Origin of the sequence: Sphingomonas taxi (assembly GCF_000764535.1) — a bacterium.
GTDB classification, from domain to species: domain Bacteria; phylum Pseudomonadota; class Alphaproteobacteria; order Sphingomonadales; family Sphingomonadaceae; genus Sphingomonas; species Sphingomonas taxi.
Window position 1 is genome coordinate 1,768,840 of sequence record NZ_CP009571.1, and the last position, 55,014, is coordinate 1,823,853.

Here is a 55,014-nt window from a genome sequence, read left to right on the forward strand (position 1 = left end):
CGATCAATGGTCGATGGCCGGCGGGCAGTTGCTCACCGTCCGCTACACCCCCGCGGGCCGCTTCGCGCACGACCCGTCGCAGCTCGTCACCGACCGGCGCTGCCGCGGCGAATGGTGGCGGCCGTTGCGCGTCTCGCTCGCCTATCTGCCGCGCGATGCCTTCGACTATGTCTGGCTGATCAATCCGGCGCCGGTCGAACCCGCATTCCTGACCGGCCTGACGCCGATCTGGCGCAGCGGCCGCGACGTCCTCTATCGGATCGATGACCGCCGCCGCCCGGACGTGACGCTCGACCCCGACCTGCTGCCGCCGCGGCGGCGGCCGGTCAGCCTTCTCCCTTCCTGAACGGCGCCAGTTCGGCGAGATAGCTCTGCTCGTCCGCCACCGCGGCGCGCTCGCGGACAAGGAAGTCGGCGATCGCGCGACGGAAGCCCGCATCGGGAATGTAATGCGCCGACCACGTCGGCACCGGCACGTAGCCGCGCGCCAGCTTGTGCTCGCCCTGCGCGCCCGCCTCGACCGTCCTGAGCCCGCGCGCGATCGCGGCATCGATCGCCTGATAATAACACAGTTCGAAATGGAGGAACGGCACCTCCTCGGTACAGCCCCAATAGCGGCCGTAGAGCGTGTCCGCGCCGATCAGGTTGAGCGCCCCCGCGATCGGTGTGCCGTCCCGCTCGGCGAGGATCAACAGCACGTCGTCGCCCATCCGCTCGCCGAGCATCGGGAAGAAGCTGCGGTTCAGATACGGCCGCCCCCATTTACGGCTGCCCGTATCCTGATAGAAGGTCCAGAACGCGTCCCAATGTTCCGCCCGGATCTCCGCGCCGGAGAGATGACGGATCGTCAGCCCCTGTACCGCCGCCTCGCGCTCCTTGCGGATCGCCTTGCGCTTGCGGCTGGCGAGCGCGGCGAGGAAATCGTCGAAACTCTTATAGCCCTGATTGGCCCAGTGGAATTGCGTCCCCTCGCGGATCAGCCAGCCCGCCTGTTCGAACAACGGCACCTGCTCCGGGCTGACGAAGGTCGCATGCGCCGACGACAGGCCGTGCTGGTCGGTCACCGCTTCGAGCGCAGCGATCAGCGCCGGACCGGCGCTCTCCTCGCGCAGCAGCAGGCGCGGCCCCGGCACCGGGCTGAACGGCGCGGCGATCTGGAGCTTGGGATAATAATGACCCCCCGCCCGCTCCCACGCGTCGGCCCAGGCGTGGTCGAAGACATATTCGCCCTGGCTGTGGCTCTTGGCATAGGCCGGCGCGATCGCGGCGGGCGCCCCGTCGGCGCCGTCGACGACGATCGGGATCGGCTGCCACCCCGATCGCCCCCCGGTGCTGGCCGACTCTTCGAGCGCGGCGAGAAAGGCGTGGCGGACGAAGGGGTTGCCGGTACCGGCGCAGGCGTCCCATTGGTCGGCCGGGATCGCGCGGACGCCATCGACGAGGCGGGCGGCGACCTGGGTCATGCGGCGAGGATCGTAAAGGTCATCGCGGCGGATATAGGCGCTCGACACCGACTTGCGGAGGGGGCGTCAACCACGCCCCCTCCCGGAAATCATGCCAGTTCGACGATCGCATCCACCTCGACCGCGGCGCCGAGCGGCAGCACCGGCACGCCGACCGCGCTGCGCGCATGTTTGCCGGCGTCGCCGAACAGCGCGACCATCAGCTCCGACGCGCCATTGGCGACCTTCGGCTGGTCGGTGAAATCGGCCGCCGAATTGACGAACACGCCGAGCTTGACGATCCGCTTCACCCGCGAAAGGTCACCGCCGAGATATTTCTTCACCTGCGCGACGATCATCAGCCCGCAGAGTTTCGCGGCCTCCTGCCCGTCCTCCAGCGACACGCCATCGCCGAGTCGGCCGGTGACGAGCTGCCCCGCCTTGAACGGCAGCTGCCCCGACAGATGGAGCAGACCGCCCGCTTCGACCACCGGCACGTAGGCGGCGACGGGCGCCGCGGCTTCGGGCAGCGACAGGCCGAGTTCCTCGAGCTTGCGATCGACATGGGTGGTCATGGCTGGGTCCTTTCGGGAAATGATCGGGGGCGCTTAGCCGATTCGGCGGGCGGGTGGAACGCCGTCGCCACCCCCCACGTCAGCACCGCGCAGGCGGGGATGACGAAGCGAAGGAGATAACTACGCTGCCACCCCAGCGTCGAACCGCGCCGCGATCCAGTCCGCCGCCTCGCGCCAGTCGTCGATCCGCGCGTGCGCGAAGGCGGCGGGCGGCACGTTGGGGGCCAGCGTCGGCTCCGACACCATGTGAAGCCGATGCACCTCGGGCGCGTGGCGCGCCACCGATTCGTGGTGCACCGCGAGATCGTCGACGAACACCGTCACCGGGTCGCCATAGTCCGCCCGCAGTCGCGCGACCGGCTCGCCCTTGCCGCCTTGGTTGCATTCGACGCGATGCGCGATGCCGAATCGCGCCAATTGTTCGATCCGCGCCGGCTTGCACGCATCGGTGATGTTGGTGAGCACGACGATGTCCGCGTGCGCCGCCAGCCGCGCGAGGGCCTCGGCGGCATGCGGCACCAGCGTCTGGCGGTGCATCTCTGCCGGAAAGAAACCGCCGAGCATGTCCCACATCTCCTCGCGCGTCGGCGCCGGGCCGCCGTCGCGTCGGCGCATACTGTTGGCGAAATCGGCACCGTCGGGCGTGAAGTCGATGTCGTGCGCCTCGCCGACCCAGGCGCCGAAATGCTTTACCATGTGCAGCAGCACCTCGTCGCAATCGGTGATCAACAGCGGTTTCATCGCAGCTCCAAGGCCTGGCGGGCGCCAATCAGCGCCTCCGGGGGAACGCCGAGCGCGCGGGCGCAGGCGATCAGATCGGGTTCGTAGGATTCGAGATATTCGATCACCGCACCCAGCACCGCCGGCTCGCCGGCACGGGCGCGCAGATCGTCGGGGAACAGACCGGTGACCGCGATCAGCCGGTCGGCGCGGTCGGGCTCGCCGATCGCCCACACCAGGGCCTGCAGGGCGAGCACCTCGGGATCGGGGATGTTTGTATCGCGCGCGCGCATTGCCTATCGTCCATTATCGGAAGGGTTGGTGACGCACGTGGCGAAACGGGTACTCGTTGTCGAGGATAACGAACTCAATCTGAAACTGTTCTGCGACCTGTTGCGCGCGCACGGCATGACCGCCGAGCCGGTGCGCGACGGGCGCGAGGCGGTGGCGCGCGCACGCGCCTTCGGTCCGGACCTGATCGTCATGGATATCCAGATGCCGCACGTCACCGGCTATGAGCTGATCCTCGAACTGATGGTCGACGAGCAATTGCGCGATATCCCGGTGATGGCGGTGACGGCCTATGCCGGCCGCGACGACGAGGAGCGCATCCGCGCCGCCGGCGCACGCTCCTACGTGTCGAAGCCGATCAGCCTCGCCCGGTTCATGGACGCGGTAAACGCGCTGCTTTGACGGAAAGACGCCCTGCCGAGCCGGCGAGGCTTCGACAGGGCGCCGCGCGCTTCCAGACCCCCGCCCCCCGAGAAGGGCCGGATGCTGCAAGCCTCATGAAAACGTGACATCGCCGGTCCGGTTCCCGCCGCACGGCGCGGCGACCTTCGCCACCCCATAAACCAAGGGCGGCATCCTCATGGAGAGAACACCGCCCTTGGCCCGTAGTGACGCGATACAGGGCAGCCGGAGGATCCAGCCGCCAGTGTTCGCTATGCCGAAAGAAGATGAACGCAATGTGTCCGAAGCGCGCCCGGATCAAGGCGTCAGTCGCAGGCGACGGCGCATGCGAAAAGCCGCCGGCGCCCATGCACCGGCGGCTTTCGCATACGCTGGCAAACGGCGGCGGCGCGCTGCGCCGCCCGGCCGCTTACTTGATCTTGGCTTCCTTGAACTCGACGTGCTTGCGCACGACGGGATCATACTTGCTGAAGCTCAGCTTCTCGGTCTTCGTCCGCGGGTTCTTCTTGGTGACGTAGAAGAAACCGGTGTCGGCGGTGCTGACGAGCTTGATCTTGACGGTAGTCGGCTTGGCCATGAGCCCTAATCCTGAAAACAAGGAGAGCGGCAGCACCAACGCAGCCGCTCGATCAGTCGCGGCGCATGGGCCAGCGGCGCGCGAAAGTCAACCATGGCCATGCCGCAGCGGCTGTCTTAACCACCCCATTACCATTGGCGGCCCAGAATTGCGGCAGAAAACACGGGGGCGAGGATGATGGCGCGGCGAATCGAGCGGCAGGCGGACGAGCTGGATGCGGTGCGCGCCGATCTGTCGGCACGAATCGCCGCGATCGACGTCAAGGCGCCCTACAGCTGCGCCAGCGACCTCAAGCCCGATATCAACCAGATCCGCCTGATCGCCCACCGCAACGGGCTCAATCCCGCAGTGACCGTCGCCCATTTCGTCGATTCGGCGCTGTCGCGCGGCGAACAGGGCGCGCTGCTTCACGGCTGGCTGCGGATGCTCGGCGATGCGATCGCCAGCGAGCGACAGGACGTGCGCGCCTGCGACACCTTCGCTGCCGCCTGTTCGGTGCGGCTGGCGGGCTGACGCCATGGACGCGCTGATGGCGGCGCTGGTCGCGGCGGCTTTTGCGCAAGTCGGCGATCGGCCGGCATGGCTCGCTTCGATCCTGGCGGACCGGTATCGCGCGCCGGGGCTGGTGATCGCCGCGGCGACGGTGGCGCTGCTCGGCGCCGGGCTGCTCGCCGCAGCGGCGGGTGCGTTGCTGGCACCTCGGCTGACACCGGAGGCCAGGCAGCTTTTCCTCGCGCTGGCGCTGCTGTTTCAGGGCGGTGGTGCGCTGTTCCCGGTCAAGCCACCCGACCGGCTCGCCGGATGGCGCCTCGGCGCGGCGCTGACCAGCCTGATCGGCCTGTTCATCCTCGCCTTCGGCGACGGCGTACAATTCATCGTCCTCGCATTGGCCGCGCGGGCGCAATTGCCGTGGCTGGCCGCGATCGGGGCGATGCTCGGCTCGCTCGCGGTGATCGCCCCCGCCGCGATCCTGGGCGAGGCGGGCTGGACCGGCCTGCCGCTGATCACGCTGCGCCGGATCATCGGGGTCCTGTTCGTGCTGGCCGCGATCGGACTGGGGCTTTCCGCGCTGCGCCTGATCTGATCCGTCGATCATCGACATGCGCAAAATGGCTGCTGCGCGGGGAGCGTTTCGGCTATCGGATCGTTGCCGCAACGATTCCTTTCCCACGGAGATTTCCATGGCCGACATCAACCCGGCGCTGAATACGCCGACCGACCTTAGCAACACCCGCTCGGTGGCGGATGCGCTCAACTCGTCGCTCGCCGATTGCTATGCGCTGTACCTGAAGACCAAGAATTTTCACTGGCACGTCTCGGGACCGCATTTCCGCGACTATCACCTGCTGCTCGACGATCAGGCGGCGCAGATTCTCGGCGTCACCGATGCGATCGCCGAGCGCGTCCGTAAGACCGGCAACACGACGCTGCGCTCGATCGGCGACATCAGCCGACGCCAGACGATCGCCGACAACGACCTCGACTTCGTCGACGCCGGCGCGATGCTGGCCGAATTGCGCGAGGACAATCTCAAGCTGGTCGAAAGCTTCCGCGTCGTGAAGGACGCCGCCGAAGAGGCGAAGGACAATGCCACCAGCGGCATCGTCGACGAATGGACCGACCAGGCCGAGGAACGCGCCTGGTTCCTGTTCGAGGCCAGCCGCAAGGGCTGAGGCGCTACCGCTTTAGCTACCATCTTGACCCCACCGTCACCCCGGACTTGTTCCGGGGTCCACCGGACCGCAGGAGCAACAAGCCGCTCTTTGGCAGACCGGTGGATGCCGGAACCAGCCCGGCATGACGGTTGGGCGTGTCGGACGTTTCCCGTACTATCCATGACCGCATAAGCGACATCGACGGAGCGCTTCACCCGACCGCGCGTTCCCCCTTCATGCACGCCTTCGCCGCGCTCCTTGATTCGCTCATCTACACGCGTGGGCGGAACGCCAAGCTCAAGCTGATCGTCGATTATCTGCTTGCGACGCCCGATCCGGATCGCGGTTGGGCGATGGCGGCGCTGATCGGCGATCTCGATCTGCCCGGCGTCAAACCGGCGCAGATCCGCGCGTTGATCGAGGCGCGCGTCGATCCCGTGCTGTTCCGGATGAGCCGCGACTATGTCGGCGACACCGCCGAGACCGTCGCGCTGCTTTGGCCCGCGCCCATCCCCGCCCCCGCAGGCGCACCGTTGTCGATCAGCGCCGCGGTCGACGCGCTGCGCCACCTCTCGCGTTCGGACGCACCCGCGGTGCTAGCCGCGATGCTCGATCGGCTCGATTCGGAGGAGCGGTTCGCGCTCCTCAAGATGGCGACCGGGGCGTTGCGCATCGGCGTCTCCGCGCGCCTCGCCAAGACCGCCTTGGCACAGGCGTTCGGGCTCGACGTCGATGCGGTCGAGGAGGTCTGGCACGGCCTCACCCCACCCTATGCCAGCCTGTTCGCCTGGGCTGAAGGCACCGGCGAGCAACCCACCGCGGCCGATGTCCCCGTCTTCCGCCCGTTCATGCTCGCGCACGGGCTGGAGGACGCGCAGGTCGACCTCGCCGATTATGCCGCCGAGTGGAAATGGGACGGCATCCGCGTCCAGATCGTCCACGTCGCCGGCCAGACGCGGCTCTACAGCCGTACCGGCGACGACGTCACCGGCAGCTTTCCCGACGTCGCCGCGGCTTTCTCCACCCCCGGCACGATCGACGGCGAATTGCTGGTCAAGGGCGACGCGCAGGGCGGCGAGGCCGCCAGCTTCAACGCGCTGCAACAGCGGCTCGGCCGCAAGACCGTGTCGGCGAAGATGCTCGCCGACTATCCGGCCTTCGTCCGCGTCTACGACCTGTTGTTCGACGGCGGCGAGGATTTGCGTCCGCTGCCGTGGAGCGAACGACGGCAGCGACTCGAAGCCTTCGTCCCCCGCCTCGACCCCGACCGGTTCGACCTCAGCCAGGTGATCGACGCCGCTAGCTTCACCGAGCTGGAAGCGATCCGCGCCGGCGCGCGCGACGCGGCGATCGAAGGCGTGATGCTCAAGCGCCGCGATTCGCCCTATGTCGGCGGTCGTCGCGCCGGCCTTTGGTACAAATGGAAGCGCGACCCGCTCACCGCCGATTGCGTGATGATGTACGCACAGCGCGGCAGCGGCCGACGCTCGTCTTATTACAGCGATTACACCTTCGGCTGCTGGACCGAGGACGGCGAGTTGCTCCCCGTCGGCAAGGCCTATTCGGGGATCACCGACGAGGAATTGAAGATGCTCGACGGCTTCGTGCGCCGCCACACGCTCGCGCGTTTCGGCCCGGTGCGCGAGGTGGAGAAGACGATGGTGCTGGAGATCGCGTTCGACTCGATCCACGGTTCGACGCGCCACAAATCGGGTGTCGCGATGCGCTTCCCCCGAATCGCGCGGATCAGGACGGACAAGCCCGCCGCGGAAGCGGATCGCGTCGAGACGCTGCGCCGGCTGGTGACCTGACGCCCGACGTCGCGCGAGCGGGACCTATCCGGCTCGGCCGACCTCTTCGCCGATCCGGATTTCGAACAAGGTCGGCCAATATTTGCCCGTCACGAACAACCGGTCGTGCGCGGCATCATAGGCGATGCCATTGGCCACCGCGTCGGGATCGGGATTGTGGATTTCGGCGAGCAGCGGGCGCAGATCGATCAGGCCGTCGACCTTGCCCGTCGCGGGATCGATCCGCGCGATGAAACCGGTCATCCACACATTGGCGAGGATGCGGCCCTGGACGTATTCGAGCTCGTTGAGCTTGGCCAACGGCCGTCCGTTGAGCGTAACCGTGATCCGCCCCCGCTCCTCGAACGTCGCCGGGTCCATCCGCCGCAACGTCGGCGTGCCATCCGACAGGATCAGCGTGCGTCCGTCGCCGGTCAACGCCCAGCCTTCGCCGGCATAATGAAAGGGCTGGCCGATCCGCTTGAGCGCGGGCAGCGACCAGCGGAAGCCGATGCCGGTCTTCCACGTCAGGCTGAGCAGGCTGTTCTTGACGCAACCGATACCCTCGCCGAACAGCTCCGGGCTCAGCCGTGCGCGCGCTGCGACCTTGCCATCGGCGAGGCCGACGCGGCGGATGTCGGATGCGCCCTCCTTGCCGGTGCTTTCGTAGAGGTCGCCGCCGCAGAACAGCAGGCCCTCGGTGAAGGCGCCGGTATCGTGCGGCAGCCGCGCGACGACGGTGGCAGCGTAGACCGGGACGCCGGCTTCGGCCGGGGCCGCTGGCGTGGCGGGGACGGCCTGCGCCGCGGGCGGTTTCGCCGGGGGGTTCGCCTGCCACGCCGACGCGGCGATCGCGCCGAGCAGCCCGAGCCCCAATGTCACCTTCACCACACGCATGTCCTCATCTCTCGGCCAACGCGGCGTCCCGCGGCATAGCCCGCACCGTCCCGGCCGTCATCCCCGCGTCGACGGCAGGGCAATTCGAGGCTTTTGCGAAAGTCCCCAGCATCGGCACATCAGCGTAGTGCTCCTGCGAAAGCAGGAGTCCAGAGCCAGGCAAGACAACGTCGATGGCGTCCGGAATTCCTGAACGCCTGCTTGAACGCCCTTATGGCGAAGCCCCGCCCCACGACGGACGTCGTGGCGAATACCCGAACCCCAAAACGCAAAAAGCCCGGCACCGCAGGTCGCGGGGCCGGGCTCTTCGTTAAAGGGTCGGGACCGTTACGACGCGGCCGACAGGTTCACCGCGGCGTACTTGCCGCGACGATCGACTTCGAGCTCGAACTGCAGCTTGTCGCCCTCGTTGAGGGTCGACATGCCGGCACGCTCGACCGCCGAGATGTGCACGAACGCATCGGGCTGGCCGTCGTCGCGCTGAATGAAGCCGAAGCCCTTCATCGCGTTGAAGAACTTGACGGTACCCGTCGCCTTCTCACCGGTCAGCTGACGCTGCGGCGCGCCACCGGCACCACCCGGACGCGGACCACGATCGCCGAAGCCGCCTTCGCGCGGCTCGCGGGGAGCGCGCTCGGTGACGGCCATCGGTTCGCCGTCGATCTTCAGCTCGGTCGCCGAGATACGGCCTCCGCGATCGACCAGGGTGAAGCCGAGCGGCTGACCCTCGGCGAGCGCGCTCATGCCGGCCTGTTCGACGGCCGAGATGTGCACGAACACGTCCTCGCCGCCGTCATCACGGACGACGAAGCCGAAGCCCTTCTGCGCGTTGAAGAATTTGACTACGCCAGTGCCCTCGCCGACGACCTGGGGAGGCATGCCGCGGCCACCGCCGCTGAACCCGCCGCCACCGCCGCCGCCGAAGCCGCCACCACCGCCGCCACGGAAGCCGCCGCCACCGCCGCCGCCGAAGCCGCCGCGATCACCGCCGCCGCCGCCGAAGCTGCTGCCGCCACCGAAGCCGCCGCGATCACCGCCGCCAAAGCCGCCACCGCCGAAACCGCCGCCGCCAAAGCCGCCGCCACCGCCGAAATCGCTGCTGCCGCCGCCGAAATCGTCGCGCTTGTCGCGACCACGTCCGCCACGATTGCCGCGGCCACCTTTGTCGTAACCCATAACCCTATTCGTCTTCCCGGTTCGCCCGCATCCAATCCGTGACAAGAACCCGTGCGCCGGACGACGAACGCGAGCCCTCGGGCGCGAAACCTATTGCGCCTTGGGAATCGTCATAGCGCAGAAAACAAGTCCCCGCGAATGAATTCGTCGCAATCGTCTGCCATTCCATGCCGAATACCGGCCCCGGCGCGACCCGCCACAGCAATGGCGCGGATTTCCGGCCGATGACGCTTAATCGTTGAGCATCCTGGCGTTGCGGCGTAGGGCGCTGGCATGACCGTACACTTCCACGAGGAAGACCTCCCCGCCGACGTCTTCGCCCCCGGCGCCTCGATCGCCGTCGATACCGAGACGATGGGCCTCATCACGCCGCGCGACCGGCTGTGCGTCGTACAATTGTCCGATGGCGGCCCCGACGAACATCTTGTCCGTTTCGGTCCGACCAGCGACTATGCTGCGCCGAACCTCAAGGCGGTGCTTGCCGATCCCGGCCGCGTGAAACTCTACCATTACGGCCGCTTCGATATCGCCGCGCTCCAGCATTATCTCGGCATCGTCGCGGCGCCCGCCTACGATACCAAGATCGCGTCGCGACTGATCCGCACCTATACCGATCGTCACGGCCTCAAGGAACTCGTGCGCGAACTGCTCGGCCAGGAACTCAGCAAGCAGCAGCAATCGTCCGACTGGGGCGCGCCCGAATTGTCCGACGCGCAGAAGGACTATGCGGCAAGCGACGTGCGCTTCCTCCATCGCCTGCAGGCCGAGCTCAACCGCCGGCTCGAACGCGAGGGCCGGATGGAGATGGCGCAGGCCTGTTTCGACTTCCTGCCGACCCGCGCCGCGCTGGACCTCGCCGGCTGGCCCGAGATCGACATCTTCGCCCATGCCTGAGGCCCGGCGGTGAGCGCCCCGACCGCACGCCAGACGCGTTCGGCGCGGCAGCGCTGGGCTGCGCCCGGCGGCCGGCAGGACCGGATCGTCACGCTGCTCAACACCGGGTTGCCGATCGGCATCGGCGTGCTCGCCGCCTTCCTGGTGCTGGCGCCGCTGACCGCCGCCAACGAAGTGTCGTTCGTCCTCGACAAGAACAAGGTGGAGGTCGCCAAGGAGCGGCTGAAGCTGCAGGCGGCGACCTATCGCGGCCAGGACGACAAGGGGCAGGCGTTTGCGCTCAACGCCGGCACCGCGGTGCAGCAGAGCAGCAGCGTGCCGATCGTCCAGATCAACCGCATGACCGCCGATCTCGCGCTCGACGACGGGCCGGCGACGCTGCGCGCCGACAAGGGCCGCTACGACCTCAACACCGAGCAGATGAAGGTCGACGGCCCGATCGCCTTCCGCGCCGCCAACGGCTACCGACTCGACACGAGCGACGCGACGATCGACTTGAAAACCAAGACGATGCGCAGCGGCGGCAAGGTGACGGGCACGGTGCCGCAGGGCAATTTCAGCGCCAATGCGCTGACCGCCGACCTGGCTGGCCGCACCGTGCGCCTCAGCGGCAATGCCCGCTTGCGGATCGTGCCGCGACGGGCGAAATAGCCCGCCATGCGCACCCCCTTCCTCGCCGTCGCCCTGCTCGCCGCCCCGCTGGCGGCGCAGACGGCGCATAATTCCAACGCCCCGATCGATTTCGGCGCCGACCATATCGAATTGCAGGACAAGGCGAATCGCGGCGTGCTGTCGGGCAACGTCTCGGTCCGCCAGGCCGAGATGACGCTCAACTCGGCGCGGATGACGGTCAGCTATACCGGTCAGGTGGTCGGCGGCAGCCCGCAGGTGTCGCGGATCGATGCGAGCGGCGGCGTCACCGTCCGCCGCCCCGACCAGACCGCCAAGAGCCAATATGCGATCTACGACCTCAATCGCCGGGTCATCACGATGCTGGGCGCGGTGACGCTGACGCAGGGCGGCAATACGGTCAACGGCGGCCGCCTGACGATCAACCTCGACACCGGCCGTGCCGTGGTCGACGGCAATTCGGTCCGCGGCTCCAGCGGCGCCGCCCCCGGCAGCACCACCACCACCGCGCCGAGCGGCCGCGTCACCGGCACCTTCTCGGTCCCCAAGCGGGACTGAGGCGGGCGGAGCCGGTCCGCGCCCCGCGGCACGTCGGCACGGTGCCCCGGGCCAGCTAAAGGGTCTTCCCTCGCGCCCGTCTCCGCGCCATGACGCAACGGCATGCACGAAGCCTGCCAAGGCTTTGCCACTCTTTTGATGCGAGGCATCGAGCCCATGGACGCCGCCGTTTCCGACCTCCAGACCGCCGAGCCGATCCACGAGCCGCCCGCCAATCGCGGGCTGCAGGCGATTTCGATCGCCAAATCCTACGACAAGCGCGTCGTCCTCACCGACGTGTCGGTCTCGGTCGACCGTGGCGAGGTGGTCGGCCTGCTCGGCCCCAACGGCGCCGGCAAAACGACCTGCTTCTATTCGGTGATGGGCCTGGTGAAGCCCGATTCGGGCCGGATCATGCTCGACGGCGAGGATATCACCAAGCTGCCGATGTACCGCCGCGCGATCCTCGGCCTCGGCTATCTGCCGCAGGAAACGAGCATTTTTCGCGGCCTGTCGATCGAGAAGAACATCGGCGCGGTGCTCGAACTGTCCGAGCCCGATCCCGCGGCGCGCCCCGCCAAGCTCGACAAACTGCTCGACGAATTCGGCCTCACCCGGTTGCGCGCCAGCCCGGCGATGGCCTTGTCCGGCGGTGAGCGCCGCCGCGCCGAGATTGCCCGCGCGCTCGCCGCCGACCCGTCGATCATGCTGCTCGACGAACCCTTCGCCGGCATCGACCCGATCTCGATCGCCGACATCCGCGATCTGGTGAAGGACCTCAAGCGCCGCGACATCGGCGTGCTGATCACCGACCATAACGTGCGCGAGACGCTCGATATCGTCGATCGTGCCTATATCATCTACGACGGGCGCGTGCTGTTCGCCGGCAGCCCCGAGGAACTCGTCGCCGACGCCAACGTCCGCCGCCTGTACCTCGGCGAGGGCTTCTCGCTCTAGCCTATGGCCGGGGTCCCGCCTTGTTCCGTCACGGCGCGGGAAGGAGCGGTGTCATGAGCCTCGCGCCCCGTCTGGACCTGCGCCAGTCGCAGTCGCTGGTGATGACGCCGCAGCTCCAGCAGGCGATCAAGCTGCTGGCGCTGTCCAACCTCGAGATCGAGGGCTTCATCGCCGAGGAGGTCGAGAAGAACCCGCTGCTCGAGGCCGCGCAGACCGACGAGATCGTCCGCCCCGAACGCGTCGAGCGCGACGAGCCCGCCGGCGCCGACGAACTGGTCAGCGGCGCCGCCGCCGCCGATCCGCTCGACGTCGATTACGCCACCGAAAGCCACCAGCAGGACAGCGTCGCCGACGGCGGCGGCGGCTTCGACGGCGCATTGTCGATGACCGGCGGCGGCACCGGCGGCGGCCTGGGCGGCGAGGACGGACTCGACTTCGACTCCTTCGCGCAAGGGGACGGCACGCTCGCCGATCATCTGCTCGCGCAGGCCGGCACGGTGATCGACGGCGCCGACTGGTTCATCGCCCAGCATCTGATCGACCAGATCGACGAGGCCGGCTATCTCACCGTGCCGCTGCTCGACATCGCCAACCGGCTCGGCACCGCGCTCGCCCGCGTCGAGCACGTGCTGCACCAGATCCAGACGCTCGACCCGACCGGCGTCGGCGCCCGCGACCTTGCCGAATGTATCGCGCTCCAGGCGCGCGAGGCGGACCGCTACGATCCCTGCATGGCGCGGCTGATCGACAATCTCGACCTGCTCGCGCGCGGCGAGCTCGCCCGGCTCAAGCGGATGTGCGGCGTCGACGACGAGGACATGGCGGACATGATCCGCGAGTTGCGCGGCTACGATCCCAAGCCCGGCTGTCGCTACGGCGGCGAACCGGCGCTCGCGGTCACCCCCGATCTGTTCGTCGCCCGGACCAAGACGGGCTGGGGCATCGAACTCAACGCCGCGACGCTGCCGCGCGTCCTCGTCAACCGCCGCTATTACCACGAACTCAGTCACGGCCCGCAGGACAAGACGGCCAAGGCCTGGCTGTCCGATGCGCTAGCCTCGGCCAATTGGCTGATCAAGGCGCTCGACCAGCGCCAGCGGACGATCATCAAGGTCGCCACCGAGATCGTCAAGCAACAGGAAGCCTTCTTCCTCAAGGGCGTCGCGCATCTCAAGCCGATGACGCTCGCCAAGGTCGCCGAGGCGATCGAGATGCACGAATCGACGGTCAGCCGCGTGACGAGCAACAAATATCTCAGCTGCGCGCGCGGCGTGTTCGAGCTGAAGTATTTCTTCACCTCGGCGATCCAGGCGGCGGACGGCGGCGACGCGGTGTCGGCGGAGGCGGTGAAGAGCGCGATCCGCGGCCTGATCGCCAACGAGGGCGCCAAGATCCTGTCCGACGACACGCTGGTCGAACTGCTGCAAGCCAAGGGCTTCGACATCGCCCGCCGCACCGTCGCCAAATACCGCGAGGCGATGGGCATCGGCAGCTCGGTCCAGCGCCGCCGCGCGCGGACGCTGGAGGGGACGGGCTAACAACCTCGTCACCCCGGCCTCGAGCCGGGGTCCCGCTAACCGCAAACCGCAGTGAAGCGGGACCCCGGGTCAAGCCCGGGGTGACGATAGAAAGGTCGTTGCGGCGCTATACCACCGAATCAAACAGGTCACGCCAGTCGGGATTGCCGCGTTCGATCAGCGCGAACTTCCACTCCCGGCGCCAGCGCTTCAGCCGCTCCTCATGCGCGATACATGCTTCGATGGTCTCGCCGTGCTCCGCCCAGACGAGCCGGTGCAGGCCATAACGCGAGCAAAAGTCGGATCCGTTCCCGGTTCGATGCTGGTGAATACGTGCTTCCAGCTGCGCAGTAACGCCGACGTACATGGCGCCGCGATAGCGATCGCTCATGAGATAGACCCAGCCGCCACGACCATCAGCCATGGCCCAACGTGAAAACGGCAAGCGTCACGGGCAATTCGCGATCGCTAAAGCTCTCGCCGGCTATGACAAATCCCCGTCACCCCGGCCTTGAGCCGGGGTCCCGCTTCTGATCCCGCCCGACAACACGCAAAAGCGGGATGCCGGATCAAGCCCGGCATGACGGGCGCGGGGCTCAATCGTCCTCGTCCTCGAATCCCACCAGCGCCAGCGCGCGCGCCTTCATCTGGCGCTGTTCGCACCAATGGACCAGCGCTTCCTCGCGACCGTGCGTCACCCACACCTCCTTGGGCGCGATCTCCGACAAGGTGTCGGTCAGTTCGTCCCAGTCGGCATGGTCGGACAGGATCAGCGGCAGCTCGATGTTCTTCTGCACCGCGCGCTGCCGCACGCGCATCCAGCCGCTCGCCATCGCGGTGATCGGATCGGGCAGCCGCCGCGACCAGCGGTCGTTGAGCGCGCCCGGCGGACACATCACGACATGCCCCGCCATGTCGGCCTTCTTTGCGTCGGCGACCGGCAGCAGCTCGCCGAGGCGCACGCCATGCTCCTGATACAGGTCGCACAGCCGCTGCAGCGCGCCATGGATATAGATCGGCGCGTCGTGCCCCCGCGCGCGCAGCTCGGCGATCACCCTCTGCGCCTTGCCGAGCGCATAGGCGCCGACCAGCACGCAGCGATCGGGATTGGCGTGCAGCCGCGCGATCAATTTGTCGATCTCGTCGCCGGTGTCGGGATGGCGGAACACCGGCAGCGCGAAGGTCGCCTCGGTGACGAAGACGTCGCATTTAACCGGCTCGAACGGCGTACAGGTCGGGTCGGCGCGGCGCTTGTAGTCGCCGGACACGACGACGCGCTCGCCACGATAGTCGAGCACGATCTGTGCCGAGCCGAGCACGTGTCCGGCGGGGACGAAACCGACGTCCACCTCGCCCATGCGGATGCTCTCGCCGTAAGCGACGGGATGGCCCGCCTGTTCACCATAGCGCGCGTCCATGATCGCCAGCGTCTCGGGCGTTGCCCAGACCGCGCCATGACCGCCGCGCGCGTGATCGGCATGGCCGTGCGTTACCAGCGCGCGCGCCTCGGGCTCGGAGGGGTCGATCCACGCGTCCGCGGGCCTGACGTAGATGCCATGCGGATGCGGTTCCAGCCAGTCGCCCAATCGTGCCATGCTACCTATATGGTTGGGATGACATCCGGTTCCCCCTCACCCTTCGCCGGCGCCACCGGCCCTTCCCTCTCCCGTCGGGAAAGGGAGGGAAGCGCCCGGTGCCAAAAGGGTGTGGGTGAATCGTCTTGAGCGACCTTCCCGAGCCGCTCGCCCAATGGTTCGCCACCCGCGGCTGGCGGCCGCGTCGCCACCAGCTCGACATGCTGCGCGAAGGCCGCGCCGGCCGCCACGCGCTGCTCGTCGCCACCACCGGCGCGGGCAAGACGCTCGCCGGCTTCCTCCCCACGCTCGCCGAGCTGATCGAAGCGCCGACCGAGGGGCTCCACACCCTCTACGTCTCGCCGCTCAAGGCGCTGGCGGTTGATATCCAGCGCAATCTCGTCACGCCGATCGACGAGATGGGCCTGTCGCTGCGCGTCGAGACGCGCACCGGCGACACGCCGAGCGACCGCAAGGCCCGCCAGCGCGTCCGCCCGCCGCAAATCCTGCTCACCACCCCCGAATCGCTGTCGCTGCTGCTGAGTTATCCCGACAGCTTCACGATGTTCGAAGGGCTGCGAACGATCGTCATCGACGAGGTCCACGCCTTCGCCACCGGCAAGCGCGGCGATCTCCTGTCGCTGTGCATGGCGCGGCTCCAACGGATCAGCCCCGGCCTGCGCCGCGTCGCGCTGTCGGCGACGGTGGCGGACGGCGACGGCTATCGCGCCTGGTTGGCGCCCGACGGCGACATCGATCAGGTCGCGATGGTCCAGGGCGAACCCGGCGCCGATCCCAATATCGCGATCCTGCTGCCCGAGGATCGCATCCCCTGGTCGGGCCATTCGGGCCGCTATGCCGCCGAGCAGGTCATGGCCGAGATCGAGCTGCACAAGACCTCGATCATCTTTTGCAACACGCGCAGCCTCGCCGAGCTGATCTTTCAGGATCTGTGGAAGGTCAACACGCTGAGCCTGCCGATCGGCGTCCATCACGGCAGCCTCGCGCTGGAGGCGCGGCGCAAGGTGGAGGGCGCGATGGCGTCGGGCCGGTTGCGCGCGCTGGTCGCCACCGCCAGCCTCGACCTCGGCGTCGACTGGGGCGACGTCGATTGCGTCATCCAGATGGGCGCGCCCAAGGGCTCGTCGCGGCTGCTCCAGCGCATCGGCCGCGCCAACCACCGGCTGGACGAGGCGTCGGAGGCGATCCTCGTCCCCGGCAACCGCTTCGAATATCTCGAGGCGCGCGCCGCCCTCGACGCGGTTGAGGCGGGCGAGCTCGACCCCGACCTGTTCCGCCCCGGCGCGCTCGACGTGCTTGCGCAGCATGTCATGGCGATGGCGTGCGCGGCGCCGTTCGAGCAGGCGGCGCTGCTCGACGAGGTGCGGTCCGCCCTTCCTTATTCGGCGCTGACCGACGAGACGTTCGAACGCGTCCTCGGCTTCATCCGCGACGGCGGCTACAGCCTCAAGGCCTATGACCGGTTCAAGCGGCTGACACAGGAGGCGGACGGCCTGTGGCGTGTCAGCCATCCGAAGTTCGTGACGCAGCACCGGCTCAACGCCGGCATCATCGTCGAGGCGACGATGCTCAACGTCCGCTTCAAGAACGGTCGCAATCTCGGCAAGGTCGAGGAGGGCTTCGCCGCGCAGCTCAGCCCCGGCGACACCTTCTTCTTCGCCGGCCTCAGTTGCGAGGTGCAGAAGATCGACACAGAGGATCTGATCGTCCGCGCCTCATCCAAGCCGGCGCGCATCCCGACCTATGGCGGCAGCCGCATGCCGCTGTCGACCAACCTCGCCGATCGCGTGCGCGGCTTCCTCGCCGATCCGACGCAATGGGCGCGCTTCCCCGACGACGTGCGCGAATGGCTGGAATTCCAGGCGAAACGCTCCGCTTTGCCCCGCCCCGGCCAGCTCCTCGTCGAAACATTCCCCCGCGAGGGGCGCAACTATATGGTCGCCTACAGTTTCGAAGGCTGGAACGCGCATCAGTCGCTCGGCATGCTGATAACCCGCCGCATGGAGGCGGAGGGGCTGAAGCCTTTGGGTTTCGTCGCCAACGATTATGCCCTCGCTGTCTATGGGATCGAGAAGATCACCGACCCCGCCGCCTTGTTCAGCCCCGACATCCTCGAACACGAATTCGTCGACTGGGTGCAGCAGTCGCACCTGCTCAAGCGCGCGTTCCGCGAGGTCGCGGTGATCGGCGGCCTCGTCGAGCGGCAGCATCCCGGCAAGCGCAAGACCGGGCGGCAGGTGACCTTTTCGACCGATCTGATCTACGACGTGCTGCGCAAATACGAGCCGACGCATCTGCTGCTCCAGGCGGCGTGGGACGATGCCCGCGCCCGCATGACCGACGTCGGGCGTCTCGCCGGCCTGCTCGATCGGGCGGCGGAGACGATGCTCCACGTCGATCTCGAGCGCGTCACGCCGCTGGCGGTGCCGGTATTGACGCTGATCGGCCGCGAGAAGGTGTCGACCGGCTCGGCCGACGACCATCTGCTGATCGAGGCGGAGGCGCTGGCGGCGGAGGCGATGCGGATCGATTGACGGTCCCGTTCGCAGGCAGCTTGCCTACACCGTCACCTGCTCGCCCAGCTCCAGCACCTTGCCCGGCGGGATCTTCAGGAATTCCGTCGGGTCGGCGGCATTGCGCTGCATGAACATGAAGATGCGGTCCTGCCACAGGGGCATGCCGACATCCGCCTCGGGCTTGAGCGTGTTGCGGCCGATGAAGAAGCTGGTCTTCATCGCGTCGAGGCTGCGCATCTCGGTCTTGCCGCCCACCCCGAGATCGGCGGGCACGTCGGGCGATTCCATGAAGCCGTAATTGAGCACGACGATCTCGAAATTGTCGTCGAGCCGCTCGCTGGTGCGGCGATGCTCGGCGTCGACCACCGGCCGGTCGGTGGTGCGGATGCTGACCACCAGATTGCGCTCGTGCAGCACCTTGTTGTGCTTGAGATTGTGGAGCAGCGCGCCCGGCGCCGAGCGCGGGTTGGCGGTGAGGAACACTGCGGTCCCCGGCACGCGCTCGGGCGGCCGCTTGGCGAGCGCGGCGGCGAGGTCGGCGAGCGGGATGCTCTGCCGCGCCTCGAACGCGCGGACGATGCCCTTGCCGCGCACCCAGGTGTAGATCAGCAGGCCGATGCTCGCGGCGATCACCAGCGGCACCCAGCCGCCCTCGACGACGCGCAGGATGTTGGCGCCGAAGAAGACGAGGTCGAGGCACAGGAACGGCAGGATCGCCGCCAGCGCCCACGCCCGCTTCCAGTGCCAGACGTGGCGCGCGACGAGATAGCCGAGCAGCGTCGTCACCACCATCGTCCCGGTCACCGCGATGCCATAAGCGGCGGCCATCGCCGACGAGGTCTTGAACTGGATGATGAGGATCAGCACGCCGACCAGCAGCAGCCAGTTGATCGCCGGCAGATAGATCTGCCCGGCGAAATCGGCCGAGGTCTGGCGCAGCTTCATCCGCGGCAGCAGCCCGAGCTGCACCGCCTGCTGGGTCAGCGAGAAGGCGCCGGTGATCACCGCCTGGCTGGCGATGACGGTGGCGAAGCCGGCGAGCACGATCAGCGGCCCGCGCACCGATTCGGGCGCCATCAGGAAGAACCAGTCCTGGTTCTTGAACGCGGTTCCCGCCGCCTGCGCCGCCTCGAGATGCGACAGCGCGAACGCCCCCTGCCCCAGATAGTTGAGCATCAGCGCGGGGAAGACGAGGATCAGCCAAGCGATGCGGATCGGCTTCTTGCCGAAATGGCCCATATCGGCGGTCAGCGCCTCGGCACCGGTGACGGTGAGGAACACCGCGCCGAGCACGAACAGCCCGACCGTGCCGTGCGTCGCGAGGAAGCGGATGCCGTAATGCGGCAGCAGCACGCGGAAGATCGAGGGCTCGTCGGCGATATGCCAGATGCCGAGGCCGCCGATGGTCAGGAACCAGAGAATGCAGACCGGGCCGAAGAGCTTGGCGACGATCGCGGTGCCGCGCCGCTGGATGAAGAACAGCGCAACGAGGATCGCGATCGTCAGCGCGCGGATCGTGCCTTCGTCGAAGAATTTGGCGGCGCTGGGGATCGTCCGCAGCCCCTCCATCGCCGACAGCACCGACAGCGACGGCGTGATGATCGCATCGCCGTAGAACAAGGCCGCCCCCGCCGCGCCGAGCACCAAGGCGACGCGGCTGCGCATCCCGAGCGAGCGCCGCGCCAGCGCCGCCAGCGCGAGCACGCCGCCCTCGCCGTGATTGTCGGCGCGCATCAGGAACAGCACGTATTTGACCGTGACGATCAGCGTCAGCGTCCATAATGCGAGGCTGAGCACGCCGAGGATCTCGCTGGGGTCGATCCCGTCGGCGGCGGACTGCTGGAGCGCCTCGCGGAATGCGTAGAGCGGGCTGGTGCCGATATCGCCGAACACCACGCCGATCGCGCCGATGGTCAGGCCGATCAATGCGGGGTGGGACGATTGATGGGAAGCGGGTGCTTCGACGGCGAGCGACATGCGCGCGACTACCCCTGACAAAAGCCTTCCGGCGGAAGGACGGCGCGCTTTACGCCGATTGGCCGGCCGCGCAAGCGGATTTGCGCGTTGCGGCACAAGCGCTTGATCGCCCGTCCCTTTGCGGGCAAGGCGGGGCCATGGTTCCCTTTTCGTTCGGTGGTCACGCGCTCTATGCCCTGCCCGAGGGGGCGTTGCTGTGGCCGGCGCGGCGCGCGCTGCTCGTCGCCGACCTGCATTTCGAGAAGGCGAGCTGGTATGCCGCGCGCGGCCAGATGCTGCCGCCCTATGACTCGCTGGCGACGCTCGCCGACCTCGCGAGGCTGGTGCAGGCGACCGGCGCGGAGGAATTATGGTGCCTCGGCGACAGCTTCCACGACAGCGACGGCTGCGAGCGGCTGCCGCAGGAGGCGCAGATCCGGCTGCGCGCACTGACCGAGGGGCTACGCTGGACGTGGATCACCGGCAACCACGATCCCGACATCAAGGACCGCTGCGGCGGCGAGACCGCGGACGAGGCGGAGGTCGACGGCCTGATCCTGCGCCACGAGGCCGACCCCGACGAGACGCGTCCCGAGCTGTCGGGCCATTTCCACCCCAAGCTGCGCATCCATGTGCGGGGCAAGAAGGTGGCGCGGCGCTGTTTCGTCGCCACCGCGCGCAAGATCGTGCTGCCGGCCTTCGGCGCGCTGACCGGCGGGCTCGACGTCGACCACCCCGCGCTGACCAAGGCGGTCGGCCGCGGCGCGGAAGCGCTGGTGCCGGTGGAGCAAAGGCTGCTCCGCTTCCCGATCGCCGCCTGACCCAAGTCCTCCCCCGCCAGGGGGAGGGGGACCGTTCGGCGCCAGCCGAATGGTCCCCCTCCGTCACCGCTTCGCGGCGCCACCTCCCCCTTGCGGGGAAGGACTTGGGGTCACCGATACAGCGTCGGGAAGCCGGCCTTGAATGCCGCGACCTTGGGCTTGTCCCAATGGACGATGTACGGATGCGTCGGGTTGCGATCGTAGAAATTCTGGTGATACGCCTCGGCGGGGTAGAAGCCGCCCTGCTCCAGCTTCGTCACGATCGGTGCGGGGAAGCTCTTCGCCGCCCCGAGCTGCGCGATATAGGCCCGCGCCACCGCCGCCTGCCGCGCATCCTGCGGGAAGACCGCCGAGCGATAGCTCGGCCCGCTGTCCGGCCCCTGCCGGTTGAGCTGCGTCGGATCGTGCGCGATCGAGAAATAGACGCGCAGCAGCGTCGCATAGCTGACCACGCGCGGGTCGTATACCAGTTTCACCGCCTCGGCATGGCCGGTACGCTCGGTCGAGACCTGATCGTAGGTCGCGGTACGCGCGGCGCCGCCGGCATAGCCCGCGGTGACCGAACGGACGCCCTTCACATGCTCGAACACCGCCTCCATGCCCCAGAAGCAGCCGCCCGCGAACACCGCGGTCTGCATACCGGCACCGGCCGGCACATCGGCCTTGGCCGCGGGGATCGGCACCGCACGTTCGGCCTCGGCGAAGCCGGTGGAGGCAAGCACGGCGGCGGCAGCGCCGGCGATCGGCAACAGGATTTTCAGCATGTTACACAGATGGGAAGCCCCGCACCGCTCGCCAAGAGCCGCGGGGCGGCAGGATCACTGCGCTTGGACGATCGGCGAGGCGGCGGGGATGGGCTGGACCGACTGCGCGCTCGCCGGATGCAAGGTGACGACGCCGACTGCGCCGATGGCGAAGCCGCCGACGAATTGCCAGAAGAAGCCGCTCTTGATCACCTTGCGCATGACGCATGCCTTTGTTGTCGGGCGAGCAGGTCATTCACCCTGCCCTATTGCAGACGCAGAGATCGTCTCTCTGCGCCCGGTTCGCAATATCATTTATAGAAACGCTGCATTAACGCCGCGTGGCCGCAGCGTTCATCGATCAGCAGGGTAGCCGCCGCCGGGTCAGCGCAGATCGGCGCACGCCTGCTGGATGCGCTCGCACGCCTTGCGCAGCAACGCGTCCGAGGTCGCATAGCTGATCCGCATCGCCGGCGAGAGGCCGAACGCCGCGCCCTGCACCGCCGCGACCTTGGCATCGTCAAGCAGATAACCGACGAAATCCTCGTCGCTCTCGATCTTGCGGCCGTTCGGCGTGGTCTTGCCGATCAGCTCGGCGAAGGACGGATAGACGTAGAAGGCGCCTTCCGGCGTCGGGCAGGTCATTCCGGGAATTTCGTTGAGCATCCCGACCACCAGATCGCGCCGCGTCTGGAAGGCGCGGCTGCGCTCCTTGAGGAAGTCCTGCGGGCCGGACAGCGCCGCGACCGCCGCCGCCTGCGCGATCGAGCAGGGGTTGCTGGTCGATTGCGACTGGAGCTTGGCGATCGCCTTGATCAGCCACGGCGCGCCCGCGGCGAAGCCGATCCGCCAGCCGGTCATTGCATAGGCCTTGGAACAGCCGTTGACCGTCAGCGTGCGCTCGTACAGCTCGGGGCAGACTTCGGCGATCGTCGAGAAGCGGAAATCGTCATAGACGATATGCTCGTACATATCGTCGGCGAAGATCCAGACGTGCGGATGCCGCGCCAGCACCGCGCCCAGCGCCTTCAGCTCGTCGACCGAATAGGCCGCACCCGTCGGGTTGGACGGCGAATTGAGGATCACCCATTTGGTCCGGTCGGTGATCGCCGCTTCGAGCGCCTCGGGCGACAGCTTGTAATCCTGCTCCGGTCCGGCGACCGCGAACACCGGCGTACCGCCGGCGAACTGGACGACGTCGGGATAGCTCACCCAATAGGGCGCCGGGATCACCACTTCGTCGCCGGCATCCACCGTCGCGACGATCGCGTTGAACAAAGTATGCTTGCCGCCGACGTTCACCGTCACCTGGTCCGTAGTGTAGGTCAGGTTGTTGTCGCGCGCGAACTTGGCGACGATCGCCTGCTTGAGCTCGATCGTGCCGTCGACGTTGGTATATTTGGTCTTGCCGTCGCGGATCGCCTGGATCGCCGCCTCCTTGACGAAGTCGGGCGTATCGAAGTCGGGCTCGCCCGCGCCGAGGCCGATCACGTCGACGCCCGCGCGCTTCAGCTCGAGCACGCGGCTGGTGATGGCGAGCGTCGGGGACGGGCTGATGCGGCCGAGGGCGGCGGAGGGCTTCATGAATCGGGCCTCGATGGCGGATAGGACGCCGCGCCTATAGCGACAGCACCGGCTCTTTCGCAATCGCAACAACTGCCGGCATCAGGCCGCGCAACGCATTTCCGACAAAAAATGGCGCGGCGAGATCGTCCGGCGACAGATAACCCTCTGTTGCACGGCCGGTTTCGATCATTTCTGCGCGCAACGCGCCGGGCAGCAGCCCCAGCGTCAACGCTGGCGTCACCAGCCGCCCGTCCACGCCCGGCACGAACAGCGAGGTGAAGCTGCCCTCGGTCAGCAGGCCATCGGGCCGGACGAAGACGACCTCGTCGGTCCCGGCTGCCTGCCGCGCCGCATCGTAGAAGCCGCGATCGCTGGTCTTATGCCGCAAGCGGAAGTCGCTCGCCGCGACGGGCAGCGGCACCACCGCGACATGCAGCGGCCGATCATAGGCAAGTGGCGCCGGGGCGATCTCGATCGCGATCGCGCCGCTTTGCGCGAGCAGCAGCCGGATGCGCGCCGCACCGCGCAGGCGGAAGGTCGCCGCCTGCAGTTCGTTGCGCGCGCCGTGCCGGTCGAAGCGGAAGCCGAGCGCCGCCGCGCTCGCGGTCAGTCGCCGTAGATGGCGTTCGAGCAGCACCACGCCATCCTCGGGATCGAAGGCCATCGTTTCGATCAGGTCGAGCGGTCGCTGCCCGGCGGTGACGAACGCGCCCTTGGCCTGCACCTCCGCCCATTCGTCGTCGGCGCGGCTGTCGGCGACGATACCCGATCCCAGCCCCAGTTCCGCGACGTCCGCCCCGGCGGGGATCGCCAGCGTGCGGATCGCGACGTTGAACGCCGCATCGCCGTCCGCGTCGATCCGGCCGATCGCGCCGGTATAGATGCCGCGCGGTGCCTCCTCGACCGTGGCGATCACCTCCATGCTGCGTTGCTTGGGCGCGCCGGTGATCGAGCCGCAGGGGAACAGCGCCGCCAGTACGTCCACCGCGTCGCGCTCGGCATCGAGCCGCGCGGTGACGGTCGAGGTCATCTGGTGGACGGTCGGATAGCTTTCCACCGTGAACAGCGCAGGCACCGCGACGCTGCCCGGCACGGCGACGCGCGCCATGTCGTTGCGCATCAGATCGACGATCATCAGATTTTCGGCGCGCTGCTTGGCATCGTCGCGCAGGCCCGCGATCCGCGCCGCGTCCTCCGCGGCGGTGTCGCCGCGCATCGCCGTCCCCTTCATCGGGCGGCAGGTGAGCCGGTCGCCGTCCAGAGCGAAGAACAACTCGGGCGACAGCGACAGCAGATGCCGCTCCCCGGTCGCGACGAGCGCGCCATGCCCCGCCGCCGCCCCGCGTCGCAGCCGTGCGTAGAGCGCCAGCGGATCACCCGCGACGGCGACATCCGCGCGCAGCGTCAGGTTCGCCTGATAGATGTCGCCCGCGCGGATCATCTCCAGCACACGCGCCAGCGCCTCGTCATAGGTCGCGCGACCGATACGCGGTCGCGGCATCGCCGCCCATGCCCCCGCCGGATCGGGCAGCAGCGCCGCCACCGCGTCCGCGTCGAGCCGGTGGCAGTCGGCGAACAACCCGAACCACAGCAGCGGCTCGTCGCCGTTACGCGTAGCGACCGCGCGCGGCATCAGCGCCGCGCCTGCCTCATAGGTCAGATAGCCCGCGGCATGCAGCCCCCGCGCCCCCGCCGCGCGCAACGCCGCGAGCGCCGGCACCACCGCCTCCGGCGTCGCGGCACTGACGATCTCGACCGGATCGGTGTAGAGCCGCGCGCCGGCGCCATCCTGACGGGCATCGTCGAGCAGCACGAAGGGCGCGTTCAGCATCCGGTCACAAATGCACGGCGTGACGCCTTCCGCGCAAGCGGCGATTGCCGCCACTGCATCAGGGGCTTATCTCCCCGCCATGACCAGCACGCCGGCTCGCGCCACCCCCCTCAAGGCCGTCATCGTCCAGGTGACGCCGTTCCAGCAGAATTGCACCCTGATCTGGTGCACCGAGACGATGAAGGCGGCGATCGTCGATCCCGGCGGCGACCTGCCGCGGATCAAGGCGGCGGTCGCGCAGGCGGGCGTCACCGTCGAGAAGATCCTGCTCACCCACGGCCATATCGACCATGCCGGCGAGGCCAAGCCGCTCGCCGACGACCTCGGCGTGCCGATCGAGGGGCCGCATGAGGCCGACCGATTCTGGCTGGCGCGGCTCGACGACGACGGCCGCAATTACGGCATGACCGGCGTCGTCTTCGAACCCGACCGCTGGCTGGTCGAGGGCGATACGGTGACGATCGGCAATCTGGAACTCGACGTCTACGAGACGCCCGGCCACACGCTCGGCCACGTCATCTTCCACCATGCGCCGTCGAAGTTCGCGCAGGTCGGCGACGTGCTGTTCCAGGGTTCGGTCGGCCGCTCCGACATGCCGGGCGGCAACCACAAGCAGTTGATCGAGACGATCGTCACCAAATTGTGGCCGCTCGGCGACGACACCGCCTTCATCCCCGGCCACGGTAACCCCAGCACCTTCGCGCACGAGCGCGCCAACAACATGTTCGTCAGCGATCGCGCACTGGCCGAGTAAGGGCGGCGATCGTTGCGGCTGCGCAACTGGTAAATTGTTGGGCTAGAACGTTTCTGTCGGACACATATCTGGGGTGCCTCGTTGGCGGCGTGGGATTACCCCGCCGAGAGGATAAGCCGAATGGCCATCAAGTTTGCCGGAACGATGAACGCGATCAATCGTGGGCTCGACGAGACCAAGCCCAACAAGGGCGCCGACATGGTCGAGGATTGGGAAGCCGCGCTGGCCGACCTGGAGGTTTCGGGCGCCAAGGGTATCCTGCGCGACCTGGGGTCGCTCCGCAAGCAGCTCGAAAAGGACCAGCCGGATGCCGATCGCGTCCATGCGCTGCTCCATCGCCTGGGCGCCGCGACGACCAAGATCGCCGACAAGGCGGACAAGTCGCAGGACAAGCTGAAGGCGCTGGGCGAAGCGCTGACCGAAGCGGGTGAAGACCAGCCCGACGAGGAAGAAGACACCGCCGCCGCCGCCGCTCCGAAGCGCGCGCGCAAGAAGGCGTGATGACGACGGGCGGGCGGCCGGACGGTCGCTCGCCCGCAATCCCGATCGTATCCACCGCTGGGCGCGGCGGATGCGGTCAGGCGATGTCGAATTCGCCCGGCACGCCCCGCTCGCGGTAGCGCCGCAGCGAGGCGAGCAGCCTCACCCCCAGTTCCTCCAGCGTCACCGCCGCCACCCGCTCCTCCGCCGATGCCGAGGAGCGCAACACGTCGGCCATCGCGAGCTGCGCCTGGGTGATCCGATCGATCGCCTGCAGACTGTGCATATGCTGCCGCAACGTCTCCGAATTGGCGGCAAGATCGTAGGCAAGATCGGCGAGCACGGTGGTCAGGCCGGCCATCTCGTCGGCGAGCGCATGCGCCAGCGCCGGCTCGACACCTGCGATCGCCGATGGCGCGTTCTGGATGAGACCGGTCATTTCGAGCACAATCTGATGACGCTGCGCGACAATTGATCGGGCGGCACGGGTTGCGATGCCATCCGGCGGGTCATGACGAAGCCGTCGGCGCGCTGTTCGGCGGGCGCGATGCAATAGCCACCGCCGGCCTGTAGCGCGCGGACACCGGCCTCGCCATCCTCGCCGTCCGCGCCGAGCAGCAGCCCGACCGCTTCCGCGCCCGCCGCCTTGGCGACCGAGGCGAAAAGGATCGAAATCGACGGCCGCTCGCCCGCAACCGCATCGCGCGCCAGCATGCGTAGCCGACCATTCGGCCACCCATCGACGACGACGTGATGATCGCCCGGGGGCGCGAGATAGATCGTTCCCTGTTCGATCGCCATGCCGTCCTCGGCGAGCACGATCTTCGGGGCGATCTCGGCGGCCATCTTGTCGATCAGCGTGCCGGCAAGCCCGGCGCCGAGATGCTGGACGACCACCGTCGGCGGGCAATTGGCGGAGAAGCTGCCGAAGAGGTCGAACAACGCCTGCGTCGCCGCCGCCTCGCCGCCGATCGCGAGCAGGCGACCGTTCCACTCGATCGGCGGCGCCGCGACCGACTTGCTTGCCGCACTGCTCTTCACCACCGCGCCCTTGGCGGCCTTGATCCGCTTGCCGAGCTTGGCGAGGATCTTGTCGAACTCGGCGGCCACCGCGACCTTGGGCTTGGGAAAACAATCGATCGCGCCCAGCCGCAGCGCCTCGATCGACGCCTCCGCCCCCGCCTCGGTACGGGTGGAGAACATGATCACCGGCATCGGCCGATCCGCCATCAGCTCGGCGAGATAATCGATGCCGCTCATTCCCGGCATCTCGACGTCGAGCGTCATCACGTCCGGGTGGAATTGCTGGCGCATCGCGCGCGCCTCCTCCGCACCGTCCGCGGAGCCGACGACGACGACGCCGGGGATCCGCTCCAGCGCACCGGACAGCAGGGCGCGCATGGTAAGCGAATCATCGACGACGAGAACTTTGACCGCAGCGGCCATGGCCAGGCTTCCTTGCACGAAAATGGAGAGAAAAAGGGAGGAACGTCCGCGGACCGGCCAGCTTTATCGAAATGCGACGGACGGTCGGCTCATGCCGCGTCGGGCAGCGCCATCGTGCTGTCGATCAGCCGTTCGAGCGCCAGCACCAGGATCAGACGCTGGTCGATCGTCGCCAGCCCTTCGAGGAACTGCGCCGCGGGCGTCTCGCCGATGTCGGGCAGCGGCTGCATGCCGTCGTCTGGCACGGTGACGATGTCGTTGACCGCATCGACGATCAGGCCCTGCAATTGCTCGCCGATGCGCACCACGATGATGACGTGGCGCGCCGACGGATCGGTCATCCCCCAGCCGAGCCGATGGCTGAGATCGAGCACCGGCAGCACGATGCCGCGCAGGTTGACGACGCCGCGGACGTGCGGCGGTACGTTGGGCAATGGGGTGGCGGGCGACCAGGCGCGGATTTCGCGGATGGCCATGATATCGACGCCGAGAATCTGCTCGCCGATCTGGAAGGTGATGAGCTGGCGGGACATGAAACGGTCTCCTGAAAGGGCGATCAGTGCAGCACGCGGCGGATCGCCGCGGCGAGCTTTTCCGGATGGAACGGCTTGACGATCCAGCCGGTCGCGCCGGCGGACCGCGCGCGCTGCTTCTTCTCGTCGGAGCTTTCGGTGGTCAGCACCAGGATCGGCAGGTTGCGATGGCGATCCTGTTCGCGCACCTTCTCGATCAGGCCGAAGCCGTCGAGCCGCGGCATGTTGATGTCGGTGATCAGCAGGTCCGGCTCGACGCCGTCCAGCCGTTCCAGCGCCTGCACGCCGTCTTCCGCCTCGAGCACCTCATAGCCGAGATCGGTGAGCGCCGCTCTCAGCAGCATCCGCATGCTGGGCGAATCGTCTACGGTCATGATGGTGCTGGGCACGGAACTTCCTTCATTGGGATAATTGGATCGCATCAGAAAAACTCGACGTCGCCGACCGCTGCGACCGGGACGGGGACAGGGGCGACGCGCAGCTGCTCGACCGGGCGGACATTGGCGACGCGGCAGCGTGCGAGGCCCAGCGTCGGACGGAACTCGACGCGGCGGGCGCCATAGCCGCCGACGTCCTCGCCGACCAAGGCGATCCGCTCGTCACGCAGGAAGCGACGCGCGAACAAGGCGTTGGTCGCGCCGATGTCGCGGAAGCCGTCACGCAGCGAGGCACCACCATAGATCCGCGCCTTCAGATTGGTCCGCGTCGCGCCCATCGCCAGCATCGCGTTGATCAGCACCTCCATCGCATAGACGCCGTAGCGCTGCAGCGACGAGACGTCGGTGTCGTTGGTGCCGGGCTCGGCGAGCAGGAAATGGTTGAGACCGCCGACCTTTACGACGGGATCGAACAGGCAGGCGGAGATGCAGCTGCCCAGCACGGTGGTCAGCACCGCCTCGGGATCGTCCGACACCTTGGTCTCGCCCTGCATGATCGTGATCCGTCGGAGACCATCGACCGTCCGCGCGGCGCTCTTCATGCGCGGCACTCGGTGAGCAGGCGCGCCGCGATCCGCGACAGCGGCAATTGCACCGTCACCGCGCCGATCTGCTTGGCGGCGGCGGGCATGCCGTAGACGACGCAGCTGTCCTGGTCCTGGCCGATCGTCATCGCGCCGGCATCCTTCATCTTCTTCAGGCCCTCGGCGCCGTCGGCGCCCATGCCGGTGAGGATCGCGCCGACCGCCGAGGCGCCGGCCCAGCGCGCCACCGACAGGAACAAGCGGTCGACCGAGGGGCGGTGGCCGCTCATCTTCTCGTCGGCGACCAAGCGGCAGCGGCGCAATGTGCCGCCGGTAACCTCCAGATGGTGCGAGCCGCCCGGCGCGACATAGACATTGCCCGGCTCCAGCGGCGCACCCGAGCGCGCGACGCTGACCTGCGGCGCCGACAATCGATCGAGCCGCGCGGCGAAGGTCGGCACGTAGGTTTCGGGCATGTGCTGGACGATCACCGTCGGCGGGCAATTGGCCGGGAAGCCCGACAACAGCTCGATCAGCGTCTCGACGCCGCCGGTCGACGATCCGATCGCGATCATCGCATCGGGGCGCGGTTCGTAATCGGCGGCGGGCTTGGCGGCGGGCGTGACGAAACGCGGGCGCCGGCGGCTCTTGGCGGCGGTGCGGACCAGCTCGGCGAGATCGTCGCCCAGCCCTTCGCCGAACGCGGTCTTGGGCTTTTCGTAACAGTCGAACGCGCCGAGTTCGAGCGCGCGGATCGTTGCCTCCGCCCCGCGCCCGGTCAGCGTCGACAGCATGACCACCGGCATCGGCCGCAACCGCATGATCTTCTCGAGGAATTCGAGCCCGTTCATGTCGGGCATCTCGATGTCAAGCGTGATGACATCGGGGTTGAGCGCCTTGATCATCTCGCGCGCGCTATGCGGTCCGTCGGCGGTGCCGATCACCTCGATATCATCGTAGCGCGACAGGCGGTGCGACACCATCGCGCGCATCGTCGGCGAATCGTCGACGATCAGGACGCGGGTCGGCGCGGTCTTGGGATGCGAGGCGATCATGACGCTACCTTCTGGAAAGTGGTCCGCCCGACGCAGGTGAACCGCGGCGCCACCGACGCGGCGAGCCGCTCCGAATGACCGATGTAGAGGAAGCCGCCCGGTTCGAGCTGGTCGGCGAGCCGCGACTGCAACCGCTCCTTCGTCGCCTCGTCGAAATAGATCATCACGTTGCGGCAGAAGATCGCATCGAACATGCCGCGCATCGGCCATGATTCGAGCAAATTGAGCTTGCGGAACGCGACCCGCTCGCGGACCAGCGGATGCACCTCCGCCTGGTCGCCGTCGCGCGCCACCCAGACCGAGCGCAGCGGCTGCGGAATGCTCGCCGCCGTCTCCAGCGAATAGCGGCCGGCGCGCGCCGCCTCGAGGATCTCGGTCGAAAGATCGGTGCCGAGGATACGCAGGTCGGTCCGCGCCAGCCGCTGCCCGTTGCCGCGTTCGGTACCGAACATCGCCATCAGAAGCGAATAGGGCTCCTCCCCGCTCGAACAGGCCGCCGACCAGATCCGTACCTTGCCACGCGACGCGAGCCGGTGGTCGAGCGCGGGCCAGGCATGGTCCATGAAATGATCGAAGTGATGCGATTCACGGAAGAAGCTGGTGTGGTTGGTGGTCAGCGCGTCGAGTGCGCGGGTGCGTTCGACCTCGTCCTGATCGATCAGGTCGATGTAATCGGCGAAGCGGGTCAGGCCACAGGCGCGCACCCGCGGCGCGAGCCGGCCATAGACCAATTGCATCTTGCCCGGCGGCAGCAGGATGCCGGCCGCGTCATAGACGAAGGCGCTGATCGCCGCATGATCGGCGGGCTCGAAGCGGAATTCGGTCGGGCGGTTTGCCGCCAGCATCACCGCGCTCATGCGGCGAGGCCCAAAGGCGCGGCGGCGACGCGGTCGCGGCGCCAGCGCGAGATCAACGCATCGACGTCGAGGATCAGCGCGACGCGCCCGTCGCCGAGGATGGTCGCACCGGCAAGACCGGGGATCGCGGTGTAATTCGCCTCCAGGCTCTTCACCACGACCTGCCGCTGATCCTGGATGGTATCGACCATCAGGATCGCCTGGCCGACGTCGGATTCGACGACGATCAGCACCGCCTGCGACGGATCGGTCTGCGCGCCGTCGATGCCGAGCTGTTCGGCGACGCGATGCACCGGCACGTAGGACCCGCGCACGTCGAGCAGCGAGGCGCTCGGCCCGAGCACCTTCACGCCGTCCTGATCCGGACGCAGGCTCTCGACGATATGGCCGAGCGGGATGACGAAGGTCTGGTCGCCGACGGTGACGATCATGCCGTCGAGCACCGCCAGCGTCAGCGGCAGCGACAGCGCGAAGCTGGAGCCTGAGCCGAGATGCGAGGTGATGCCGATGCGGCCGCCGAGCGCCTGGACGTTCTTGCGCACCACGTCCATGCCGACGCCACGACCCGAGATGTTGGAGACGGTCGCCGCGGTCGAGAAACCCGCGGCGAAGATCAGATTGTCGGTCTCCTCGTCGCTGAGCAGCGCGTCGGCGGCGATGATGCCGCGTTCGACCGCCTTGGCGCGGACGCGCTTGCGATCGATGCCGCGGCCGTCGTCGGCGACGGTGATGACGATCCGCCCGGAATGATGCGCCGCCGACAGCGTCACCACACCTTCTTCCGGCTTGCCCGCGGCGAGCCGCTCGGCCGGCGTTTCCAGGCCATGGTCGACCGCGTTGCGGATGAGATGGGTCAGCGGCTCGCCGATGCGTTCGACCACGGTCTTGTCGACCTCGGTCATCTCGCCGACGATATCGAGGCGGACGCGCTTGCCGGTTTCGACCTCCAGCTCGCGGATGATGCGCGGCACGCGACTGAACACCGTCTTCATCGGCTGCGCGCGGATCGCCATCGTCGATTCCTGCAATTCGCGCGTCAGATGGTCGAGGTCGGTCAGTTCGGAAATCCCCGCCATCGCATGTTCGGATAGGCGCTGCGCCAGCATCGCCTGGGTGATGACCAGCTCGCCGACGAGGTTGACCAGCCGGTCGAGCTTGTCGAGATCGACGCGGATCGTCTGTGCAGGCGGTGCCACCACGGCGCGCGGTGCGGCCGGCTCCGGCGGCAGCAGCGGCACCACCGGCGCCGGTTCGGGGGCTGCGGCCACCGGTGCGGGCGCCGGCGCCGGTGCGGGCGCATCGAAGTCCGCGTCCAGCGTCGGGAGCGGCAGGTCGAACGGCAGATCGTCGTCATTGTCCGCAGTGACCGCGCCACCGATCCGCTCGATGCGCAATTCGCACTCGCCCATGAATTCGAAGATCGCCCGGATGTCGTCCTCGGCGACCGCCGCCGGCACGATCGCGGTCCAGCCGAGATAGCAGCGTTCGGGGTGCAATTGGGTGAGCTGCGGCAGCGCCGACAGGTCGGCGGCGAGCACCTTGCCGTCGAGCATCGTCAATTCGCGCAGCAGCAACAGCGGATCGCCGCCATTCTCCAGCGCATCGGCGCCGGGGACGAACGTCACCTGCCAGTCGCCGGCCGCACCGGCCGGCGCAGGCGCCTCGCATAGCGCGAACAGATCATCGAAATCGTCGCCGGCGAACGCCACCGGCGCGAAGCCCATCTCGTCGGCGACCTCCTCGGCAGCGGCCGGTGCCGCCGGAGCGGCGGCCGCAGGCGCGGCGTCGGGCGAGGCGGCGGCGACCAGCCGCGCGAGCATCGCGCCGTCGGCCGGCGGTTCGCCGCCGTCGCGCGCCGCGGTGACGTGGTCGCTCAGCATATCGAACGCAACGACGATCGTGCCGAGCAGGTCGGAGGTCAGCGTCAGCGTGCCGTTGCGCACCAGGTCGAGCAGCGTTTCATATTCGTGCGCATAGGCCTGCAACCGCTCGTGACCGAAGGCGCCGGCGCCGCCCTTGATCGAATGGACCGCGCGGAAGATCGTGTTGATCGTCTCGGGATCGTAATCGCCCTGGCGGACGCTGCCGAAGCTCGCCTCCATCGTGGCGAGGCCTTCGTCGCATTCCTGAAAGAAGATCTGCTGGATCTCGTCGAGGTTCATCATCAATCCTTTCAGGCGGCCAGATCGCGATCGTCGTCGCCCGGCAGGCCGAGCGCCGCGTCGAGCCCGGCGAGCGCGATCATCCGCGCCAGCGCCTCGCTGGGCTGGTCGAGCCGGAAGTCCACATCCTGTTCCGCCGCGGTGGCGCGGGCGCTGGCGAGCACCTGGAGGCAGGCGAGGCCCGCGCGCGTCACCTCGCTGCCGTCGAGACGGACCGGCTCACCGCGGTCGATGCGGTCGAGCAGCGCGATGCGCAGCGGGCCGGCCGCCGACGTATCGAGCGTCTCGGGGAGCAGGGAAGTGGCGGGCGAGGACATGCGGGTTCGACTTTCGATACGTTCGAAACGGGTTAGAATTCGGACCAGTCGTCACCGGCGACCGCGACGGCGGTCACCCGGCGCGACTGGCCGGCGAGGCGCCGGCCTTCGTCGGCGGCGCGGCGCTGCAGACGGTGGACGCGATTGTCGGTCGGCACCGCCTTCAGCGCCGGCTGGACCGGGCGCCCGGTGCGGAACCGCACCATCTGCGCGACCAGTTCGCTGGCGTCGGCGGACAGGTTGCGCGCAGCGGCGGTCGCCTGCTCGACCATCGCCGCATTCTGCTGCGTGACGCCGTCCATCTCGCCGACCGCGACGTTGACCTGCTGCAAGGCGGTCGCCTGCTGCTCGGCGGCGGTGGCGATCTGCGCGACCAGCCCGCTGATCTCGCCGAACCGGCCGATCAGCCGCTGCAACGCCTCACCGGTCGCGCTGACCAAGGCGACGCCGGCATCGACCTGCACCGAGGAGGCGGTGATCCGCGTCTTGACGTCCTTGGCCGCTTCCGCCGAACGCTGCGCGAGCGCACGCACCTCGGAGGCGACCACCGCGAAGCCGCGACCGGCATCGCCGGCCCGCGCCGCCTCGACCCCGGCGTTGAGCGCGAGCAGGTTGGTCTGGAAGGCGATGCCGTCGATCACCGAGATGATCTCCGAAATCTCGTTGGAGGCGCGTTCGATCCCGCCCATCGCATCGACCGCACGGGCGACGACCTGGCCCGATTCCTCGGCCTCGCCGCGCGCCGAGCCGACGACGCCATTGGCGCGTTCGGCGCGCGCCGCGGTGTCGCGGACGGTGACGGTGATCTGCTGCATCGCCGCCGCGGTCTGCTCGAGGCTCGCCGCCTGCTGTTCGGTGCGCTGCGACAAATCGTCCGACGCCTGGAGGATGTCGGCGGAGCCGCCGTCGATGCTCGCGGCGGCGTGATTGACCGCGGCGACCGCCGCCATCATTGCCTCCATCGCGACGTTGAAGTCGCTGCGCAGCGCCTCGAACTCGGCCGGGAAGTCGCTGGTGATGCGGAAGGCCAGATCGCCCTGCGCCAGATGCCCCAGCCCCTCGGCCAGCGCCCCCGCCATCGCCCGCTGGGCGGCGGCGGTATTGGCTTCCTCCATGTTGCGGCGGAAGATCGCCATCGCCTTGGTCATCCGGCCGACGCAATCCTTGTTCTCGGTATGCTCGATCGGCGCCTGGAGGTCGCCCGCGGCGAGCGCCTCCATGCGCAGCACCGTCTGGACATAGGGCCGGCACATGATGCCGCCGGCGAACAGCGTCGTCATGCACAGCACCACGACGGTCAGCGTGGCGGCGGCGACGTCGATCGCCGGACTGGTGTGGATCATACCGGTCGCCGCGCCCGCCGTGATCCCGACCAGAATGGCGCCGAGCAGCGCCTGTATCCCTGCGAGAACGCGGAACTTGACGCGGATCGGCGCGCGTTTCTCGAACCAGCTCAACATCGGTAACGTCTCCATCGACGACCAGCGGAAACGGTCCGTCCGGTCCATGACGATGGGGGGTGGCAGCATCGACTTAACGCGACGTTGACCACCCATTTTGGGTGTAATCGGCCGATGGCGGCTCCGGCTGCGTGCGACGACGGGTTCGTAGCCGGTAAGGCCGACGGAAGAGCGGCGGCGAGCATGATCGCGATGATCGATACGATGAAACTGCACGCTGCCCCCCTTCCCTTCTATCTTCCTAGAGCGGACCGGCGGTGGCCGGTCGCGATGGCTTAGAATTCCGACCAATCGTCCGTTGCCACCGCAACCGCGGTGCCACCGCCGCCGGTACCGGTGCGGCGCGCCGACCGGGCGATGCGGCGGCCGGCGTCGGCGGCACGATCCTGCAACTGATGCACCACCGGCACCGCGCGCAGCACGGGTTCGCCGGCGGTCAGCTTGAAGCGCGCGACCTGACGGGCGAGTTCGTCCGCCTCGGCCGACAGGCTGCGCGCGGCGGCGGTCGCTTCCTCGACCATCGCGGCATTCTGCTGGGTCACGCCGTCCATCTCGCTGACCGCGGTGTTGACCTGTTGCAGACCGGTCGCCTGCTGCTCGGCGGCCGAGGCGATCTGGCCGACCAGCGTGCTGATCTCGCCGATGCGACCGATGATCCGGTCGAGCGCCTTGCCGGTCTCGCTGACCAGCTCGACGCCGGCGTCGACCTGTTCGGACGAGGCGGTGATGCGCGTCTTGACGTCCTTGGCCGCTTCGGCCGAACGCTGGGCGAGCGCGCGCACTTCGGAGGCGACGACCGCGAAGCCGCGGCCCGCGTCACCGGCCCGCGCCGCCTCGACGCCGGCGTTGAGCGCCAGCAGGTTGGTCTGGAAGGCGATGCCGTCGATCACCGAGATGATGTCGGAGATTTCGTTCGAGGCGCGCTCGATCCCGCCCATCGCGTCGACCGCGCGGCGGACGACCTGCCCCGATTGCTCCGCCTCGATGCGCGCTTCCTCGACGACGCTGTTGGCACGCACCGCACCCGCGGCGGTCTGGCGGACGGTCGAGGTGATCTCGTCCATCGCCGCGGCGGTTTCCTCCAGGCTCGCCGCCTGCTGTTCGGTGCGCTGCGACAAATCGTCGGACGCCTGGCGGATGTCGATCGCGCCGTTGTTGATGCCGCTGGTCGCGTCGGTCACGGCGCGCATCGTCTCGGCGACCGCGTCCAGCGCGCGATTATAGTCGACGCGCACCCGCTCGTAATCGGCCGGGAAGCTCTGCTCGATCCGGAAGCTGAGATCGCTCGCCGCGAGCCGCGTCAGCCCCTCGCCGAGCGTGCCGACGACCTGCTGCTGCGCCGCGGCGGCGGCCTGGACGGTTTCGGCATTCTGTTTGAAGACGCTGACCGCGCGCGACATCCGGCCGATGCAATCGCGATGGTCGGCGAACGGGATCGGCGTCTTGAGGTCACCCGCGGCCAGTTCCTCCATGCGGACGACCGATGCGACATAGGGATCACTGATTACTTTGCCGCTGACCAGCACGGCGACGACCGTCACCACGAACAGGATGGCGGAGATGGCGACATAGGTCATTGCCGCCGCCGGCGTGGCCTCGGCGGCCAGATAGGTCGTCACGACGCCGGTCGCGGCCACGGTACCATGCAAGGCGAGCAGCACCTTGAACTTGGTACGGATGGGCGCGTGATTGGCGAACCAGGTGAACATCTTCAGGTCCTTCGATGAAGGCGGACGATCCCGCCGATCCCGGCCTCTTCATCGTTTCGAATCAGCCTCTAACGTTCAAATTGGACCGAAAGTCTGAAGACCCCGTTAAATACGGCCATATTGAACCGACCTGTTACAATTATAGAACGGTCTGGAATCAATCGGCGGATGCAGCGGCGCCGACGGCCGATGTCATCGATCCGTCCCGCCATCGTCGCGGCTCTGTCACCGGCGCACGTCACCAGCCGCCTTGCACGCGCGTCAGGCGGCAGGGGATGACGAGATGATCGAACGGACTTGGTGGGTCGGCGTCGCGCCGGTGGCATTGCTGCTCGCGCAGACCGCGGAAGCGCAGGAGATGCCGCAGGATACCGCCGCTGCGGTGACGCAGAGCGACGATACGCCGACCGGCGGCACCGGCAGCGACATCGTCGTCATGGGCTTTGGCCAGAGCCGGCAGGTGCAGACGGTATCCGCGATCGACATGGAACGGCTGACCCCCGGTACCTCGCCGCTGAAGGCGGTGGCCAAGCTGCCGGGCGTCAATTTCCAGTCGTCCGACGCCTTCGGCGCCTATGAATGGTCGACGCGCATCTCGCTGCGCGGCTTCAATCAAAACCAGCTCGGCTTCACGCTGGACGGCGTGCCGCTCGGCGACATGAGTTACGGCAACGTCAACGGCCTGCACATCAGCCGCGCGATCATCTCCGAAAATCTGGCGACGACGACGGTGGCGCAGGGTGCCGGCGCGCTCGGCACCGCCTCGACCAGCAATCTCGGCGGCACGCTGCAATTCACCAGCCGCAAGCCTTCGGAAACCGCCGATCTCGTCGCCTCGGGCACCTATGGCAGCGACCAGACCTATCGCGCCTTCGTCCGCGCCGAGAGCGGCGACATGGGGGGCGGGCTGAAGGGCTATCTGAGCTACGGCTTCCTCACCACCGACAAGTGGAAGGGCCAGGGCGTCCAGCGCCAGCATCAGGCCAATGCCAAACTGGTCAAGGATTTCGGCGAGCGCGGCAGCATCACCGGCTTCGTCGATTTCTCCGACCGGCGCGAGAACGACTATCAGGACCTCAGCCTCGACATCATCCGCCGCCGCGGGCTGAACAACGACAACATCACCGGCAACTATCCGCTCGCGCTGCAGATCGGGCGGGTTTACGCCAACCAGCAAACGCGCGCCGGCAGCGCGACGGCTGCTTTGCCATATCCTTCGTCGGGTCTGTCGTTTCCGACCGGCATCGCCACCGTGGACGACGTCTATTACGATGCTGGCGGCCTGCGGCGCGACTGGCTTGGTGGCCTGACCTTCGACGCCCGATTGACCAGCGTTCTGTCGATCACGTCGACCAGCTATTATCACCGTAACAAGGGGCAGGGATCGTGGATCACGCCCTACCTTGCCACGCCGGCAGGCGCGCCCAATGCCGACGGTTCACCGATCACCAACCCGGCGCCGCTCTCGTTTCGCACCACCGAATATGGCATCGACCGGGCCGGCAATCTGACGCGGCTGCTCGTCGAGACGGGAGCAAACCGTTTCGAACTCGGCGGCTGGTATGAAAGCAACACCTTTACGCAGGCGCGTCGCTTCTACGGCATGGCTGCCGGCAGCACCCCCAATCGCGAGACGCTGGCCTTCCAGTCCAGCCCGTTCGCGACGCAATATAACGGCAAATACGATACGGAGACGCTGCAATATCACGTCGCCGACACGCTCGACCTCGGTCCGCTGACCTTGAACGGCGGGTGGAAGGGCATGCGGATACGCAATCGAGCGAACCTGCTCACGGGCGCGCTGGTCGCTGGCAAAATCCAGGCGCGCGATTGGTTCCTGCCGCAGGTCGGCGCCTTGTATCGGCTGGGTGGCGGCGTCGAGGCATTCGCCAGCTACACGGAGAACATGCGTGCCTTCGTTTCCGCGGCGACGGCGGGGCCGTTCGCGACGACGCAGGACGGTTTCGATGCGATCCGCTCGACCTTGAAGCCGGAGACGTCGAAGACCGTCGAGGGTGGCGTCCGGCTGCACAGCGGCGGCTTGCAGCTGTCTGCGGTCGGCTATTACGTCGACTTCGCCAATCGCCTGCTGACCTTTTCCAATGGCGCGGGCATCATCGGCAATCCGCCGACCCTCAACAACGCCGGCAACGTCGAAAGCTACGGTGCCGAGGCGTCGGCAAGCTATCGCATCGTCCGGCCGCTGACGCTGTTCGCCAGCTATTCCTACAACAAGTCGACCTATCAGGACGATGTCCGTGACGCCAAAGGCGTCGTCTTGTCGCCGACCAAGGGCAAGACCGTCGTCGATACGCCCGAACATATGGTCAAGGGCGAGATCGTCTATGACGACGGCGGCATCTTCGCGCGCGCCGGCGGCGATTACATGACGAAGCGCTACTTCACCTATCTCAACGACCAGTCGGTCGGCGCGCGGCTGCTGGTCGATGCCAGCATCGGCTATCGGCTGCGCGGCCTCGGCGGCGTGCTGGAGGGACTTGCGATCGAGGGCAGCGTCACCAACCTCACCGACAAGCGCTACATCGCGACGATCGGCAGCAACGGCTATGTCGCCAGCGGCGACAATCAGACGCTGCTCGCCGGCGCGCCGCGCCAGTGGTTCGTCACGCTACGCCGCGGCTTCTGACCGGCCGGGCGTCAGCGGGTGCCGAGCAGGCGACGATATTCCTGCTCGGCATGCCCGTAGGTGTCGCCGGCAAGCTGCATCAGCTTGCCGCGATCGCGCACCACGACGCGGCCGCGGAAGGCCCGGATCGCCTGTTCTTCCTCCAGCCGATGCAGCGCATCGGTGACGCTGCTGCGCCGCACGCCCAGCATCAGCCGGAACTCCTCATGCGTCATGCAGATATCGTCCTCGCGGACGCGATCGTGATAGAGCAGGATCCAGCGCGCCATGCGCCGCTCGATCGGGTGCGCCAGTGACGAGACGATCGTCCGCCCCATTTGCAGCATCAGCGTCTGGACGAAGCGCAGCAGCACGCTGCGCAGCCCGGCGCTCACTTCCAGCGCGGACAGGAGCGCCGCGGCGGGCAGGCGCAGCGCCTCGCCATGTTCGGCGCGCATCGTCACGTCATAGGGCGAGCGGTCGTCGCCGAGCAGCAGCGGCCAGCCAATGAATCCCTCCGCGCCGACCAGCGCCACCGCATAGCGCCGGTCGCCTTCCAGCGCGTCGAGGATGCCGGCGATGCCGTCGTTGAGGAAGCAGACGCTGGCGATCCGCTCGCCGGCGCGGGCAATATCGTCCCACACCGCGAACGACACGCGTTCCAGATGCGGGGCCAGCAGCGCCCAGTCCGCCTCGGCCAGTTGCAGCAGCAGCCGGTTGCTGGTGCCCCGATCCTGCGCGCCGATCACGCTCTTCAACCCCGTCGCCATCCGCCGTTTGCGTCCCCCGCAGCTCCGCCGGTGCCCTTTGGTCCGGTTCCGTACAGCAACATAGATTGATCCGGGTTGTTCCTCGACAGTAACAACAGGAGAAAACATGTCCGTCACCCGCACGTCCGCGCGCACCGCGACCACCGTCGCCGTCGCGCTGCTCGCCTCGACCGCCGTCTGGGCGCAGTCCGCCCCCTCGCCGAGCGCGCCGCCACCGCCCGCACCGCCCGCCACCGCGACCCAGCCGCCCAAGGCGGCGCCCGACATGCAGGCGGTGCTCGACGCGCTCGCCGGGCTCGGCGGCAAGCCGATCGAGACTCTGACCCCGGCCGAAGCGCGCATGCAGCCGTCCGCCGCCGACGGCGCCAAGGCGGTGATGGCCAAGCGCGGCATGCCGACGACGCCCGATGCTTCGGTGACGACGCAGGACAAGCCCTATGGGGGCGATCCCAAGCAGTTCGCGCGCATCTACAAGCCCGCAAACGCGCCCGCCGGCGGTGCGCCGCTGCCGGTGATCGTCTATTATCACGGCGGCGGCTGGGTGATCGCCGATGTCGATACCTATGACGCGGCACCGCGTGCGATGGCCAAGGCGCTCAATGCGATCGTCGTCTCGGTCGAATATCGCCACGCGCCCGAGTTCAAATTCCCGGCGCAGCATGACGATGCCGCCGCCGCCTATCGCTGGACGTTGCAGAATGCGGCGAGCTGGGGCGGCGATCCCGCCAAAATCGCCCTCGCCGGGGAAAGCGCCGGCGGCAATCTCGCCGTCGCCACCGCGATCTACGCCCGCGACAATCGCCTGACCGCGCCGCTGCACGTCATCTCGGTCTATCCGATTGCCAACAGCAGCAAGACGCTGCCGTCGCGTCGCGATTCGGCGAATGCCAAGCCGTTGAATGCGGCGATGCTCGACTGGTTCGGCTATTATTACCAGACCCGCGCCGCCGATGCGCAGGATCCGCGGCTCAACCTGGTCGCCGCCGATCTGCGCGGGCTGCCGCCGACGACGATCATCAACGCGCAGATCGATCCGCTGCGCTCGGACGGCGAGACGCTTGCCGCGGCGATGCGCAAGGCGGGTGATAAGGTCGAACAGCGCACCTTCCCCGGCGTCACGCACGAATTCTTCGGCATGGCGAAGGTGGTGCGCGGCGCCCAGGACGCCAATGCGCTCGCGGTCGCGCGGCTGAAGGCGGCGTTCGCCGCACCGGCGCGCACGCGCTGATCCCGACGCGGGGCGGAATCCTCCGCCCCGCGTTCCCTGCCCGAAGAGGAGACCTTCGATGACCGACGCCCCCATCCGCTATCGCCCCGACGTCGAGGACGTGCAGCCCGACGAAGGCGAGACGATCGCCGCGCTCTGCACCACCTTCGACACGATCCTGGAACGGACCGCCGAGGATTATGGCCACGCCGTCCGCTCGGTCCACGCCAAGGCGCACGCCCTGCTCGACGGCGAATTGGCCGTCGATGCCGACCTGCCGCCCGAGCTCGCGCAGGGGCTGTTCGCCAGCGCCGGCACGCACAAGGTGCTGCTGCGCCTGTCGACCAACGCCGGCGACATCCTGCCCGACGCGATCAGTCTGCCGCGCGGCGTGGCGATGAAGGTGTTCGACGTCGAGGGCGCGCGACTGCCCGGTGCCGAGGGCAATGCGCAGGACTTCGTGATGGTCAACGGCACGGTGTTCCAGGCCAAGACCGCCGACAAGTTTCTCGGCAACCTCAAGCTGCTCGCCAAGACAACCGATCGGCTGGAGGGCACCAAGAAGGTGCTGTCGTCGGTGTTGCAGGGCGTGCGCGCGACGCTGGAGACGGTCGGCGTCGAGAGTGCGGCGCTCAACTCGCTCGGCGGCGCCCCCAATGCCGAGCCGCTCGGCGAGACCTATTACAGCGTCACGCCGTTCCGCTACGGTGACTATATCGCCAAGTTCAGCCTGAAGCCGATCGCGCCGGAGATGACCGCGCTGACCGGCAAGACGATCGACGTCGACGGTCGCGAAGACGCGATCCGCGACGAAGTGCGCAGCGAAATGCGCACGATCGACGCCGCATGGGAGTTCCGCGTGCAATTGTGCCGCGACCTTGACCGCCAGCCGATCGAGGATCCGACGGTGGAATGGGACGAGGACGAGGCGCCGTTCCACCGCGTCGGCATCGTCCGCGCCGCCGCGCAGGAAAGCTGGTCCGAGGACAACGTCCGCGCGATCAACGAGGAGAGCCGCTTCAGCATCTGGACGGGGCTCGACGCGCATCGCCCGCTCGGCAACATCAACCGTGCGCGCAACGAACCCTATCGCCACTCCGCCGACTTCCGCGCGCGGGTGAACGGCTGCCCGTATCACGAGCCGATGGGGGTTTAAGCGCCCCCATCGGCTGGTGATAAGGCGTGGGCGATCCCCCGGCGTGACCCGGAGCCATACGTAACGTCTGATGTACCCCGGCCTCCGCCGGGGTACAGCGCCGCGAAAATGTCAGCGGCTGACGAACTGCTGCTGGGACGGCGAATAGCGTGCGCCGTGGATCTCGATCCCGGCCAGCGCATCGCCGATGCGGGTCAGATCGTCGCCGCCCAGCACGACGTCCGCCGCGCTCAGATTTTCCTCCAGCCGGTGCAGTTTCGTCGTTCCCGGGATCGGCACGATCCACGGCCGCTGCGCCAGCAGCCAGGCGAGCGCGATCTGTGCCGGCGTCACCGCTTTCTCCGCCGCCAGCGTCGCGATCAGATCGACCAACGCCTGATTGGCCTGCCGCGCCTCCGCGGCGAAACGAGGAACGTTGCTGCGGAAGTCATCGGCGTCGAACGTCGTGTCCGCGTCGATCTTGCCGGTCAGGAAGCCCCGGCCGAGCGGCGCGAACGGGACGAAGCCGATGCCGAGTTCCTCCAGCAGCGGCAGGATCTCCGCTTCCGGCTCGCGCCACCACAAGGAATATTCGCTTTGCAACGCGGTGACCGGCTGCACCGCATGCGCGCGGCGGATCGACTCGACCCCGGCCTCCGACAGGCCGAAGTGGCGGACCTTGCCGGCCTGGATCAGCTCGCGCACGGTGCCCGCGACATCCTCGATCGGCACGTTCGGGTCGACGCGGTGCTGGTAGAGCAGATCGATATGATCGGTGCGCAGCCGGGTCAGCGCCGCGTCGGTGACCGTACGGATATTCTCGGGCCGGCTGTCGAGCCCCTCGGTGGTCACGCCGTTGGTGAAGCCAAACTTGGTCGCGATCACCACCTCGTCGCGCACCGGCGCGAGCGCTTCGCCGAGCAGATCCTCGTTCGCGCCCTGCGCATAGGCCTCGGCGGTGTCGAAGAAGGTCACGCCGCGATCGTGCGCGCCGCGCAGCAGCCGGATCGCCTCGCTTCGCTCGGTGGCGGGTCCATAGGCGTAGCTCAGCCCCATGCAGCCCAGCCCCAGCGCCGACACTTCGAGCCCGCGGCCCAATATACGCGTCTGCATCATTCGTCCTCCGATTGGTTCTTGCGCAAGATAGGCGGTCGCGGAGCGCGCGATTAGACAGGGCGCATCGCTTGAGCCTATGAATGCCGATCATGAGTTCTGATCTGCGCCGCGAAGATCTCGCCAGCCTGGTGTTGTTCCTGACGGTCGCCGAGGAGCGCAGCTTCACCCGCGCCGCGGTTCGCCTCGGCCTGTCGCAATCGGCGCTGAGCCATGCGATGCGCCGGCTCGAAACGAAGCTGGGGCTACGGCTGCTGACCCGCACCACGCGCAGCGTCGCACCGACCGAGGCGGGCGAACGCCTAATCGAGACGCTGCGGCCCGCGCTCGACGCGATCGACGGTCGCATCGCCGCGCTGACCGAGTTGCGCGAGAAGCCGGCGGGCACGGTGCGGATCACCACCCCCGAACAGCCGGCGCGATCCATCCTGTGGCCGGCGCTCGACCGGCTCGCGGCCGCCTATCCCGACGTCTGCGTCGAGCTCGATCTCGACGCGAGCCTGACCGACATCGTCGCCGGACGGTTCGACGCCGGCGTGCGACTCGGCGAGCGGCTGGAACGCGACATGATCGCCGTACCGATCGGCCCGCGTCTGCGGATGGCGACGGTCGCCGCGCCGGACTATCTCGCCCGGCACGGGGCGCCGGCGACGCCGCACGATCTGTCCCGCCACGCCTGCATCAACCGGCGGATGCCCAACGGCAGCCTGTATGTCTGGGAATATGAAAAGGATGGCCGCGTGCTCAACGTCAAGGTCGAGGGCCGGATCGTCGTCAACGACGTCGACCTGATCCTGACCGCGGCACGCGCCGGCCATGGCCTCGCGCACGTCGTCGAGGATCGGGTCCTGACCCCGGTCGCCGACGGGTCGCTCGTCCGCCTGCTCGCCGATTGGTGCGCACCGTTCGACGGCTATCACCTTTACTATCCGTCGCGCCGCCAACCTTCGGCGGCATTTGCGCTTGTGTTGGAAGCATTGCGGTATCGCGATCCGTTCGCATAAGCGAACAGCGAACTGGCCGACGTTGGTAGAAACATGCGCCGAGCCGAGGCCTCTCGCGAATTTTTCACCTTTTCCGCCGGGGCTCTCCCCGGCAGCCGTGCTTGCCTAAACCCTTGTGACGCCGGTCCAAACTGCCGATGGCGGGACGCCACGATCGTCTAGCATCCGCAGGAAGCTGTTCAAAATCAACCACTTAGTTGAGTAAACGATTGGCGGGGAGGTTATGTCCATTTTTAACCAATCATTACGAAATGAGTCATAGCCGGGCACAACAACGTCAAGTGGAGCCTGCGATGTCCCTCGCCAAGAAAAGCACGATGTCCCTTCCCGGCGAGACCAGCGCTCGTTCCGGCGGCATGAACAGCAGCAGCGTCCGCCTGACCGCAGACGCCGAAAAGCGTCGCGCCAGGACGTTCGCCCGCCAGCAGAAGGGCTCCGAACGACTCGCTTCCGCCACCGCCGAACTGTCCAGCGGCATTGCCGAAGCCTCGTCGGCGTCCGAGGAGCTGCGCAAGGCCGCCGAGCAGATCAGCGTCGGCGCCGAACAGGCCTCGGCCGCGGCGCAGCAGACGATGAAGTCGATGACGCTCGCCACCGATCGCCTGCGCGACATGAAGACGCGTGCCGACGACTCGGCGACGCTGACCCAGGCGCTGGCCGACCTCGTCGCGACGACGGGCAGCGACGTCGCCAATTCGCTGGGCGCGATCGTCCGCGCCTCCGAGCGTCAGGAGGCATCGGTCAAGCTGGTCGAGGAACTCGACCGTCAGGCAAGCGCGATCGGCGAGGTGGTCAAGGCCGTGGCGCGCATCGCCGACCAGACCAACCTGCTCGCGCTCAACGCCGCGATCGAGGCGGCGCGTGCTGGCCAGCACGGCAAGGGCTTCGCCGTCGTCGCCGACGAGGTCCGCACCCTCGCCGAAACGAGCGAGAAGTCGGCGCGCGACATCCAGGACCTCATCGTCCAGGTGCAGGACGACGTGCGGCAGGTTGCCGAGGGCATCGAGACATCGGCGACCTCGGCGCGCGAGGAGGCGCAGAAGGGTACGATCGTCACCGCCGGGCTCGACCGCATCCGCGAGGAGATGGCCGACATCCTGAAGGGCTGTACCCTGATCGCCAGCGGCGCCGAGGATGCCGTACAGGCGGCCAACGAAGCGCTGAAGGGCGCCGAGGTGATCGCCGCTGCCGCCGAGGAACAGGCCGCCGCCTGCCAGGAATCGAGCAACACGATCGAACAGCAGACCGGCGCGCTCGAACAGAGCGAACAGGCCGCGCAGGAACTCGGCCAGCTGTCCGAAGAGCTGAAGAACAGCACCAACATCAGCAAGAGCGCCGAGGAAGTCGCGTCGGCGGCCGAGGAATTGTCGAGCGCGGTCGAGGAGATCAACCGCGCGTCGGTGCAGGTTTCGACCGCCCTGGAGCAGATCAATCGCGGCTCGCAGCAGTCCGCCGCCGCCACCCAGCAGTCGGCAACGGCGATCGAACAGATCGAACAGAATGCCAAGGCCGCCGCGCAAGCCGCCGCGTCCGGCGCCGAGAAGGGCGAGGAGATCGCCAGATTGCTCGACGAGAACAAGACATTGGTCGGTGCGATGATGCAGGGCGTCGCCGCATCGGTCGCCGCCGGCCGCAACAGCCGCGACCAGATCAGCGCGCTGGAACAGGTCAGCCGCCGTATCGACAAGATCATCGATGCGATCACCACCGTGTCGATCCAGACCAACATGCTCGCGGTCAGCGGCTCGGTCGAGGCGGCGCGGGCGGGTGAATTCGGCAAGGGCTTCGCCGTCGTGTCGACCGACATCCGCAACCTCGCCCGCGATTCGGCGGAAAATGCCGAGCGGATCAAGGATACGGTGAAGAGCATCCAGGACACGATCGGCATCGTTCGCACCGATTTGCAGGACATCGCCGACACCGCCGCCGCCGAGGTCGAGAAGAGCCGGGCGATCTCCACCGGGCTGGAGCGGATCGCCGTCGACGTGAGCGAGGTCGTGCGCGGCAACGGCGAGATCTCCGATGCCGCCGGCGAGGTCGCCCGCGCGCTCGGCGAGACGCAGGTCGCGATCGAGCAGATCGCCACCGCCGCGCAACAGGCGGTGCGCACCTCGAACGAGGCGAGCAACGCCGCCCGCGAACAGGCACGCGGCGCCGAACAGCTCGCCGCCGCGATCGAAGAGATCGCCTCGCTGGCCGACGAACTGCAGGCCGCCTGATCCCCGACCGCGACGAAAGGACGGGCGCATGACCGAGACGACGACGATCCCGGCGGAGGCCATCGCCTCCGCCGACTCCAATGCCGCAGACCATGACCGCGCTGGCCTCTGCCAGTTCGTGATCTTCCACAGCGCCGGCGAGATGTTCGCCGTGCCGCTGGAACAGGTGAAGGAGATCATCCGCGTACCCGACGTGGTGCGGATGCCGCTCAGCCCGCCGGCGCTGATGGGGCTCGCCAATCTGCGCGGCACGGTGCTGCCGGTGCTCGACCTGCGCCATCTGTTCGGCCTGCCGCCGGTGCTGAGCGACGACGCCAGCCGCGTCGTCGTGCTAGATCACGGCCACCCGGTCGGCCTGATGGTCGATCGCGTCGCCAATGTCGTCACCGTCGAGCGCGAGCGGCTGGAGCCGGTGACGCAGATCCAGGCGACGATCGACACCGAATTGCTCACCGGCATGATCAAGGAGGAGGACGGCCGCGGCATCGTCATGGTGCTCGACGTGTCCAAGTCGATCGGCCGCACCTTTGCGGCGCAGGACGCGGCGCTGCGCCTCGCCGACGTCGCCGGGCCGACCGCGCTGACGCTGGACGACGACGTCGCCGACGCTGCCGCCGACGAGGACCAGTTGGTCAGTTTCGAAGTCGACGGCCAGGAATATGCCTTCCCGATCGGCGAGGTGCAGGAGATCGTCCAGCTGCCCGCCGCGATCACGCAGGTGCCCGGCACTTCCGGCCACGTGCTGGGCGTGACGACGCTGCGCAACCGGCTGCTGCCGCTGGTGTCGCTGCGCACGATGTTCGGCATGCCGGTGGAGGCGTTCACCGACGCCAACAAGGTCGTCGTCGTCTCGTTGCCCGGCGAGCGCGACGGCGAGGCGCTGTCGGTCGGCGTCGTGATGGACAAGGTGAAGGCGGTACTGCGCGTCGAGCGCGCGCTGGTCGAGCCGGTGCCCGCCGCGCTCCATTCGCAGGACGGGCACAGCGATATCCGCGCGATCTGCCGCCTCGACGAAGGCCGCCGGCTGGTGTCGGTGCTGTCGGCGGACGCGATGTTCGACGTCGACGAATTGCGCGCGCTGCGCGCCACGCAGGGCGATGCCGGTGCCGCAGCGGACGGCGCCGCCGAAGGAGATGCCACGATGAGCGATGCGACGACCGAAGACGCGCAATATGTGATCTTCCGCCTGATGGGCGAGGAATATGGCGTGCCGGTCGAGGCGGTGCAGGAGATCGTCCGCGTTCCCGACCAGCTCACCCACGTTCCCGGCACCCCCGATTTCGTCGAGGGCGTCATCAACCTGCGCGGCACCGTGTTGCCGGTGATCGACCAGCGCCGCCGCTTCGACCTCGAAGAGGCGGTCCGGTCCGACCGCCAGCGGATCATGGTCTTCACCATCCACGGCCAGCACGTCGGCTTCATCGTCGACAGCGTGTCGGAAGTCGGCCGCATTCCCGAGGCGACGATCTCGGCGGCGCCCGATCTGTCGGGCAGCCGCGCCAAGGTCGTGCGCGGCGTCGCCAATCTCACCGCGCAGAACCGCATGATCCAGCTGCTCGACGTCGATTGCCTGATCGAGCCGGCGGCCGACGCGCTGCTTCCGCCGCACCAGCCGGCGCTCGCCGCCTGAGCCTGCCATGACCCGTGTCCTCGTCGTCGATGATTCCGCGCTGATGCGCCGTCACCTCGCCCAGCTCCTCCAACAGCAACCCGGCTTCGAGGTTCGCACCGCGCGCAACGGCGCCGAGGCGCTGGAGCTCGTCGAGGCATTCGACCCGCAGGTCGTCACGCTCGACGTCAACATGCCCGAGATGGACGGCATCACCTGTCTGTCGCGGATCATGGTCGGCAGTCCGCGCGCGGTCATCATGGTCTCCTCGATCACCGCCGCGGGGGCGGAGACCACGTTGCAGGCGCTCAGCCTCGGCGCGCTCGACTTCGTGCAGAAACCGGGCGGTACGATCTCGCTGTCGCTCGACGAGATCGCCGCGCAGCTCGTCGCCAAGGTGAAGGTGGCGGCGGGCGCGCGGGTGCGCGGACGCGCCGGGGTGGTCAAGCCGCCGCCCTCCGCCCCCGCGCCGCCACCCGCACGGATGATGAAGGACGGCACCACCGAGCCGGGCCTCGTCATCCTCGGCGTCTCGACCGGCGGCCCGTCCGTGCTCGAGACGATCCTGCCCGCACTCCCGGCCACGCTGCCGTGGCCGGTGCTGGTCGCGCAGCACATGCCGAGCAGCTTCACCGGCGTCTTCGCGCGCCGGCTCGACGCCTTGTGCGCGATCCCCGTGCAGGAGGTGCGCGCGCCGACGCCGCTGCTCGGCGGCAACGTCTATATCGCGCGCGGCGATGCCGACATGATCGTCGCCCGCCGCGGTGGCGTGCTCACCGCAATGTCGGTGCCGGCGAGCGAACAGCATGCCTGGCATCCCAGCGTCACCCGGCTGGTTGAGAGCGCCGCCGAGCACGTACCCGCCGACCGGCTGATCGGCGTCCAGCTCACCGGCATGGGCGACGACGGCGCGGAGGCGATGGCGCGCTGTCACCGCCGCGGCATGCGGACGATCGCACAGGACGCCGACAGCAGCGCGGTGTTCGGCATGCCCTACGAACTCATCCGCCGCGCGGGCGCCAACCTCGTTCTGGCGAGCGACGCCATTGCCGGACAGATCGCCATCTGGCTCGCTTCGAACCGGCGCGCTCACGCGTCATAATCAACAGGATACGCACCGTGCCGCTGGTCAAAGCCCCTATCGATACCCCCGCCGAACCATCGTCCGCGGCGGCCTGTACGCTCGCCGATCTGGTCGATCTGCTCGCCTCGCCGAGCGGGGCGGATCGCCGCGCCGCGGTGCGCGGGCTGGAGGCGCATGCCGACGGCGTCGCCCCGCTCTGCGCCCGCCTCGCCGAGGAGAATGCGCCGAGCGTGCGCGAGGCGATCATGGCGGCGCTGATCCGGCGGCGCTCGCCCGAGGTCGTGACGGCGCTGCTGCCGTTGCTGCGCAGCGAAGGCGCGCCGCAGCGCAATGCCGCGCTGGAAGGTCTCGCGGCGATGCCCGACGAGGTCGCGCCGCATGTCGAACAACTGCTGCGCGATGCCGACGACGACGTGCGCATCTTCACCGCGAACCTGCTCAGCGTGCTCCCGCATCCGCGTGCCGCCGCATGGCTCGTCGCCGCTCTGGACGACGCGCACGTCAACGTCTGCGCCGCGGCGACCGACGGGCTGGCGGAGATCGGCGACGAGACCGCCCTGCCGGCGCTGCTCGCTCTGCCCGACCGCTTCCCCGGCGACAGCTTCATCGCCTTCGCGGTGCAGGTCACCGCGCAGAGGATCAACCGGTGCTGAGCGCCTCCAGATCCGCCGCCGCCGCCGCCGCGCCGCCACCGGGCGCACCGGCCATCACGCCACAGGATTACGCCAAGTTCTGCGAGTTTTTCTATCGCAAGACCGGCATGATGTTCAGCGACACCAAGGCCTATTTCGTCGAGCGCCGGCTGCAGGATCGTATCCTGGCGACGGGCAAGACGACGTTCCGCGACTATTTCACGCTGGTGCGTTTCGAGACGTCGGGCGTCGAGATGCAGCATCTCGTCAACGCGATGACGGTCAACGAGACCTATTTCTACCGCGAGGACTATCAGTTCGACGCTCTGGTCCAGCACGTCCTGCCCGAGATCGCCAGGAACCGTGCACCGGGAAAGCCGATCCGCATCTGGTCGCTGCCCTGTTCGACCGGCGAGGAACCCTATTCGATCGCGATGCAGATCCTGGAGAATTGGCCGCAGGCCGATGCCTATGACATCCAGATCCTCGCCTCCGACATCGACAGCCGCGTCATCGCCGATGCCCGCGCCGGCATCTACAGCGATCGCGCGCTCCATCGCCTCTCGGCGCAGCTCAAGGGCAAGTATTTCACGCCGCACGCCGAGGGCTTCCGCATCTGCGACGCGCTGCGCCAGTCGATCGACTTCACCGTCGTCAACGTGTCGGACGCGATGGCGATGCGCCGGTTCCGCGACATCGACGTGATCTTCTGCCGCAACATGCTGATCTATTTCGACGACGTGTCGCGGCGCGAGGCGGTCGAGACGCTCTACGACAGCATGCGGCCGGGCGGCGTGATCTGCCTCGGCCATTCGGAGAGCATGAGCCGCATCCAGTCGATGCTCGAACGGATGGGGGTCAATATCCGCGGCGACACGATGCGGACGCAGAACGTCGCCGCCGTCTCGGTGACCGCGACCCTGCCCGCCTTCGCGCGCGCCGGCAGTACGATCGACGTGCAGATCGCCGCGATGGGCGACGCCACCAGTTTGCAGGGCGGCCTGCTGCTCGTCACCTCGCTGCGCGGGCTCGACGGGGAGATCTATGCGGTCGCACAGGGGCCGCTGTCGGTGTCGGGCTTCCGCGCGCAGGGCGCCGCCGCCTCGATCAGCCGCGGCGTGACCACCTCGGCGCGCATCGCCGGCGGGGCGATCGTCGAACGCGAAGTGCCCTATTCGCTGCGCACCGCGACGACGCTGAAGCTCGCGCTCAAGAACCCCGATTTCACCACCGCCTTTCGCATCGCCGAGGTGATCAACCGCCGTTTCGACCGCGTCGCGCGGGTGCTCGACCCCGGCACGATCGAACTCGCGCCGCCGGCAGGCTCGGTGGATCACGTCATCGATCTCGTCGCGAGAATCGAGGAGCTGCCGGTCGAGGTCGACCTGCCCGCCCGCGTCGTCATCAACGAGGCGTCGGGGACGGTGGTGATGGGCGCCGACGTGCGGATCAGCCCGGTCGCGATCGCGCAGGGCGGGCTGACGATCAGCATCGCCGAGACGCCGGTCGCGTCGCAACCCGGCCCCTTCTCCAACGGCACCACCGAAGTGCTGCCGCGTACCCAGATCGGGGTGAGCGATGGCAACGGCCGCGGGCTCGGCGTCCTGCACAATGCGACGTCGCTGGTGTCGCTGGTCGCCGGATTGAACGCTTTCGGGGTCAGCCCCCGCGATCTGATCACCGTGCTCCAGGCGCTGCGCACCGCTGGCGCGCTCCAGGCGGAAATCGAGGTACAATGATGGACAACAGTCTTTCCGCCGCTTTGCCCGCCGCGACGCCGGCGCCGCAGCCGATCCGCACGGCCAACGATCCGGCGGCGACCGCGCAATCGTTCGAGGCGGTGTTCGTCGGCCAGATGGTGCGGATCATGATGGACACCGCGCCGTCGGACGGGCCGTTCAGCGGCGGCCATGGCGAGGAGATGTTCCGCGGCGTGCTCGCCGAGAAGATGGGCGATGCGATCGCACGACGCGGCGGGTTCGGTCTCGCCCCGGCGGTGCTCAACCAGATCATCGCCTTGCAGGAGGGCGGCGCATGATCGACCGGCTGACCGACGTGCTCGACTCGCTGCTGATGCTGATGGAGGAGGAGACGCGGCATCTGCAGGAAAGCCCGTTCGGCGCGGCGCTGCCCGAGCTGGCGGCGACCAAGGTGCGGCTGGTCGGCCAGCTCGAACAGATGACCGCCGCTTACGGGCGCAGCACGGTCGACTGGAACCGGTCGCTCGACGAGGCGCAACGCGCGCGGCTCGAAGAGCTGCTCGCGCGGCTGGAGCCGATCTCCGCCGCCAATGCCGCGGCGCTGGAGCGGCAGATCGATCTGTCGGTGGAAATGATCGGCGCGATCACCAGCGAGGCGAAGCGGCTCGCCGGGCGCGCCACCTCGACCTATGGTGCGCAAGGTCATCTGTCGCGCTTTGATCCGACGATGCCGATCGCGATCAATTCGAGTTATTGAGCGCGCGCCGATGCTCGCCCGTCCTATCCCGTGCCGGATTGTGGTGGCGTCAGTCGAGCAGCACCGCGACGACGGTACCGACGTCGGCGGCGTCGAGCGTGTCGAGCTCGATCTCGCGGTCGGGATTGACGCTGTAGCCGATCATCCGGCCTTGGCGATCGAAAGTGACGACCAGCAGGCGCAGCCCGCCCGCCTCGCGCACGACGGCGAGCCCGCCGGAGGATGGGAAGCGGTCCGGATCGACCACCACGATCGCATGCGCGGGCAGCGCCGGCCCCAACGTCGCCCGGCAGACGCGCAGGCCGTAGCTGTTGAGCTGGGCATGGCGCGGCGCCTCGACGGTGCGGCCGACCGGCACGCGCTCGACCAGTCCGTCGGCGAGCGGCGCGCCGAACACCGGCACCAATCGCACCGTCGCGGTCTCGGACCGTTCGATCGCGGCAAGGACGGCGGCGTCCACCCCGTCCGGCGACGTCGCGGCGGACGCGACGCGCGGCGGTTGCGCGGCCTTGACGCGGATCGCCGCCGGCTGCGCGGGATCGTGCAATTCCTCGCGCAACAGCGCGACGCGGGCGCGCGTCTTCTCGATCCGCGCCGCGCTGCTCGCCGCGGCGGGCAGATAGGCGCGCAGCGTGCCATCGGTATCGGCCCGCGCGACATGCGCGCGCAGGCTCTCCGCATCCGTGACGTCGAGCAACTGGCAGACCGCACGCACGGTCTGCGCGTTCCAGCGGCCGAGCGGCTTGTAGCCGTTCTCCAGCCGCGACAGGATCACCGGCGCGATGCCGAAGCGGCGTTCGACGTTGACGATCGACAGCGACCGATCGGCATCGCGCCGCGCGCGGATCGCCGCGGCGAGCAGCACCGCAAAGCGATCCTCGGCGATCTCCTCGTCGGTCAGGTCCTGCAATTCCGTCGCCCATGCGGCGATGTCGAACGCCGGATCGTCGATATCGAGCAACAGATCCTCGGGCGCGACGCGCATCGCCATCGCAATGCTGCGCAACTCGCTGGCCTTGGCGACGACCTCGCCGCGTTCGATCTTGGAGAGGCGGACATAGGGGATGTCCGGCAATACGGCCGACAATCCGAGCAGCCTGGCGAAGCCCTGTTGCTTGCGTAATTCGCGCACGGCATTGGGGAAGACGATCGAGCGATAGCGGTCGATATCCGGACCGTCAGCGCTAACCCCTTGTGCTGCCCCGGCTTCTTGCTCTCGGACACTGTCTGCGTGGCTCATCGGCGCAGCTTGTGCCCGAATGTGTGCGCTCTGTCGATCAGCGCTCACGGCCATTCCGGTGCGATTCCCGTATGATCGGACACGGCAAACCGCGGCGCCCGATCATCAACCCGCGGTTCAGCCTGCCACGCCTAGCGCGACGGTGCTGCCGGAGACGAGGATGCGCGACCATGCCGACGAAGCCGACGCACGCCGCAACGATGAGCGCGGCGGCGGATCGCGACCGGCGGATCGATCACAGCCTGTCGGCGCTGCTCGTCCTGCAAGGCGTCACATTGTTCGTGGTCGTGCCGATGGCGCAGGGCTGGTCGTCCGGCCGCAGCCTGCTCGACGCCTGCCACCTCGCCTTCGCTTTCATCTGCGTCACCGTCTTCACCCGGAACCGGCTGTGGCGGGTGCTGCTGATCGTGTCGATCGCGTTGCTGACCGCATGGCCGGCATTCGGGCGGGTGGTGTCCGCCTCGCTCCAGCTCGACGCCACCGAGCAGCACGAGGCGATCGCGCTGGTCGCCTTCCTGTTCAACGTCGCGGTGACTGCGGTGGTCGCGCCGCACGTCTTCGCCGCGGGGCGGGTGACCGCGCATCGCATTCGCGGCGCGGTGCTGCTCTATCTCAACGTCTCGGCGTTGTTCGCGATCGCCTATGGCGCGATCCAGATGCATGCGCCGGGCGCCTTCGGCGGTAGCGGGTTCGATCCGCACAGCGCGACCAGCGCGAATGCCGCTTTCACCTATTTCAGCTTGGCGACGATCACCACCACCGGCTTCGGCGACATCGTGCCGGTGGCGCCATTGGCACGCAGCCTCGCCAATCTGGAATCGGTGATCGGCCAGCTCTTCCCGGCAACGCTGCTCGCGCGACTGGTCGCGCTGCATCTGGCGCATGAGGACCGCGGCTAGCGCCGTGCGACCGCCGCCTCCACCGCCGCCAGCGCGGCACGACGCTGCGCGTCGAGCGCGTCGATCGTCGTCGCGGCGAGATCGAAATGCAGCTCGTGCATCTCCATACCGGAACGATACCCCTCCGGCCAGACCGCGGTCAGCGCGAAGCCGCAGCGGCGGAAGAACGGCGCGACCAGCGGCGAGGTATCGACGGT

The 55,014-nt window shown here is 68.1% G+C and carries 56 protein-coding genes and 1 pseudogene (2 of these 57 cut by a window edge); 28 read left to right on the top strand and 29 right to left on the bottom strand.

Features of this window, described 5'->3' with window-relative positions; all coding sequences use genetic code 11:
- Positions 1-346 carry the end of a hypothetical protein gene (locus MC45_RS07940; RefSeq protein WP_245640882.1) on the top strand. 1,274 nt of this gene lie to the left of the window's left edge, so only the last 346 of its 1,620 coding nucleotides appear in the window; its start codon lies off the left edge, out of view; the stop codon is at positions 344-346.
- Here MC45_RS07940 and MC45_RS07945 read toward each other — a convergent pair.
- The 4 genes from MC45_RS07945 to MC45_RS07960 all read right to left on the bottom strand — a co-directional run bounded on the left by MC45_RS07945 (position 327) and on the right by MC45_RS07960 (position 3,030).
- Entirely contained in the window at positions 327-1,463 is a 1,137-nt protein-coding gene (locus MC45_RS07945; RefSeq protein WP_038666852.1) for a GNAT family N-acetyltransferase, read from the bottom strand. The two genes, MC45_RS07940 and MC45_RS07945, sit on opposite strands and share 20 nt — an antisense overlap.
- Positions 1,464-1,552: 89 nt before the next feature.
- Positions 1,553-2,017 (bottom strand): RidA family protein, encoded by a 465-nt coding sequence (locus MC45_RS07950; protein ID WP_038661607.1) that lies wholly within the window; start codon positions 2,015-2,017, stop codon positions 1,553-1,555.
- Between the two features lie 120 nt (positions 2,018-2,137).
- On the bottom strand, positions 2,138-2,758 hold the full coding sequence (locus MC45_RS07955; protein WP_038661609.1) for a hypothetical protein: 621 nt from the start codon (positions 2,756-2,758) through the stop codon (positions 2,138-2,140).
- On the bottom strand, positions 2,755-3,030 hold the full coding sequence (locus MC45_RS07960; protein WP_038661612.1) for a DUF3572 domain-containing protein: 276 nt from the start codon (positions 3,028-3,030) through the stop codon (positions 2,755-2,757). The genes MC45_RS07955 and MC45_RS07960 overlap by 4 nt, the downstream gene beginning before the upstream one ends.
- Before the next feature lie 37 nt (positions 3,031-3,067).
- Between MC45_RS07960 and MC45_RS07965 the strand changes: the two genes are divergently transcribed.
- Entirely contained in the window at positions 3,068-3,430 is a 363-nt protein-coding gene (locus tag MC45_RS07965; protein WP_038666855.1) for a response regulator, read from the top strand.
- 409 nt (positions 3,431-3,839) lie between these two features.
- Here MC45_RS07965 and rpmG read toward each other — a convergent pair whose 3' ends face one another.
- Positions 3,840-4,007 carry a 50S ribosomal protein L33 gene (rpmG, locus tag MC45_RS07970; protein WP_017977469.1) on the bottom strand — a complete coding sequence of 56 codons (168 nt, stop codon included), beginning with the start codon at positions 4,005-4,007 and terminating at the stop codon, positions 3,840-3,842.
- Positions 4,008-4,181: 174 nt separating this feature from the next.
- Here rpmG and MC45_RS07975 point away from each other — a divergent pair, with 174 nt between their 5' ends.
- From MC45_RS07975 to MC45_RS07990, 4 genes are all read left to right on the top strand, one after another.
- On the top strand, positions 4,182-4,520 hold the full coding sequence (locus MC45_RS07975) for a hypothetical protein (RefSeq protein ID WP_245640883.1): 339 nt from the start codon (positions 4,182-4,184) through the stop codon (positions 4,518-4,520).
- 4 nt (positions 4,521-4,524) lie between these two features.
- Positions 4,525-5,091 (top strand): TMEM165/GDT1 family protein, encoded by a 567-nt coding sequence (locus tag MC45_RS07980; protein WP_038661617.1) that lies wholly within the window; start codon positions 4,525-4,527, stop codon positions 5,089-5,091.
- 97 nt (positions 5,092-5,188) lie between these two features.
- Positions 5,189-5,680, top strand: a complete 492-nt coding sequence (locus tag MC45_RS07985) for a Dps family protein (RefSeq protein ID WP_038661620.1) — start codon at positions 5,189-5,191, stop codon at positions 5,678-5,680.
- A 218-nt stretch (positions 5,681-5,898) separates the two neighbouring features.
- Entirely contained in the window at positions 5,899-7,473 is a 1,575-nt protein-coding gene (locus MC45_RS07990; protein ID WP_038661623.1) for a cisplatin damage response ATP-dependent DNA ligase, read from the top strand.
- Between the two features lie 24 nt (positions 7,474-7,497).
- Here the strand turns inward: MC45_RS07990 and MC45_RS07995 are convergent, their stop codons facing one another.
- Together MC45_RS07995 and MC45_RS19925 are read right to left on the bottom strand one after the other, a co-directional pair.
- On the bottom strand, positions 7,498-8,349 hold the full coding sequence (locus tag MC45_RS07995) for a glutaminyl-peptide cyclotransferase (RefSeq protein ID WP_081974384.1): 852 nt from the start codon (positions 8,347-8,349) through the stop codon (positions 7,498-7,500).
- 327 nt (positions 8,350-8,676) lie between these two features.
- The gene (locus MC45_RS19925; protein ID WP_038661626.1) at positions 8,677-9,525 is read right to left on the bottom strand and encodes a cold-shock protein; all 849 of its coding nucleotides are present in this window, start codon (positions 9,523-9,525) and stop codon (positions 8,677-8,679) included.
- 273 nt (positions 9,526-9,798) lie between these two features.
- On the opposite strand from MC45_RS19925, the gene MC45_RS08005 reads away from it, so the two are divergent.
- From MC45_RS08005 to rpoN, 5 genes are all read left to right on the top strand, one after another.
- Positions 9,799-10,419 carry a ribonuclease D gene (locus tag MC45_RS08005; RefSeq protein WP_038661629.1) on the top strand — a complete coding sequence of 207 codons (621 nt, stop codon included), beginning with the start codon at positions 9,799-9,801 and terminating at the stop codon, positions 10,417-10,419.
- A 9-nt stretch (positions 10,420-10,428) separates the two neighbouring features.
- A complete protein-coding gene (lptC, locus tag MC45_RS08010) occupies positions 10,429-11,070 on the top strand; it encodes an LPS export ABC transporter periplasmic protein LptC (RefSeq protein ID WP_038661632.1) in 642 nt (213 codons plus the stop codon).
- 6 nt (positions 11,071-11,076) lie between these two features.
- Entirely contained in the window at positions 11,077-11,607 is a 531-nt protein-coding gene (locus tag MC45_RS08015) for an LptA/OstA family protein (RefSeq protein ID WP_038661635.1), read from the top strand.
- Positions 11,608-11,763: 156 nt separating this feature from the next.
- Positions 11,764-12,543 (top strand): LPS export ABC transporter ATP-binding protein, encoded by a 780-nt coding sequence (gene lptB / locus MC45_RS08020; RefSeq protein ID WP_038661638.1) that lies wholly within the window; start codon positions 11,764-11,766, stop codon positions 12,541-12,543.
- Positions 12,544-12,596: 53 nt separating this feature from the next.
- Positions 12,597-14,081 carry an RNA polymerase factor sigma-54 gene (gene rpoN, locus MC45_RS08025; RefSeq protein WP_038661641.1) on the top strand — a complete coding sequence of 495 codons (1,485 nt, stop codon included), beginning with the start codon at positions 12,597-12,599 and terminating at the stop codon, positions 14,079-14,081.
- A 106-nt stretch (positions 14,082-14,187) separates the two neighbouring features.
- Here rpoN and MC45_RS08030 read toward each other — a convergent pair whose 3' ends face one another.
- Positions 14,188-14,484 (bottom strand): GIY-YIG nuclease family protein, encoded by a 297-nt coding sequence (locus MC45_RS08030; RefSeq protein ID WP_038661644.1) that lies wholly within the window; start codon positions 14,482-14,484, stop codon positions 14,188-14,190.
- Between the two features lie 172 nt (positions 14,485-14,656).
- Positions 14,657-15,655, bottom strand: coding sequence for a ligase-associated DNA damage response exonuclease (locus MC45_RS08035; RefSeq protein ID WP_038661647.1), 999 nt, complete (start codon positions 15,653-15,655; stop codon positions 14,657-14,659).
- 125 nt (positions 15,656-15,780) lie between these two features.
- Here MC45_RS08035 and MC45_RS08040 point away from each other — a divergent pair, with 125 nt between their 5' ends.
- A complete protein-coding gene (locus tag MC45_RS08040; protein ID WP_081974385.1) occupies positions 15,781-18,189 on the top strand; it encodes a ligase-associated DNA damage response DEXH box helicase in 2,409 nt (802 codons plus the stop codon).
- A gap of 24 nt (positions 18,190-18,213) precedes the next feature.
- Here MC45_RS08040 and MC45_RS08045 read toward each other — a convergent pair whose 3' ends face one another.
- On the bottom strand, positions 18,214-20,148 hold the full coding sequence (locus tag MC45_RS08045; protein WP_038661650.1) for a potassium transporter Kup: 1,935 nt from the start codon (positions 20,146-20,148) through the stop codon (positions 18,214-18,216).
- A gap of 137 nt (positions 20,149-20,285) precedes the next feature.
- Between MC45_RS08045 and pdeM the strand changes: the two genes are divergently transcribed.
- Positions 20,286-20,948: a ligase-associated DNA damage response endonuclease PdeM gene (gene pdeM / locus MC45_RS08050; RefSeq protein ID WP_038661653.1), complete on the top strand. Its 663-nt coding sequence runs from the start codon at positions 20,286-20,288 to the stop codon at positions 20,946-20,948.
- A gap of 110 nt (positions 20,949-21,058) precedes the next feature.
- Here pdeM and msrA read toward each other — a convergent pair whose 3' ends face one another.
- The 4 genes from msrA to pabB all read right to left on the bottom strand — a co-directional run bounded on the left by msrA (position 21,059) and on the right by pabB (position 25,088).
- Positions 21,059-21,712, bottom strand: coding sequence for a peptide-methionine (S)-S-oxide reductase MsrA (msrA, locus tag MC45_RS08055; protein WP_038661656.1), 654 nt, complete (start codon positions 21,710-21,712; stop codon positions 21,059-21,061).
- A gap of 54 nt (positions 21,713-21,766) precedes the next feature.
- Positions 21,767-21,913 carry a hypothetical protein gene (locus MC45_RS19530; protein ID WP_169742535.1) on the bottom strand — a complete coding sequence of 49 codons (147 nt, stop codon included), beginning with the start codon at positions 21,911-21,913 and terminating at the stop codon, positions 21,767-21,769.
- A 162-nt stretch (positions 21,914-22,075) separates the two neighbouring features.
- The gene (locus MC45_RS08060; protein ID WP_038661659.1) at positions 22,076-23,275 is read right to left on the bottom strand and encodes a pyridoxal phosphate-dependent aminotransferase; all 1,200 of its coding nucleotides are present in this window, start codon (positions 23,273-23,275) and stop codon (positions 22,076-22,078) included.
- A 34-nt stretch (positions 23,276-23,309) separates the two neighbouring features.
- Positions 23,310-25,088 carry an aminodeoxychorismate synthase component I gene (pabB, locus tag MC45_RS08065; protein WP_038661661.1) on the bottom strand — a complete coding sequence of 593 codons (1,779 nt, stop codon included), beginning with the start codon at positions 25,086-25,088 and terminating at the stop codon, positions 23,310-23,312.
- Between the two features lie 79 nt (positions 25,089-25,167).
- Between pabB and MC45_RS08070 the strand changes: the two genes are divergently transcribed.
- The gene (locus MC45_RS08070; protein WP_038661663.1) at positions 25,168-25,842 is read left to right on the top strand and encodes an MBL fold metallo-hydrolase; all 675 of its coding nucleotides are present in this window, start codon (positions 25,168-25,170) and stop codon (positions 25,840-25,842) included.
- A gap of 120 nt (positions 25,843-25,962) precedes the next feature.
- Positions 25,963-26,343: a hypothetical protein gene (locus MC45_RS08075; protein WP_245640884.1), complete on the top strand. Its 381-nt coding sequence runs from the start codon at positions 25,963-25,965 to the stop codon at positions 26,341-26,343.
- Between the two features lie 76 nt (positions 26,344-26,419).
- Here the strand turns inward: MC45_RS08075 and MC45_RS08080 are convergent, their stop codons facing one another.
- From MC45_RS08080 to MC45_RS08130, 11 genes are all read right to left on the bottom strand, one after another.
- Positions 26,420-26,761 (bottom strand): hypothetical protein, encoded by a 342-nt coding sequence (locus tag MC45_RS08080; protein ID WP_038661666.1) that lies wholly within the window; start codon positions 26,759-26,761, stop codon positions 26,420-26,422.
- Positions 26,758-27,768, bottom strand: coding sequence for a chemotaxis protein CheB (locus MC45_RS08085; protein WP_038661670.1), 1,011 nt, complete (start codon positions 27,766-27,768; stop codon positions 26,758-26,760). Before MC45_RS08085 ends, MC45_RS08080 begins: the two co-directional genes overlap by 4 nt.
- Positions 27,769-27,857: 89 nt before the next feature.
- Positions 27,858-28,301, bottom strand: coding sequence for a chemotaxis protein CheW (locus MC45_RS08090; protein ID WP_038661673.1), 444 nt, complete (start codon positions 28,299-28,301; stop codon positions 27,858-27,860).
- Between the two features lie 23 nt (positions 28,302-28,324).
- On the bottom strand, positions 28,325-28,690 hold the full coding sequence (locus tag MC45_RS08095; RefSeq protein ID WP_137899838.1) for a response regulator: 366 nt from the start codon (positions 28,688-28,690) through the stop codon (positions 28,325-28,327).
- 32 nt (positions 28,691-28,722) lie between these two features.
- Positions 28,723-29,280, bottom strand: coding sequence for a chemotaxis protein CheD (locus tag MC45_RS08100; RefSeq protein ID WP_038661678.1), 558 nt, complete (start codon positions 29,278-29,280; stop codon positions 28,723-28,725).
- On the bottom strand, positions 29,277-30,317 hold the full coding sequence (locus MC45_RS08105) for a protein-glutamate methylesterase/protein-glutamine glutaminase (protein ID WP_052075574.1): 1,041 nt from the start codon (positions 30,315-30,317) through the stop codon (positions 29,277-29,279). The genes MC45_RS08100 and MC45_RS08105 overlap by 4 nt, the downstream gene beginning before the upstream one ends.
- A complete protein-coding gene (locus tag MC45_RS08110; protein WP_038661681.1) occupies positions 30,314-31,174 on the bottom strand; it encodes a CheR family methyltransferase in 861 nt (286 codons plus the stop codon). Before MC45_RS08110 ends, MC45_RS08105 begins: the two co-directional genes overlap by 4 nt.
- Positions 31,171-33,336 carry a chemotaxis protein CheA gene (locus MC45_RS08115; protein WP_038666873.1) on the bottom strand — a complete coding sequence of 722 codons (2,166 nt, stop codon included), beginning with the start codon at positions 33,334-33,336 and terminating at the stop codon, positions 31,171-31,173. The genes MC45_RS08110 and MC45_RS08115 overlap by 4 nt, the downstream gene beginning before the upstream one ends.
- Positions 33,337-33,347: 11 nt before the next feature.
- Positions 33,348-33,653: an STAS domain-containing protein gene (locus tag MC45_RS08120; protein ID WP_038661682.1), complete on the bottom strand. Its 306-nt coding sequence runs from the start codon at positions 33,651-33,653 to the stop codon at positions 33,348-33,350.
- Between the two features lie 32 nt (positions 33,654-33,685).
- A complete protein-coding gene (locus tag MC45_RS08125; protein WP_038666880.1) occupies positions 33,686-35,113 on the bottom strand; it encodes a methyl-accepting chemotaxis protein in 1,428 nt (475 codons plus the stop codon).
- A 275-nt stretch (positions 35,114-35,388) separates the two neighbouring features.
- The gene (locus tag MC45_RS08130; RefSeq protein WP_038661685.1) at positions 35,389-36,822 is read right to left on the bottom strand and encodes a methyl-accepting chemotaxis protein; all 1,434 of its coding nucleotides are present in this window, start codon (positions 36,820-36,822) and stop codon (positions 35,389-35,391) included.
- Positions 36,823-37,105: 283 nt separating this feature from the next.
- On the opposite strand from MC45_RS08130, the gene MC45_RS08135 reads away from it, so the two are divergent.
- Positions 37,106-39,469, top strand: coding sequence for a TonB-dependent receptor (locus tag MC45_RS08135; protein ID WP_038661688.1), 2,364 nt, complete (start codon positions 37,106-37,108; stop codon positions 39,467-39,469).
- Positions 39,470-39,480: 11 nt separating this feature from the next.
- Here the strand turns inward: MC45_RS08135 and MC45_RS08140 are convergent, their stop codons facing one another.
- Positions 39,481-40,218 (bottom strand): Crp/Fnr family transcriptional regulator, encoded by a 738-nt coding sequence (locus MC45_RS08140; RefSeq protein WP_052075575.1) that lies wholly within the window; start codon positions 40,216-40,218, stop codon positions 39,481-39,483.
- 106 nt (positions 40,219-40,324) lie between these two features.
- On the opposite strand from MC45_RS08140, the gene MC45_RS08145 reads away from it, so the two are divergent.
- Positions 40,325-41,446, top strand: a complete 1,122-nt coding sequence (locus MC45_RS08145) for an alpha/beta hydrolase (RefSeq protein WP_052075576.1) — start codon at positions 40,325-40,327, stop codon at positions 41,444-41,446.
- A gap of 58 nt (positions 41,447-41,504) precedes the next feature.
- Positions 41,505-42,581 carry a catalase family protein gene (locus tag MC45_RS08150; protein ID WP_038661691.1) on the top strand — a complete coding sequence of 359 codons (1,077 nt, stop codon included), beginning with the start codon at positions 41,505-41,507 and terminating at the stop codon, positions 42,579-42,581.
- 111 nt (positions 42,582-42,692) lie between these two features.
- Here the strand turns inward: MC45_RS08150 and MC45_RS08155 are convergent, their stop codons facing one another.
- A complete protein-coding gene (locus tag MC45_RS08155; protein ID WP_038666888.1) occupies positions 42,693-43,673 on the bottom strand; it encodes an aldo/keto reductase in 981 nt (326 codons plus the stop codon).
- A gap of 104 nt (positions 43,674-43,777) precedes the next feature.
- Here MC45_RS08155 and MC45_RS08160 point away from each other — a divergent pair, with 104 nt between their 5' ends.
- From MC45_RS08160 to MC45_RS08195, 9 genes and pseudogenes are all read left to right on the top strand, one after another.
- Positions 43,778-44,677 (top strand): LysR family transcriptional regulator, encoded by a 900-nt coding sequence (locus MC45_RS08160; RefSeq protein ID WP_038666891.1) that lies wholly within the window; start codon positions 43,778-43,780, stop codon positions 44,675-44,677.
- 293 nt (positions 44,678-44,970) lie between these two features.
- Positions 44,971-46,896: a methyl-accepting chemotaxis protein gene (locus MC45_RS08165; protein WP_038666894.1), complete on the top strand. Its 1,926-nt coding sequence runs from the start codon at positions 44,971-44,973 to the stop codon at positions 46,894-46,896.
- Between the two features lie 28 nt (positions 46,897-46,924).
- Positions 46,925-48,526 (top strand): chemotaxis protein CheW, encoded by a 1,602-nt coding sequence (locus MC45_RS08170; RefSeq protein WP_052075577.1) that lies wholly within the window; start codon positions 46,925-46,927, stop codon positions 48,524-48,526.
- A gap of 7 nt (positions 48,527-48,533) precedes the next feature.
- On the top strand, positions 48,534-49,607 hold the full coding sequence (cheB, locus tag MC45_RS08175) for a chemotaxis-specific protein-glutamate methyltransferase CheB (protein WP_038661694.1): 1,074 nt from the start codon (positions 48,534-48,536) through the stop codon (positions 49,605-49,607).
- Positions 49,608-49,624: 17 nt separating this feature from the next.
- Positions 49,625-50,242 carry a HEAT repeat domain-containing protein gene (locus MC45_RS08180; RefSeq protein WP_156143804.1) on the top strand — a complete coding sequence of 206 codons (618 nt, stop codon included), beginning with the start codon at positions 49,625-49,627 and terminating at the stop codon, positions 50,240-50,242.
- A pseudogene (locus MC45_RS19930) lies at positions 50,236-50,442 on the top strand (hypothetical protein); the annotation flags it as partial. The gene MC45_RS08180 and the pseudogene MC45_RS19930, both read left to right, overlap by 7 nt.
- 54 nt (positions 50,443-50,496) lie before the next feature.
- The gene (gene flgI / locus MC45_RS19935; protein WP_281177495.1) at positions 50,497-51,960 is read left to right on the top strand and encodes a flagellar basal body P-ring protein FlgI; all 1,464 of its coding nucleotides are present in this window, start codon (positions 50,497-50,499) and stop codon (positions 51,958-51,960) included.
- Positions 51,960-52,259 carry a rod-binding protein gene (locus MC45_RS08190; protein WP_038661697.1) on the top strand — a complete coding sequence of 100 codons (300 nt, stop codon included), beginning with the start codon at positions 51,960-51,962 and terminating at the stop codon, positions 52,257-52,259. Before flgI ends, MC45_RS08190 begins: the two co-directional genes overlap by 1 nt.
- Positions 52,256-52,678, top strand: a complete 423-nt coding sequence (locus MC45_RS08195) for a flagellar export chaperone FlgN (protein WP_038661700.1) — start codon at positions 52,256-52,258, stop codon at positions 52,676-52,678. Before MC45_RS08190 ends, MC45_RS08195 begins: the two co-directional genes overlap by 4 nt.
- Before the next feature lie 49 nt (positions 52,679-52,727).
- On the opposite strand, the gene MC45_RS08200 is transcribed toward MC45_RS08195, so the two are convergent.
- On the bottom strand, positions 52,728-53,810 hold the full coding sequence (locus tag MC45_RS08200; protein WP_156143805.1) for an XRE family transcriptional regulator: 1,083 nt from the start codon (positions 53,808-53,810) through the stop codon (positions 52,728-52,730).
- A 278-nt stretch (positions 53,811-54,088) separates the two neighbouring features.
- Here MC45_RS08200 and MC45_RS08205 point away from each other — a divergent pair, with 278 nt between their 5' ends.
- Positions 54,089-54,817 (top strand): potassium channel family protein, encoded by a 729-nt coding sequence (locus MC45_RS08205; protein ID WP_052075578.1) that lies wholly within the window; start codon positions 54,089-54,091, stop codon positions 54,815-54,817.
- On the opposite strand, the gene MC45_RS08210 is transcribed toward MC45_RS08205, so the two are convergent.
- Positions 54,814-55,014 carry the final stretch of a GNAT family N-acetyltransferase gene (locus MC45_RS08210; protein ID WP_038666908.1) on the bottom strand. It continues 333 nt past the right edge of the window, so 201 of the gene's 534 nt are visible here — the last part of the coding sequence; its start codon lies beyond the right edge, outside the window; it ends in the stop codon at positions 54,814-54,816. The genes MC45_RS08205 and MC45_RS08210 overlap by 4 nt on opposite strands.

What these genes read in the sequence shown, in the direction of transcription:
- MC45_RS07975 (WP_245640883.1), top strand. Translation starts at nt 4,182, where the DNA reads ATGATGGCGCGGCGAATCGAGCGGCAGGCGGACGAGCTGGATGCGGTG.
- msrA (WP_038661656.1), bottom strand. Translation starts at nt 21,712, where the DNA reads ATGCTGAAAATCCTGTTGCCGATCGCCGGCGCTGCCGCCGCCGTGCTT.
- MC45_RS08005 (WP_038661629.1), top strand. Translation starts at nt 9,799, where the DNA reads ATGACCGTACACTTCCACGAGGAAGACCTCCCCGCCGACGTCTTCGCC.
- MC45_RS08190 (WP_038661697.1), top strand. Translation starts at nt 51,960, where the DNA reads ATGGACAACAGTCTTTCCGCCGCTTTGCCCGCCGCGACGCCGGCGCCG.
- MC45_RS08060 (WP_038661659.1), bottom strand. Translation starts at nt 23,275, where the DNA reads ATGAAGCCCTCCGCCGCCCTCGGCCGCATCAGCCCGTCCCCGACGCTC.
- flgI (WP_281177495.1), top strand. Translation starts at nt 50,497, where the DNA reads ATGACGGTCAACGAGACCTATTTCTACCGCGAGGACTATCAGTTCGAC.
- MC45_RS07985 (WP_038661620.1), top strand. Translation starts at nt 5,189, where the DNA reads ATGGCCGACATCAACCCGGCGCTGAATACGCCGACCGACCTTAGCAAC.
- MC45_RS08165 (WP_038666894.1), top strand. Translation starts at nt 44,971, where the DNA reads ATGTCCCTCGCCAAGAAAAGCACGATGTCCCTTCCCGGCGAGACCAGC.
- MC45_RS07960 (WP_038661612.1), bottom strand. Translation starts at nt 3,030, where the DNA reads ATGCGCGCGCGCGATACAAACATCCCCGATCCCGAGGTGCTCGCCCTG.
- MC45_RS08125 (WP_038666880.1), bottom strand. Translation starts at nt 35,113, where the DNA reads ATGTTGAGCTGGTTCGAGAAACGCGCGCCGATCCGCGTCAAGTTCCGC.
- MC45_RS08100 (WP_038661678.1), bottom strand. Translation starts at nt 29,280, where the DNA reads ATGAAGAGCGCCGCGCGGACGGTCGATGGTCTCCGACGGATCACGATC.
- rpmG (WP_017977469.1), bottom strand. Translation starts at nt 4,007, where the DNA reads ATGGCCAAGCCGACTACCGTCAAGATCAAGCTCGTCAGCACCGCCGAC.
- MC45_RS07950 (WP_038661607.1), bottom strand. Translation starts at nt 2,017, where the DNA reads ATGACCACCCATGTCGATCGCAAGCTCGAGGAACTCGGCCTGTCGCTG.
- MC45_RS08150 (WP_038661691.1), top strand. Translation starts at nt 41,505, where the DNA reads ATGACCGACGCCCCCATCCGCTATCGCCCCGACGTCGAGGACGTGCAG.
- MC45_RS08120 (WP_038661682.1), bottom strand. Translation starts at nt 33,653, where the DNA reads ATGTCCTCGCCCGCCACTTCCCTGCTCCCCGAGACGCTCGATACGTCG.
- pdeM (WP_038661653.1), top strand. Translation starts at nt 20,286, where the DNA reads ATGGTTCCCTTTTCGTTCGGTGGTCACGCGCTCTATGCCCTGCCCGAG.
- MC45_RS08110 (WP_038661681.1), bottom strand. Translation starts at nt 31,174, where the DNA reads ATGAGCGCGGTGATGCTGGCGGCAAACCGCCCGACCGAATTCCGCTTC.
- pabB (WP_038661661.1), bottom strand. Translation starts at nt 25,088, where the DNA reads ATGCTGAACGCGCCCTTCGTGCTGCTCGACGATGCCCGTCAGGATGGC.
- MC45_RS08205 (WP_052075578.1), top strand. Translation starts at nt 54,089, where the DNA reads ATGCCGACGAAGCCGACGCACGCCGCAACGATGAGCGCGGCGGCGGAT.
- lptB (WP_038661638.1), top strand. Translation starts at nt 11,764, where the DNA reads ATGGACGCCGCCGTTTCCGACCTCCAGACCGCCGAGCCGATCCACGAG.
- MC45_RS08195 (WP_038661700.1), top strand. Translation starts at nt 52,256, where the DNA reads ATGATCGACCGGCTGACCGACGTGCTCGACTCGCTGCTGATGCTGATG.
- MC45_RS08090 (WP_038661673.1), bottom strand. Translation starts at nt 28,301, where the DNA reads ATGTCCCGCCAGCTCATCACCTTCCAGATCGGCGAGCAGATTCTCGGC.
- MC45_RS07980 (WP_038661617.1), top strand. Translation starts at nt 4,525, where the DNA reads ATGGACGCGCTGATGGCGGCGCTGGTCGCGGCGGCTTTTGCGCAAGTC.
- MC45_RS08085 (WP_038661670.1), bottom strand. Translation starts at nt 27,768, where the DNA reads ATGGCCGCTGCGGTCAAAGTTCTCGTCGTCGATGATTCGCTTACCATG.
- MC45_RS19925 (WP_038661626.1), bottom strand. Translation starts at nt 9,525, where the DNA reads ATGGGTTACGACAAAGGTGGCCGCGGCAATCGTGGCGGACGTGGTCGC.
- MC45_RS08080 (WP_038661666.1), bottom strand. Translation starts at nt 26,761, where the DNA reads ATGACCGGTCTCATCCAGAACGCGCCATCGGCGATCGCAGGTGTCGAG.
- MC45_RS08015 (WP_038661635.1), top strand. Translation starts at nt 11,077, where the DNA reads ATGCGCACCCCCTTCCTCGCCGTCGCCCTGCTCGCCGCCCCGCTGGCG.
- MC45_RS08105 (WP_052075574.1), bottom strand. Translation starts at nt 30,317, where the DNA reads ATGATCGCCTCGCATCCCAAGACCGCGCCGACCCGCGTCCTGATCGTC.
- MC45_RS08140 (WP_052075575.1), bottom strand. Translation starts at nt 40,218, where the DNA reads ATGGCGACGGGGTTGAAGAGCGTGATCGGCGCGCAGGATCGGGGCACC.
- MC45_RS08115 (WP_038666873.1), bottom strand. Translation starts at nt 33,336, where the DNA reads ATGAACCTCGACGAGATCCAGCAGATCTTCTTTCAGGAATGCGACGAA.
- MC45_RS07955 (WP_038661609.1), bottom strand. Translation starts at nt 2,758, where the DNA reads ATGAAACCGCTGTTGATCACCGATTGCGACGAGGTGCTGCTGCACATG.
- MC45_RS08130 (WP_038661685.1), bottom strand. Translation starts at nt 36,822, where the DNA reads ATGTTCACCTGGTTCGCCAATCACGCGCCCATCCGTACCAAGTTCAAG.
- MC45_RS07995 (WP_081974384.1), bottom strand. Translation starts at nt 8,349, where the DNA reads ATGCGTGTGGTGAAGGTGACATTGGGGCTCGGGCTGCTCGGCGCGATC.
- MC45_RS08135 (WP_038661688.1), top strand. Translation starts at nt 37,106, where the DNA reads ATGATCGAACGGACTTGGTGGGTCGGCGTCGCGCCGGTGGCATTGCTG.
- MC45_RS19530 (WP_169742535.1), bottom strand. Translation starts at nt 21,913, where the DNA reads ATGCGCAAGGTGATCAAGAGCGGCTTCTTCTGGCAATTCGTCGGCGGC.
- MC45_RS07945 (WP_038666852.1), bottom strand. Translation starts at nt 1,463, where the DNA reads ATGACCCAGGTCGCCGCCCGCCTCGTCGATGGCGTCCGCGCGATCCCG.
- rpoN (WP_038661641.1), top strand. Translation starts at nt 12,597, where the DNA reads ATGAGCCTCGCGCCCCGTCTGGACCTGCGCCAGTCGCAGTCGCTGGTG.
- cheB (WP_038661694.1), top strand. Translation starts at nt 48,534, where the DNA reads ATGACCCGTGTCCTCGTCGTCGATGATTCCGCGCTGATGCGCCGTCAC.
- MC45_RS08035 (WP_038661647.1), bottom strand. Translation starts at nt 15,655, where the DNA reads ATGGCACGATTGGGCGACTGGCTGGAACCGCATCCGCATGGCATCTAC.
- MC45_RS08075 (WP_245640884.1), top strand. Translation starts at nt 25,963, where the DNA reads ATGGCCATCAAGTTTGCCGGAACGATGAACGCGATCAATCGTGGGCTC.
- MC45_RS08070 (WP_038661663.1), top strand. Translation starts at nt 25,168, where the DNA reads ATGACCAGCACGCCGGCTCGCGCCACCCCCCTCAAGGCCGTCATCGTC.
- MC45_RS08155 (WP_038666888.1), bottom strand. Translation starts at nt 43,673, where the DNA reads ATGCAGACGCGTATATTGGGCCGCGGGCTCGAAGTGTCGGCGCTGGGG.
- MC45_RS08030 (WP_038661644.1), bottom strand. Translation starts at nt 14,484, where the DNA reads ATGGCTGATGGTCGTGGCGGCTGGGTCTATCTCATGAGCGATCGCTAT.
- MC45_RS08145 (WP_052075576.1), top strand. Translation starts at nt 40,325, where the DNA reads ATGTCCGTCACCCGCACGTCCGCGCGCACCGCGACCACCGTCGCCGTC.
- MC45_RS08045 (WP_038661650.1), bottom strand. Translation starts at nt 20,148, where the DNA reads ATGTCGCTCGCCGTCGAAGCACCCGCTTCCCATCAATCGTCCCACCCC.
- MC45_RS08170 (WP_052075577.1), top strand. Translation starts at nt 46,925, where the DNA reads ATGACCGAGACGACGACGATCCCGGCGGAGGCCATCGCCTCCGCCGAC.
- MC45_RS07990 (WP_038661623.1), top strand. Translation starts at nt 5,899, where the DNA reads ATGCACGCCTTCGCCGCGCTCCTTGATTCGCTCATCTACACGCGTGGG.